The following is a 44271-nucleotide window of genomic DNA, read 5'->3' as shown; positions in this document are numbered from 1 at the left end:
CACGGAGGAGAATCGGGCCGCGCCATCGCACGGCGCGACCCGATTCTCCTCCGTGTTCGGCACCAGGAGACGCTGAGATGACCCGGCATCGTGGACGCGGCATGGCGTCGATCAACTACCCCATCGGCATGAATCTCGGCGGCGATCCGAGCCAGGCGCTGGTGCATTCCAACCCGAGCGGCAAGTTCACCGTGGCGCTGTCGTCGATCGACCTCGGCCAGGGCATGAAATCGGTGACGCGGCAGATCTGCGCGGAGACGCTGGGCGTGCCCGTCGAGGACGTCTATGTCGACACGGCGGATTCCGACACCGGCCCGCACTGCATGGGCTCGTTCGCCTCACGCGGCACCCATCGCGTCGGCAACGCCGTGATGGCTGCGGCGCGCGAGGCGCGCGGCGTGATGATGGAGGCCGCCGCCGAGGAGCTCGAGGTCAACGCCGCCGATCTCGAGACCGACGGGCGCGGCAACATCCATGTCAAAGGCGCGCCGCACCGCTCGATCTCGACAAAGGACGTGGCCATTGCCGCGCAGTTCAAACAGGGCAAGACCATCTCCGGCCGAGGCATCTTCCTGGTGCCGCTCTCCAACGTCGACCCTGAAACGGGCGAGATGTCGCCGGCAACCTGCTATGCCCATGCCTGCCTTGTCGCCGAGGTCGAGGTGGATGATGAGACCGGCGAGGTCGCGATGGTCCGCATGGACTCGGCTTATGAGCTCGGCCGCGCGCTCAACCCGCGCCTGGTCGAGCAGCAGCTGGTCGGCGGCGCCTGGATGGGCATCAGCCACGCGCTCTACGAGACGCCGGAGCCGTACTATCCCGATCCCGTCCATGGCCCCCGCGACTTCGTCGAATATCTGATGCCCGGTCCAGGCGATATCTGCCCGCACGATATCGCGGTGCTTGAACGCCCTGCGCCTGATGGTCCGTTCGGGGGAAAAGGCCCCGGCGAGATGTGCGCCAATCCGGTGCTGCCCGCCGTGGCGAACGCAATCTTCAACGCCGTCGGCGTGCGGATCGACGACCTGCCGATCACGCCCGAGAAAGTGCTGCGGGCGATCAAGGCGCAGGGCGGCGCGCGGCCGCAGGCGCGGCGTTAGAGGATCGGCCGTGGCGGTTCGCAGCAACATCGTCGGCATCGACAGCCCGGAGGCGCTGGAGCGGGCGCTGCGGGCGGCCTATTATCTCGCCGACGAAGGGCTCGCGACCGCCGCCTATCTCGGCCTCGCGCTCGGCAAGCCGCTGCTGCTCGAAGGCGCGCCCGGCGTCGGCAAGACGGAGGCCGCCAAAGCCATCGCCGCCGTGCTCGGCCGCCGCCTGATCCGCCTGCAATGCTACGAGGGCATCGACGCCTCTGCCGCGCTCTATGAGTGGAACTATCCACGCCAGATGCTGGCGATCCGTCAGGCCGGCGACGAGAGCATCGACATCTATGGCGAGACGTTCCTGATCGAGCGGCCGATGCTGGCGGCGCTGCGCGCACCTGATTCCACCGTGCTCCTGATCGATGAAATCGACCGCGCCGACCAGGAGTTCGAGGCCTTCCTGCTCGAATTCCTCTCCGACTTCCAGATCTCGATTCCCGAGCGCGGCACGGTCCGCGCGACCGAGCGGCCGGTGGTCGTGCTCACCTCGAACCGGACCCGCGATCTGCACGAAGCCTTGCGCCGCCGCTGCGTCTATCACTGGATCGATTATCCGACGGCGGAGCGCGAGGCACGCATCATCATGATGCGCGCCTCCAGCGTCGCCGAAACCACGGCCCGCGCCGTCGTCGCGGCCGTCGAGAGATTGCGGCGTGAACCGCTGAGCAAGGCCCCCGGCATCGCCGAAGCCGTCGACTGGGCCGAGGCCGCGACCCTCCTCAACAAGGGCGGCGCGCGCTGGCCTGATGCCTTCAAACGCTCGATCGGCGTGGCGCTGAAGGACGAAGAGGACCTGCACTTCATCGCGCCGCGGCTCGATGCCATGCTCGCGGAGGCGACCGCATGAGCATCGAGCCACAGCTCCCGCGCGCTGCCCGCACCTTTGTTTCCTTCGTCGCCCTGCTGCGCGCCAACGGCTTCGCCGTCGCGCCGGAGCAGACCACCGCGTTCCTCGCCGCGATCGCGCTGCTCGGACCGCGCAAGCTCGAGGACATCAAGCAATCTGCGCTCGCCACCCTCGCCCCTCCGCCCGAGCGCCGCGCCACTTTCGATCGGCTGTTCGACCTGCATTTCCGCGGCAGCGAGGCGATCGAGCATGCCGCAGACGGCGAGGACGATGAGACCGTCCGTCTGCAGGAGGAAGGTCGCGGCGACGAGGAGCCCCTGCTCTCCGACGAGGCCAACGAGTCCGGCCTGACTGCATCGCGCACTGAGGCGCTGGTCGAGCGCCGCTTCGTGCAGCTATCCACGACCGATGCCCTCCGACGCCTGGCACGCGAGGCGCCGCGGCGCCTGCCACGGCGGCGCGGGCACCGCCGCATGCGGGCGCGCCGCGGCCCCTTTGCCGACCTCCGCCGCACCTTGCGCGACTCTGTCCGCAGCGACGGCGAGATCCTGCGGCTCGGCCACATGAAACGGCGGCAACGGCCGCGCAAGGTGTTACTGCTGATCGACGTCTCCGGCTCGATGAAAAGCCGCACCGAGGAGAATATGAAGCTTGCGCATACGCTGGTGCAGGCCGCGCCCAATGTCGAGGTCTTCACCTTCGGCACGCGTCTGACCCGTGTCACCCGCGCGCTGCGGCTGAAACGGCGCGAGCAGGCGCTGAGCGCCGCGGCACATCTGGTCAGCGACTGGGACGGCGGCACCCGGATCGGCGACGCGCTGCAGGCGTTTCTGGCGGTCCCGCGGTTCGGCGGCTACGCCCGCGGCGCCGCTGTGATCATCGTCTCCGACGGGCTCGAGCGCGGCGAGCCGGACGCCCTCCGCGACGCCGTCGCGAAACTGTCGCGGCGGGCGTGGCGGCTGAGCTGGCTGACGCCGCTCGCGACAGGCCCCGCGTTCCGTCCGCAGACAGAAGCTCTGGTCGCGATCGAACGCTCCGTCGACGATCTCGTGGACGGCGGGTCGAGCGCATCGATCGTCGCCCACGTCCTGGCACTGGGAAGGAGAGCTGCGTGAACGATATTGTCGACGGCCATCATCACATCTGGCGGCAGGCCGACCTGCCCTGGCTGACCGGCCCCATGCAGCCCCGCATCTTCGGACCGTACGAGCCGATCCGGCGCGATTATCCGATCCAGGAATATCTCGACGATCTCAAGGACAGCGACGTCACCCGTTCCGTCTATGTGCAGACCAATTGGGCGCCTGAGCATTTTGAGGAGGAAGCAGCGTGGGTACAGCGTACCTCCGACGAACATGGCTGGCCGCACGCCATCGTTGCCTACGCCAATTTCGCGGCCGAGGACGTCCGTCCGCAGCTCGACCGCCTCAATCGTTATCCGCTACTGCGTGGGGTGCGCATGCAGCTGCATTGGCACGAGAACCCGCTCTATCGCTTCGCGGCGCGTCCGGATCTCTGCGCCGACCCGACGATCCGTCGCAATGTCGCACGTCTTTCCGATTACGGCTGGAGCTTCGATTTGCAGGTGTTCACGCCGCAGATGCCGGATGCTGCGCAGCTGGCCGAATCCTGTCCCGGCGTGACCTTCATCCTCCAGCATGCCGGCATGCTCGAGGATCTCTCGCCGGCTGGACGGGCGGCCTGGCGCGCCGGGATGGCCCGGCTCGCGAGTTGTCCGAACGTGGTCTCGAAACTGTCCGGGCTCGGCACCTTCATCCATCGCAACGATCCCGCGCATATCGCCGCCGTGCTCACCGATACCGTCGCGATCTTCGGCGCCGAGCGCTGCCTGTTCGGCTCCAATTTTCCGATCGAGAAATTGTGGACCAGTTATCGCGAGCTCGTCGCAGCCTTTCGCGCCGCCGCCGCCCCGTTCAGTGCGGAGCAGCAGGATGCGATCTTCAGGACGACGGCGACGCGCGTCTATCGGCTTTGACAGACAAGAAACGAGACGGGAGGGAAACGAATGGCGCTGGAGATCAAGATCCTGGACTACGGCGATATCGAGCTGGAATCGAGCTTCCTGGTGCTCGGCCGCGACTGCGGCCGCACCCGCCGCGTCCTCACGCTCGGCTTTTTGATCCTCGGCGGCAAATATCCTGTTGTCGTCGACACCGGCTATCGCTCCAACCAGATCATGGAGACGCTGGGCATGCGCGGGCTCCAGTATCATGAGAACATGATCGAGAACCAGCTCGCGCGCCACGGCGTTCGCATGGGCGACGTTCGCTTCGTCTGCCACACGCATTTGCATATCGACCATGCCGGCAAGGACGACCTGTTTCCGATGAACACGACCGTCGTGCTCAACCGCAAGGAGCTCGAATATTCCGTCTCCGGCCTGATGCATCCGCAATATCCCGCGCCAGACATCAAGCACCTGATCGACCGGCTGCATACCAAGAGCGCGCTGCGCTTCCTGGACCTCGAGATCACCGGGCCGATCGAGCTGATGCCCGGCGTCTATTGCGATGCCGCCAACGCGCACACCGAGGGCTCGATGAACATCATCGTCGAGACCGCCGACGGCATCGCCACCATCTGCGGCGACGTGATCTACGACTTCAACGACCAGATCGTCACGCCCTTCCATGAGATCCACGATTGGGAGCCGCGTACCACCGGCAACCATGGCACCACCAAGCGCGCGGAAAAGGCGGCGATCAAAAAGCTGCTGAGCAGCTCGCGCTACCTGCTCCCGGTCCACGACCGTCCCGCCAAGATCGAAGGCGGCAATGTCGTGGGGCGTCTGCACGATCAAGTCCCTGGCCCGATCGTGCAGTCGCTGCCCGAGCGCAACTGGTTCCCGGCTTGACGTTGTCGAGGATCGACCGATGACGCATGTGACGTTGCGAAGCGAGTTCGAAACCCTGATCGACCCCTATGCGCCGGTTGCACAGATCGGCACTGGCTTCGACTTCACGGAAGGGCCCATCTGGCATCCGGTCGATCATTATCTGCTGTTCTCGGACATGCCGGCCGACGTGCGGCGGCGCTGGGATGCGCGGCGCGGCGTCGTCGAGGTCAAACGCCCGTCGAACAAATGCAACGGCATGACCTATGACGCCGAGCTCAATTTGATCGTCTGCGAGCACGCAACCTCGTCGCTGATCCGCGAACGCCCGGACGGACGGCGTGAGGTCCTGGCCTCGCATTTCGGCGGCCAGGAGCTCAACAGCCCGAACGACGTCTGCGTGCACTCATCCGGCGCGATCTATTTCTCCGATCCATGGTATGGCCGCATGCCGGTCTATGGCGTCGAACGGCCGCGCCAGCTCGGCTTCCAGGGCGTCTACCGCGTCGTGCCGGGCGGCGAGCCGAAGCTCGTAGTCGAGCGCAATCTGTTCGACCAGCCGAACGGGTTGTGCTTCTCGCCGGACGAGAGGCTGCTTTATGTCAACGACACGGTGCAAGCGCTGATCCGCGTGTTCGACGTCAACAGCGACGGCTCGCTGTCCAATGCGCGCGTGTTCGCCAGCGGCATCAAGTCCGAGCTCGAGCCTGGCTTGCCCGACGGCATGAAATGCGATCAGCACGGCAATGTCTGGGTCACCGCCCCCGGCGGCGTCTGGGTCTGTTCGCCGCGCGGCGAACTGCTCGGCAAGGTCCGCGTGCCCGAGCTCGTCGCCAACCTCGCCTGGGGCGGGCCGAATTTCCGCACGCTCTATCTCACCTCGACCCATTCGATATATGCGATCCCGGCCCGGGTCGGCCCGCGGCATGAGCCCTATATGAGCGGCAGGCGCACTGGTGGCGGAGCAAGCTCGAGCTCGTCGCCAGCCGCGCCTATTCTGAGCGAAGGCGAGATGCGGCTCGATCCGCAACGCTGCGCCATGATCATCCAGGATCTCCAGAACGACGTCATCATGGACGGCGGGGCTTTCTCCGAGTCCGGCGCGCCGGGTCATGCCAAGCAGCAGCATGTCGTGGAGAATGTGCGGCGCCTCGCGGAGGCCGCGCGCGCCCGCGGCGTCACCATCATCCATGTCTGGTTCGTGGTCGAGCCCGGCGCGCCCGGCGTCACGCTGAACGCTCCGTTGTTCGAGGGCCTGGTCGACAGCAAGGCGATGGTGCGCGGGAGCTGGGGTGCGGCCCCGGTTTCAGGCCTCGAGCCCCGGCCCGGCGATTTCGTGGTCGAGAAGATGCGGATGAGCGCCTGGGAAGGCACGCGGCTGGAGACGATCCTGAAAGCGACCGGCCGCGACATGATCATCAATACCGGCGCCTGGACCAACATGTCGATCGAGCACACGGCGCGGACCGGCGCTGACAAGGGCTATTTCATGATCGTGCCCGAGGATTGCTGCTCGACCATGAATGCCGACTGGCACAATGCCTCGATCAACTTCGCCATGCAGAACGTCGCGGTCGTGACCAGGGCCGATGCCGTGATCAGAGCGCTGGGATGAGCTGTGGCAAAGCTCCTGCACTTGTCCTGCTCGCCGCGCGCCGAGGCCGAATCGACAGCCGGCGCGCGGCTCTTTCTCGATGGCTTCCGCCAGGCCCGGCCGGATTGGGACATTGATGTCGTGGACATCTGGCGTGAACGGATGCCGGAATTCACCGGTCCGATCGTCGAGGCCAAATACGCGCGCATGAAGGCTCAGGTCTTCACCGATGCGCAGCGCGACAGCTTTGCCGAGGCCGAGCGAATGGCGTTGCGCTTCTCGCTCGCCGATCGCGTGCTGATCTCGACTCCGATGTGGAACTTCGGCCTTCCCTACAAGCTCAAGCAGTGGTTCGACATCATCGTCCAGCCCGGCCTCACCTTTCGGTTTGATCCGTCGCAGGGATATCTGCCGCTGCTCAAGGACCGGCCGACGCTGGTGATCATCGCCAGCGGCAGCGATTTTGCCACCGGCATGAACCGCGGCCGCATCGACATGGCAACGCCCTACTTACGGGAGATCCTGCGCTTCATCGGGATCAGCAATGTCCGCTTCGTCCTGATCGGTCCAACCACGGGACCACAAGCGCCGATCGATGCCGCCCGCGAACGGGCCCATCAACGTCTCGCTGCAATGGCCGCGACCTTCTGAATCGCGATGGCGGCGTGTCGAGCCGGATCAGATCAGGCTCGACTTGCCCCGGCTCAGCACTTGGCCTGCGCCTTTGGTGCCGACGATCCGGCCCTCGCTGCAGACCACCTCTCCCCTCGCGATCGTCGTCACCGGCCATCCCGTAACCTCGAAACCTTCCCAGGGCGTGTAATCCGCGCCGTGATGCAGATCGGCCTGCCGGATCGGCTTCTTCAACTTGGGATCCCAGAGAACGATGTCGGCATCGAAGCCGACGCCGATCGAGCCCTTCCGGGGATAGAGACCGTAGATGCGGGCGTGGTTGGTCGCGGTCAGCTCGACGAACTTCTGCAGGGTGATGCGGCCCTTCGAGACGCCTTCGGAGAACAGAATCGGCAGACGCGTCTCGACGCCCGGGATGCCGTTCGGCACCCAGCGGAACGAGGTACGGGCGTTCGGCGTCAGCTTGCCCTTGGGATCATCGTAGCGGAACGGGCAGTGATCGGACGAGAAGGTCTGGAACACGCCCGACGTAATGCCCTCCCAGATCGCCTCCTGGCTCTCGACATCGCGCGGCGGCGGCGAGCAGACGTATTTCGCGCCCGTAATGTCCATGTTGAGGCCCTTCATGTCGTCGGCCGTCAGCGTGATGTATTGCGGGCAGGTCTCGGCATGAACGGGCAGACCGCGCTGCTGCGCCCAGCGTACCTGCTCCATCGCCTCGCGTCCGGAGACGTGCACGATCATGATGGGAACGCCGATCAGCTCGGCATGGCTGATGGCCCGGTGCGTCGCCTCGCGCTCGACCGCCTGCGGCCGCGAGGTGCCGTGATAATACGGCGCGATATGACCTTCGCGCTCCAGCTTGCTGGTCAGGAAACGGATGGCGTCGTAGCCCTCGCAATGGACCATGACCAGCGCCTCCTCGCGGCGCGCGACCTCGAACACTTCGAGCAGCTGCTTGTCGCTGAGCACGAGGTCGTCATAGGTCATGAACACCTTGAACGAGGTGTAGCCGTCCTTGACCAGCGCCGGCAGCTCCTGCCCGAGCACCACGGCAGTCGGATCGGAGATGATGAGATGGAAGGCCGTATCGATGTAGCACTCACCTTCGGCGAGCTTGCGATAGTTCTCGACACAGCTGCGCAGCGAGGTGCCTTTCTCCTGCAGCGCAAAGGGCAGCACCATGGTGTTGCCGCCGGCTGCGGCTGCGCGCGTCGCCGAGGCAAAATCGTCGGCCATCACCACGTCGGGGCCCGAGGGCTGGGAAATATGGACGTGGCTGTCGATGCCGCCCGGCAGCGCCAATAGGCCCGACGCATCGATCTCGCGCGCTGCGCCCGCGATGCTATCGGCGATGCTGACGATGCGGCCGTCGCGAATTCCGATATCAGCGCGAAACTCGTCGCTGGCCGTCACGATGGTGCCGCCGCGGATGGCGAGGTCGAGCTGCGTCACTGATGTCTCCGTCACCTGATATTTGGCATTGTCTGGAAGATCCGTCCCCATTTCGCAAGGGCCGTCACATCGCCGCCGGCGAGGCAGAGGGTCCGCCACAGCGTCACCGCGACCGAATCGAGCACGGCGATATCCAGCTCCCGCTCCAGCGTGGCCGCAAGCGCCGCACCATCGAGATTGGTGCAGAGGATGACGATCGCGTCAGTCCCCTCCGCCGCCACGGCGCGGATCATATCCGTGATCGTCGACGGCGCGACTTCGCCAAAGGAAAAGTTGTCGCGCAAGCCGAGATGCCGCTCGGCATGCGGGGCGATCCCCTCCTCAGCCCAGACGTCGGCAATGCGCCGCTGCACGTCGTCGGTATAGGGCGAGACCAGGCCGACGCGCCTGGCGCCGAGCGCGCAGGCGGCATCGATGCAGGCCAGGGTCGATGTCGTCGCCGGCACATTTGTGCGGGCCGTGATCGCCTCGCACAGGCTGCGGTCGCGGCCGATGCCGAGCCAGCTTGCGGACGTTCCGTTCCAGGCGATCGCGTCGACCTTGGCATCGGCCAGCAGATCTGCCGCCGGCAACATCACCGAGGCATCGAACTGGCTCAGCGCGGCGGCATCGAGCGCGATCTGGGTGACGCGGAAGCGAGAGAAATGCGCGGTGACGCCGGGGGTGCCCGCCAGCATAGCGCTGGTGACGGGCTCGAGCACCGAGTTGGAGGACGGCGTGATCATGCCGAGGCGCTTGCGCATGGCTGACATCGATCACAGTCGCTCCGTTGCCGCAGGGAGCATCAAACGCTCCCTCGAAACGATCATCGGCATCCCCGGCGCCGTGCGCAACCCGCAATTTGCATACTGCATACAATTTGTTCGATATGCATTTGTTTTACGCCACATACGTCGCCTATTTGAGCATCGCGTTCGGCTCGGTATGGCTAGGATGAGTTGCAAGCAGGAAGCCTCGCGTGCAGCAAAAATCCGAAACGAACCCGGCGCGAAAGTCGCCCAAGCTCAAGCGGATGGGCCTGCATGAGCGCGCCGCCGCGCGGATGCGGACGATGATCATTCGCGGCGAGCTTCCGCCGGGCTCGCAGACTCAGGAGACCAAGCTGTCGAAGGAGCTCGGCGTGTCGCGCACCCCCTTGCGCGAGGCGATGAAGGTGCTCGCGGCGGAAGGCTTGATCGAGCTCCGTCCCAACCGCAGCCCGCGCATCGCCGATATCGCGGTCGACGGCATCTCGGAATTGTTCGAGGCGCTCGCCGGTATCGAGCGGCTCGCCGCCGAGCTCGCCGCGGAACGCGCCACCGAGCGCGATCTCGTCCGCCTACGCACGCTGCAGACCCGGATGGAGGGTCATCACCGCAGCGGCAAGCTCGACGATTATGCCGCGATCAACGGCGAAATCCACAACGCCATCGTCCGCATGGCCCGCAACACCCCGCTGCGCGAGGCGCACGAGACGCTGATCTCGCGTGCCGAACGTGCGCGTTATCTCGCGCTCGGCGCCGACAGGCGCTGGAGCAATTCGGTCGACGAGCACGCCGACATCCTGGCTGCGCTCGAAGCGCGCGACGGCGAAGCGGCCGGCCGGCTGCTCGGCGCGCACGTCGCGCGGACCGGCACGGCGCTGCTGGAAGTCCTCGCCGCCTCTCAGGCCAAGCGGCCGGCGGCGTGATCATGAAGCTGCTCCTGCTCAACCCAAATACCAGCACCGAGGTCACGCAGCTGATGCTGGGCGTCGGGCGGCGCGCCGCCTCAAAAGGCACCGAGCTGATCCCCTGCACCGCGACCCGCGGCGTGCCCTATATCGCCACGCGCACCGAAGCGCAGATCGGCGGCGCCATCGCGCTGGAGATGCTTGCCGAGCAGCACAAAAAGGTCGACGCCGCGATCATCGCGGCCTTCGGCGATCCCGGCCTGTTCGCGGCGCGCGAGACCTTCGACATTCCCGTGATCGGCATGGCGGAAGCCGCGATGCTGACCGCGTGCATGGCCGGACGCCGCTTTGCCATCGTTACCTTCGCGCAGGCGCTGGGGCCCTGGTACGAGGAATGCGTCCGCGCCCACGGGCTGTGGGAGCGCTGCGCCGGCATCCGCATGCTGGATACGCCGTTTCAGGCGATCTCCGAGGTCGGCACCGAGAAGGAGGACATGCTGGTCGAGCTCGCCCGGCGCGCCATCGTCGAGGACGAGGCCGATGTGCTGATCTTTGCCGGCGCCCCGCTCTCGGGTCTTGCCGAGCGCGTCGCCGACCGGATCCCTGTCCCCGTGGTCGATCAGGTCATAGCTTCAGTGAAGCAAGCCGAGGCGCTGCATGCGCTGCGTTTGCGCAAGGCCGTTGCGGGCACCTTCCGCCGCCCCGCCGCCAAGCCGACCATCGGCCTTGCCGATGCGCTCGCCGCCCGGCTCGAGCATCGCGACAGCTGATCAGAGAGGCGGCCGGCGATGCGAAAAACCCAATTCGTTCTCGAGCACGCGGCCGAAGGCAAACAAGCGGGATTCGCATCCCGGCGGTGCGACGATCTGCATGCCGAAGGGCAGCACATTCTCCCCGCGCGGCACCGGCACGGTCAGCACCGGGAAGCCGACCAGCGACACGATGAAGGTCACGGCGAGATAGTCGATCGGCGTCTCCAGCGCGGCCCCATCGATGGCCGTGACGTCGGCGATTTCATTCGGCCAGGGCAAGACCGACGCAGCCGGCGCGACCAGGAAATCGGCGCGAGTGAACAGCTGGCGAAAGCTGCGGTAGATCGCGGTGCGGCGCCGCTCGGCGTCGAGGTAGTTCTGCGCGGACAGTTTTGCCCCGGCTTCGATATTCCAGATCACCGTCGGCGTGAGCTCCGCACGCCGCGTTCTCAGCAACTCGCCGTAAGCGTTGGCAATATGCGCGGCGCGCAAGGTGCGGAAGGTTTCGATCGCCCCGCCGCAATCCGGCGAGGACGGCACGACATCGGCGACACGCGCGAGCGCCTCGCACGCCGCCGCGAAGCGGGCACGAGCCTCGCGCGCAACGGGCGCCACACCGAAATCGGGCGTGACCGCAATCCGGGCACGGTCGGGGACTGGTCGATCATCATCGGTACTGCCGAGCGAGAGCGGATCATGCGGATCGCTTCCGGCGCAGACCGACAACGCGAGTTCGAGATCATCGACACCGCGGGCGAGGAAGCCGTGGGTCGCCAGCATGTCCCAGCCGAGCGGCCGGCGCGGCAATGCAATGCGGCCGGGTGTCGGCCGGATCGAGGCGACACCACAGAAGCTGGCGGGCGTGCGCACCGAGCCGCCGAAATCGGTGCCGTGCGCCAGCGGCACCATGCCGGATGCGACCGCGACGGCAGAGCCGCCGGACGATCCGCCGGAGGTCAGCGCCGGATCGAAGGGGTTGCGTGTCGGCCCGCACAATCTGTTGGTGCAGACCGCGCCGAAGCCGAACTCCGGCGTGTTGGTTTTGCCCAGAATGACCGCGCCGGCACGCCGCAGCCGCGCCACGACGAGATCATCCTCGGCCGGGACGTGATCGCCGAACAGCAGGGATCCGTAAGTCGTCGCAAGTCCCGCAGTGTCAGTGAGGTCCTTGACCGCAATGGGCACGCCGTGCAGCGGGCCCATCGGCGCAGAGGCGGCATCGCACATCTGCGCTGCACGGCGGGCACCATCCGCATCCACCGTCACGAATGCCGCCAATCGGCTGTCGAGGCTCGCCATCCGCGCCAGATGCGCTTCGACGGCCTGGCGGGAGGACACTTCGCGCCTTGCAATGGCGCGCGCGAGCTCTGTCGCCGTGAGGTCGCATATCGATCGATCCGATGTCATGGGGTCACCATGCCAAAACGCTCCGCGAAAAGCGACAGTCGCGGGCACGAGACTTGCTTTCTCCTCTGGAGCAACGGGAGGCAACACCATGGTTGATGCGCCAAGCAGCCGATCGCTTGTCGTCGATGCGGTCACCCACCGGTATCCGAGTGGCGCGCTTGCGGTCGAGAACATCAATCTCGACATCAAGGGCGGCGAGATCATTGCGCTGCTGGGTCCGTCCGGCTGCGGCAAGACAACGCTGCTGCGCATCATCGCCGGCTTCATCGCGCAGACGCAAGGGAGGATCATCATCGGCGACGACATCGTCGATGCGCTGCCGCCGAACAAACGCGCCGTCGGCATCGTGTTCCAGAACTACGCGTTGTTCCCGCACCTGTCGATCAGCGAGAACGTCGCCTACGGCCTCGCCGCCCGCGGCATCGACAAGGCCTCACGTCAGCGCGAGGCGCAGCGCCTGCTGGAGCTGGTGCAGCTGCCTGCTATGGCCGACCGGCTGCCGCGGCAGCTCTCCGGGGGCCAGCAGCAGCGCGTTGCGCTCGCCCGCGCGCTCGCGATCAAGCCGTCGATCCTGCTGCTCGACGAGCCCTTCGCCGCGCTCGACAAGAATTTGCGGCTGGACATGCAGATCGAGGTCAAGCGGCTGCAGCGCGTTTCCGGCATCACCACGCTGATCGTGACGCACGACCAGGAAGAAGCGCTGTCGATGGCCGATCGTGTCGCCGTGCTGAGCCATGGCAAGCTGGAGCAGTTCGGCTCGCCATCGGACGTCTATGACCGTCCGCAGACGCTGTTCGTCAACACCTTCGTTGGCTCCACCAACCGCATGCCCGGCATCGTGGTCTCAGCGGACCGCACGGCAGCGAAGGTGCGCCTCGATGCCGGCGCGGAGATCATCGCGCGTCCCGCGGGCGGTGCGCTCAGCGAGGGCGGCCGCGTCACCGTCTGCATCCGCCCCGAGCACCTGCAATTCGTCGGCGACGAGACCGGCTTTGCCGGCGTCGTTGGCATGTCGCTGCCGCTGGGCGCCACCGTCGTGCACGAGGTCACCACGGCCGATGGCTCCGGCGTCAAGGTTTCTCAGGCGCGCATCGGCGAGACGCGCGCCCTGGAGAGCGGCGCTGCGGTGCGCCTCGCACCGCTCGCCCCATCGCTCGCCAACGCCTTTCCCGCAACGCTTTAGATCCAGTCTTTGTCCAGAGGGGAGTTTGATATGATCATGAATCGCAGAAGCCTGCTGACCACGGCGCTCACGCTCGGGGCCATGAAGGCGTTTCCAGGCCTGAGCTACGCCCAGGCGCGTCCGCTGGTGTTTGCGACCTTCACCGGCAGCTGGGAGGAAGCGCACAAGGCCGTGCTGGTGCCGGCGTTCCGCAAAGCCAATGCGGACGCCGCGATGGTGCTCGATCCCATGCTCTCTGTCGACCAGATCGCCAAGGTCAACGCAGCGAAAGCAAATCCGCCGATCGACGTCATGCTGCACGATCCCGGTCCTGCCCTCGTCGCCGTCGGCCAGGATCTGGTCGAGCCTTATCCCGTCGAGAAGAGCGCCTACTACAAGGACCTGATCGCCGAGGCACAGGAACCGATGGGCCCCGCCCCGTTCTTCCAGGTCGTCGGCCTCACCTACAATCCGGAAGCGGTCAAGACGCCGCCAACGTCATGGGCCGATCTCTGGAAGCCGGAATTCAAGGGCCGCGTCGGCATCACCAACCTCAACTCGACACTCGGCACCGGCTGGCTGGTCGAGATCGCCAAGATGCGCGGCGGCTCGGAGGCCAATGTCGATCCGGGCTTCAAGGCACTGGAGGAGCTCAAGCCCAATCTCGCCGCGGTCGCCGCCAATCCCGGCGCGCTCGCGACCCTGTTCCAGCAGGGCCAGATCGACATCTCGCCCGGCAATTTCAACGCCATCCAGATCCTGAAAGCGCGTGGCGTGCCGGTCGAGTTCGTGGCGCCGAAGGAAGGCGCCATCGCCTTCAAGACCACGATTCACATCGTCAAGAACTCACCGAACCGCGAGCTCGCCTTCAAGCTGATCGAGGCGGCCCTGACGCCGGAGGTGCAGACCACGCTGATGAACCCGCCCTACCTGATCGTGCCGACGAATTCCAAAGTGATGATGGGCGGCGAGATCGCGCGCGTTCTGGCCAAGGACACCGCCGAGCTGAAGAAGAAGTTCGTGTTCCAGGACTGGAAGAAGATCAACGAGCAGCGCTCGGCCTGGATCGAACGCTTCAACCGCGAGATCAAGATCTAAAACCTCGAGGTTCAAGCCATGGGCGCAGCGCCGGCAGCACGGGACGTGACGTCCTACGGAATGGGATTGGCAGCGCCGCTGGCGCTGTTCTTCCTGGTCTTCTTCGTCGCGCCGCTGCTGCAATTGTTCTGGCTCTCGCTGCACAACGACACGGCCGGGCTCCATTGGGGGCTCGGCCAGTACCTGCACTTCCTCACCGATCCCTTCAGCCTCGGCGTGCTCGGCTCGACGCTGCTGCTGGGCGCTGAGGTGACGGCCGTCTGCCTCGTGCTCGGCTTTCCCATCGCCTGGCTTTATCAGCGGGTCGGGCCAAAGCTTCAGACCGTCATCATCCTGATCGTGCTGCTGCCGCTTCTGACCAGCGTCGTGGTCCGGACCTTCGCCTGGATCGTCATCCTGGGTCGCCAGGGCATCATCAACGCGACACTGCAATCGCTCGGCTTGATCGATACCCCGCTCAAACTGCTCTACACCCAGTTCGGCGTGGTGATCGCGCTGGCGCAGGTGCAGATGCCCTTGATGACGCTGCCGCTGATCACCGCGCTCGGCCGCATCGATCCCAATCTCGACGATGCCTCCTGCTCGCTTGGCGCCGGAAGCTGGCGCACTTTCTTCCGGATCTTGCTGCCGCTGTCGCTGCCGGGGGTCATCGCCGGCTGCACGCTGACCTATGCCGCCGCGATCACCGCCTTCATCACCCAGTCGCTGATCGGCGGCGGGCAGATGCTGTTCATGCCGATGTATCTCTACCAGCAGGCCTCGACGCTGCAGAACTGGCCGTTTGCGGCCGCGATCTCGATCATCTTCCTGCTCGCCGTGCTCGCGGTCGTCTCGGTCTTCACCACGCTCGGCCGCATGTCGCGCGGCTATGGAGGCGCATGATGAGCGGCCGCAAGCGCACGCTCGAGGCGATCAGCTTCGAGCTCGTCATGACCGTGATCGCGATGATCGCGCTTCTCATCATCATCGCCCCCTCGCTCGTGGTGCTGATCGTCTCCTTCACCAGCGGCTTCTCGCTGCGCTTCCCGCCGCCCGGCTATTCGCTGCGCTGGTACGTCGAGCTGTGGAATGCCTGGCAGCTGCATTTCGCGGCCAAGAACAGCCTGATCGTGGCGCTATGGGCGACCGGCCTGTCCGTTACCCTTGGCGTCGCCGCGGCGCTGGCGATCTCCAGGTCGCGGACGCTGTCGGCGCGGCTGCTCGATTCGCTCTTCATGTCGCCGCTGGTGCTTCCCGCGCTCGCCTTCGGCCTCGCCGCCCTGATGCTGTTCTCGCTGGTCGGCCTGCCCGTGTCGCCGCTGACGCTGGTGATCGGCCACACCGTGGTCTGCGTGCCCTATGTCGTGCGCAACACGGTCGCAGCGCTGGCCCAGCTCGAGCCGACCCTGCTCGAAAGCTCGGCCGTGCTCGGCGCCAGCCGCCTCTACACGTTCCGCCGCATCGTGCTGCCGCTGATCCGGCCGGGCATCATCGCGGGCGCCTTCATCGCCTTCATGTCGTCCTTCGACAACGTGCCGGTCTCGCTGTTCCTGCGCGATGCCGCCACCGACATGCTGCCGATCCGGATGTGGCAGGATCTCGAAGGCAAGCTGGATGTCACCATCGCAGCCCTCTCGGGCGTGCTGATCATCGCCACCGTCGCGCTGGTCGCGGTGATGGAGCGCGTCACCGGCCTGTCGCGGCGGCTGACCAACTGATCAGGCGCCGCGGAACAGCGAATAGCCCCAGCGCGTGAATTTCAGCGGCAGATGAAAATGCTCATCAACGTTCTTGATGCGAAAGCGGAACGGCGTCACGGTGAGGAAACCGTCGCGCTCGCCAAAGAACTCGCCGAGATGAAACAGCACCTCGTACGCGCCTTCCGTCACACCGGCACCTTGCGCGACGGCATGATCGAGCACGCCGTTGGCGCCGAGCCGCCCGTCGGCGATGCGCTGGGACTCCGGATCGATCCGCCAGATCTCGACGCGCAGCCCCTGCGCCGGACGCCCGCTCGCGACATCGACCGCGTGAATGGAAATACCGCCTGCCACAATGTTCCTCCCATGAGCACGCCGCCATGGTAGACGGAAACACGGCCGCTCGGCCAGCACCCGCGCTGCTGCCGGCCCTGGGCGCGATGACCGCGCTTCAGGCCCTGGTCGCGCTGGCCTTGTTCGCGCCCGGCGTGGTCGCCCCGCGAGCCCATATCGAGGTCTGGCAGCTCTCGATGTTCTCCGCCGCCGTGTTCGCGGTCGGCATCCCCGCCTCGTTCTGGGGCGGCAGCTTCATCGCGCGCCTGGGCTCGCTGCGGATCGCGAGCCTGTGCGCGGCGGCCGTCGTCGTCGGCATGGCGCTGGCTTCGTTCGGAACGAGCGCCGCCCTGCTGGCCGCGGGCCTCTGCATCGGCCTCGCCATGGGACCGGAGACGCCGGCGAGCGCGGCGCTGCTGGCGCGGCTCGTCACTGCCGAGCGGCGCGCCTTCGTGTTCTCGGTGCGCCAGACCGGCAACCAGATCGGCGCCGTTTGCGGCTCGCTGGCCCTGCCCGCGATCGCCATCGTGTTCGGACCGGTCTGGTGCTATGCGGCCGTTGCTGCCTTGGCGCTACTGGCGATCGCGCTGTTCGAACGGTTGCGGCCGGCCTATGCCGGCAAGGTCGCCCCGCCGCCGAAGCTCGATCTCCGCGCGCGGGTGGCGCTGGTGATCGCGGACCGGCGGATCGCGATGCTGGCGCTGGCCTCGATGCCGTTCAGCGCGATGCAGGTGTCGCTCAACACGGTCTTCGTCACGCTCGGCACACGCGAGCTCGGCCTCAGCCATATCGAATCCGGCATGGCGCTCGCCTGCGCGCAAGCCGGCGGCCTGATCGGCCGTCTCGGCTGGGGCTATGTCGCCATGCGGCTCGATGCCTCGCGCGCCGTCCTCGTCGTCATCGGCCTCGGCATGGCCTTCTGCGCCGCGCTGCTCGGCCTGAATGGCGCTTCGCTCGGCCGCAGCGGACAATTCATCATTGCCGCATTGTTCGGCCTGACGGCGTCGGGCTGGAACGGCGTCTTCGTCGCCGAGATCGCCCGCCTCGCCCCGCAGGACCGGATCGGCGAGACCACCGGCGCGGTGCTGACCGCGTCCTATGCCGGTCTCCTTGCCGCGCCCGCGCTGGTGTCGATCCTGGATCGCGTGGCCAGCCTCGGCATGGCCTTCTTCGCCCTGGCGTGCCTTGCCCTTGGCGGTACATTGGCGTTGATCTGGGGAGGCCATGACAACGCGGACAAATAGCGCGCGCGAGACCGTTGCCGACGTCAGCGCCGGGCGGACCAATGCCGTCGAGACCGCGAAAGCCGCGCTCGGCCGCATCGAGGCCGCCAGGGCCTTGAACGCGGTCGTCACGATCGATCCCGTGCGCACGCTGGCCGATGCTGCGGCGGTCGATGACCGCGTGCGCGCCGGCGAGACCATGCCGCTCGCCGGCGTGCCTGTCATCGTCAAGGACAACATCTGGGTCGGCGGCTGGCGCGTGACGCAGGGCTCGCGCCTGTTCCGCGATTTCATCGCGCCGCGCGATGCCATCGCGGTCGAGCGGCTGCGCAAGGCCGGTGTCGTTGTCGTCGGCATCGGCGCGACCTCCGAGTTCGCCTGCAAGGGCGTGACGACCTCGCAACTATACGGGCCGACGCGACATCCGCTCGATCCCGCGCTGACGCCCGGCGGCTCATCGGGTGGCCCGGCCGCAGCTGTTGCAGCCGGCTTGGTGGCGCTCGCGATCGGTACCGATGCGGGCGGCTCGAGCCGCAGGCCGCCGGCGCATGTCGGGGTTGCCGGCTTCAAGCCGTCCTACGGCGCGATCCCCTATGGGCCAGGTTTCGCCGAGCCCTTCTTCGGCCTCTCCGTCATCGCGCCGATCGCATCGGACGTGACCGATATCGCGCTGGCGTTTGAAGCCATGGTCGGCGTCGATCCGCGCGATCCGGAGTCTGCCGTCGTGGTGCAGCAAGCCAAAGACATCGGCAGTCAGCGCATCGCGTTCTCGCCGCGCCTTGGTCTCGACGTCGCGATCGACGACGTCGTCGCGAATGGCCTCGCCGCCGCCGTCGACCGGCTTTCCGCAGCAGGTTTGCACATTACACGACGCGATCCCGCCTGGCCGGCAGGCGCCACGGAGGATGCGATCATGCCGCTGCAGCATGCGGGGCTCGCAGCACTCCACGACGAACGCTTTCGCAACGATCCGACTGTGTTCGATCCTGACATCGCCAAGCAGATCGAGCGAGGTCTCACCTGGTCGGGTGCGGAGGTCGCCGCAGCGCTGCTCGCGAGCACCGCGATCGCCAATGCCTTCGCCGCGTTCTTCACTGAGGTCGACCTCCTGCTGGCGCCGACCGTCCCCTGCGTCGCCTGGCCGCTGACGCAGCTCGGCCCTGATATGATCGGCGGAAAGCCCGCAAGCCCGCGGGCCCACGCGGTGTTCACGCCCTTCGTCAATCACGCCCGCCTGCCGGCGATCTCGATTCCGTGCGGAACGGATCGGCGCGGGCTTCCCTTCGGCCTTCAGATCATCGCGGCGCGCGGGCAAGACCGCTCGCTCCTCGCAGCAGCGCAAGAGATCGAAGCGATCTTGCGCAGTGCCTGACGCAAGCGGAGACTCCCATGGTTGAGAACGCTCATTCGACAATTCGACCGCTCGACCCCCGCGACCGGTGGTCCGAGCTGTCTCGGGCGGAACGCAGTGCCGCCTATGACAACAACGCGGCGGTCAAGAACAGCCCCGCCCTGATCGCCGAGCGCAACGAAGCCTCAAGCCGGCTGCGGGGCACGCTCAGGTCCCATCTCGACCTGCCCTATGGCGAGCGGGCCAACAACAAGATCGACCTCTATCCGGCCGCGAAGCCTGATGCGCCCTGCCTGGTGTTCCTGCATGGCGGCTACTGGCAACGCAATTCGCGCGAGCTGTTCGCCATGCTGGTCGCAGGCGTCGCCGCGCATGGCTGGTCGGTTGCGATCCCCGGCTATTCGCTGGCGCCCGAGGTGTCCCTCAGCGACATCGTCGCCGAGATCCCGCGCGCGCTCGACTGGCTCGCGGCGCACGGCGCGTCCCATGGAATTGCCGGGCCGGTCGTGCTGTCGGGCTGGTCCGCTGGCGCCCATCTCGTCGCAATGGCGCTGGATCATCCGCGTGTCCATGCGGGGCTCGCGCTCTCGGGCGTCTACGATCTCGCGCCGATCCGCGATACGGGGCTGAACGAGGCGCTGAAGCTGACGGACGCGGAGATCGCCACGCTGTCGCCACTGCGCCTACCCGTCATCCAGAAACGCCTCGACATCGCCTATGGCAGCAGCGAACTGCCGGCGCTCGTTTGCGATTCCATCAATCTCTTCGACAAGCGCGTGGCGGCGGGAGCGCCGGGCAAGCTCATTTCGGTCGAAGGCGCCGACCATTTCACCATTCTCGAGGCTCTGCGCCGGCCGGACGGAGTCCTGGTGGAGGCCGCGCGGCGGCTGCTGGACTAAAAGTGCGAAAAACAACCCCATGCACAGTAGCGATGTCGTTGTTTGCAAAGGCGAATTGTTTGAGGGCCGATCGACACCGCCGCCGCCGCTTTGACTCGTCGGGCAAAACAGGGGCATGATGTCATCATCGCCCCGGCTGCCGCTCCTGCATCTCAATCCAGATTCGCTTGCCCGTGATCCGCACCGGATAAAGCCGCAGCGGCCGGCTCGGCCATCCCGCGGTGATTGCGCCATCGCGCAAATCGAACGACGCCGCATGGCGGGGACAATTGAGGCGCCCGGCCGTCACCTGCCCCAAGGCCAGATCCGCCTGCTCGTGCGGGCATGCACGTTCGCAGGCGACGACGTCGCCCTCGTTCCAGATCACGAGCAGGTCGCGCCCGGCGACGCGGACGATCGTCTCCGCCTTCAACCGGTCGAGATCGCAGACGGCAATCCATCCGGCGTCATCACCCACCGAGATAGGCCTTGCGCACATGCTCGTTCGCGATCAGCTCGCTGCCGGCGCCCGATAGCACGATGCGGCCGTTCTCGAGCAGATAGGCGTGGTCGCACATCTCGAGCGCAGCGAAGGCGTTCTGCTCGACCAGCAGCACCGTGGTGCCGGCATCGCGAATGCCGCGGATGATCGCAAAGGTGCGCTCGACGATATTGGGGGCGAGCCCGAGCGACGGCTCGTCGAACATGATCAGGCGCGGCCGCGACATCAGCGCGCGGCCGATCGCAAGCATCTGCTGCTCGCCGCCCGACAGCGTGCCCGCCGCCTGCCGGCGCCGCTCGGCGAGCCGCGGGAATTCCGAGTAGATACGGTCGCGGTCGGCCGCGATCTCGCCCGAACGACGCCGGAGGTAAGCGCCCATATCGAGATTTTCCTCGACGCTCATATGCGGAAACACGCGCCGCCCTTCCGGGCAATGCGCGATGCCGCTCGCCAGCACGCGCGGCGGCTTCGCGCCGGTGATGTCGATGCCCTCAAACTTCATCTGGCCCGAGCGCGGCGCCACCAGGCCGGAGATCGCGCGCAGCGTCGTGCTCTTGCCGGCGCCGTTGGCTCCGATCAGGGCGACCAGCTGGCCGGCCTTCACGTCGAGCGAGATGCCGCGCAGCGCGGTGACGCCACCGTAGCCGCAGACCATGTCGCGTATCTCAAGCACGTCCTGCTCCATGTCCAAGATAGGCTTCGATGACAACAGGATTGTTGCGGATCACATCGGGCGTCCCTTCGGCGATGATGCGGCCATAGTTGAGCACCACGATACGGTCCGAGACGGTCATCACCATCGGCATGTCGTGCTCGACCAGCAAAATCGTGATGCCGCGGTTGCGGATGCTGCGGATCAGCTCGACGAAACGGTGCGTCTCCGAAGCGTTCATACCGGAGACGGGCTCGTCGAGCAGCAGCATCGACGGCTCCGCCGCCAGCGCCAGCGCGACACCGACCAAGCGCTGCTCGCCGTAGGAGAGCGAGCCCGCCGCATCGTGGGCGCGGCGTTCGAGCCCGACCCATTCGAGCAGCTCGCTCGCGCGCTGCCGCAGCTTGCGCTCCGAGGCGCGCGCGCCTGGCAGGCCGAGGATGGCGTCGAGCAGCCGGACCCGGCCCTGCCGGTGCAGGCCGATCAGGAGGTTTTCATAGACGGTGTCGTTCGGGAATACGCTGGTGCGCTGGAAGGTGCGGATCAGACCGAGATCGGCGATCTCGTGCGGCTTCAATCCGGCGAGCGCAGTGTTGCGATAGGTGACGCGGCCGGCGCTCGGCGTCAGGAAACCGGTCATGACGTTGAAGGCGGTGGTCTTGCCGGCGCCGTTCGGCCCGATCAGGCTGACGATCTCGCCCTCGCCGACCTCAAAGCTCATGTCGGAGATCGCGACGAGGCCGCCGAAGCGGACGGCGACCTGATCGATGGTCATGGCGATGCTGCGCGCCGTCATCACGCCGGCTCCTTGGCACCGGTTTCACTGAGCGCGACCGGCGCCAGCGCCGTCGTCCCGCTCCGTCGCCGGGTCAACCGCTGCGCCAGCGACGGCACGATGCCGCGCGGCAACACGAACAGGATGGCGATCAGCACGCCGCCATAGGCGATCCACTGCGCTTCCGGCGCCATCACAGGCCGCAGCGCGACCGGCAATAGGCCGAAGATCAGGCCGCCGACGACGGGACCCGCCAGCGAGCCCTTGCCGCCGCTGATGACCATGATCACCATGGTGACGGTGTTGATGAAGGCGAAGACTTCAGGGTCGATGATCCGGATGTAGTGCGCATAGAGGCTCCCGGCCGCGCCGGCGATCGCGGCGGAGATCACCGCAGCAATCGTCAGCGTCCTGGTCACGTCGATGCCAACGGAGACGGCGAGCGTTTCGTTCTCCATCAGGCCACGCATGGAGCGGCCGAAATGGGAATGAACGAGGCGTGCGATCAGGAGATAGGCGATGAGCGCAACGACCAGGACGAGATAATAGTTGTGGAATTTCGTGCGCAGCGTCAGCTCGCCAAAGCCGGGCAAGGGCAACGCGACGGACGGAATATTGGTCAGCGCCAATGGACCCTGCGTCAGCTCGACCCAGTTCAGCGCGACCAGCCGGACCACCTCGGCAAAGGAGATCGTCACAATGACGAAATAGGCGCCGCGGACGCGGAACGACAACAGACCGACGAAATAGCCGCACAATCCTGCAATCAAAATTGCCAGCACGAAGCCTACGATCGGCGGCCATGGTGTGTGGACAAGACGAAAACCCCCTAGCAGGCCGATGTCGAAGCCGAGCGATATCAGTGCGCTGACATAGGCGCCGATGCCGAAGAAGGCGATATGGCCGAGGCTGAGCTGGCCGGTGAAGCCGAGCAGCAGATTGAGACTCATCGCGCCGATGACGAAGATGCCGGTCGTGATCAGCGCGTTGAGCAGATAGGGATCGCGCAGCCAGAGCGGCACCGAGGCAAGCGCCGCGACGGCGAGAATGGTGACGATCGCCTTCATCCGACGCGCTCCGCGCGGGCGAACAGGCCGGTCGGCCGGAAGATCAGCACCGCGATGATGATGAGAAAGCCCATGGCATCGCGGTAGCCTGACGAGACGTAGCCGGCGCCGAGCTCCTCGGCCAGCGCAAGGATGAAGCCGCCGATCACCGCGCCCGTGATGTTGCCGAGGCCGCCGAGGATGACGATGGCGAAAGCCTTGACCGCGGCGAGATCGCCCATCTGCGGAAAGATCACGTAGACCGGCCCGAGCAGCGCGCCGGCGGCGGCGGCGAGGCTAGAGCCGATCGCGAAGGTCGAGGTGTAGATCATGTCGACGTTCACGCCCATCAGCGACGCCGTGTCATGGTCCTGGAACGTCGCCCGCATCGCGCGGCCGAGGCTGGTCTTGTTGATGAGCAGATACGTCACAAGGATCAACATGGCCGCAGCGGCGAGCACGAACAGGCGCAGCCAGGAGACGGAGACCGGCCCCAGCACCAGCGGCGCCTCCGGGAATGGCGTCGCCACGGATTTCGCGACGCCGCCCCAGATCCACAGCGTGCCCGACTGCATCGCGATCCAGGCGCCGATCATCACCAGCATGGTGGTGTCGATGTCGGAGCCGCGCAGCGGACGCAGCAAGGTCAATTCGATGGCCGCACCCAGCAGCCATCCGGCCAGCACGGCCACGGGTAGCGCGAGAAAGAAGTTCAGCCCGAACTGCTGCACCACGATGAACATGATGTAGGCGCCGAACGTGTAGAGCACGCCATGCGTGAAGTTCACGACGTTCATGATGCCGAAGATCAAGGTCAGCCCGATACCCAGCAGCGCATAGGTGCCGCCGAGCACGAGCATGTTGATCAAATGCTGGAGGAATTCGCTCAAGGCCGTTCCTGGATATTCTGGATGCCGGCGAGGGCCGCGATGTGCCGCCCTCCCCTGCGAACAAGCGCGTCAGAGCGTCTTCATCTCGATCTTGCCGTCGGCTATCTCGATGAGATAGACGTTCGGCTGGCTCTGACCGCTTTCCTTGCCCTCAGGGCCCGACTTGCGGAACACGATGTCGCCGTTCAGCCCCTTGATGTTGATGTTCCAGAGCGCCGCCTTGATCGCGGCAGGCTCGGCCTTGCCGGCCTTCTCGATGGCGGCGGCGACGGTGCGGATGCCGTCATAGCCGCGAAAACTCTCGGTGCAGCCGGCGAAGTCGAAGCCGCGCTTCTTCCATTCCGCGATGAAATAGTTGGTGGCTTCCGGGTTCGGCGTCTTGTCCGGGAACCAGGGCAGGAAGGTCGTCAGATGCATGGTGCCGTTGGCGGCCGCTCCCGCCTGGGCGATGATCTGGTCCGGGTTCTGCGAGCCGCCGGTGGTGATGATGCGCTTCTTCAGGCCGAGCGCAGCGGCCTGCTTGAAGATCAGCGTGAGCTGGTCGACGGCGGTGGTGACGATGACGGTCTCGGAGTCCGAGCTCTTGATCTTGGACAGCTGCGCGCTCATGTCCTGCGCGCCCTGGTCCATGGTCTCGACCAGGCCGATGCCGATGCCCTTCTCCTTCATCATCTTGCTGAAATCCTCGGCGGTGCCGCGGCCCCAGTCGTTGTTGATGACAAGGAAGTCGACCTTTTTCAGCGCGAGCTTGTCGACGATGTTCTTGAACGCGGCCGCCTCGATCGCGGAGGGCGGCGAGATGCGGAAGATGAAGGGATTGCCCGTCGTCGTGATCTTGCCGGAGGACGAGGTCTCCACCACCATCGGCGTCTCGTATTCCATCAGCTTCGGCATCACCGCGAGCGTCAGGCTCGAGCCCCAGGCGCCCATCAGGACCGGCACCTTGTCGCTTGTGATGAGCTTCTCGGCGACGGCGGCGGCCTCCGTCGGGTTGCTCTTGTTGTCCTCGATGACGAGCTCGATCTTCTTGCCGAGGATGCCGCCCTTGGCGTTGATCTCGTCGGCGGCGATCTTGGCACCGTTGACGACGTAAGTGCCTGAGGCCGCGAACGCGCCGGTGAGCGGCTCGTTGACGCCGATCTTGATGGTCTGCGCCCCCGCGGCGCCGCCGAACAAGGCCGTCGCCAATGCGATTGCCGGAACGAGTCCGAGTGTTCGTGTCATGTTTGTCTCTCCAAATCCCACGCTGTTGATGTCAGGGCAGTCCAGGCTTCGTCACTCCGCGGCGCCGGTTCGCCGATCATTCCGCGCCACCTCTTCCGAAGGTGCGGCGAAATATTTGCGCGAGCCGGGCTCGCAAGACGTCCGATGCAATCGACCAGAAGCTGAGCTCCGCCGGACCTGCCTGCCCCGACGAGGCGCCGGACATGTGGCGGTCGAGATTGGCGGCGAACTCCGCAACGAGACGTTTTGCAAGGTCTCGCACGAGGCCGGGACGACCGACCTGAGCCAGCATTCCCGTGAGCGTGTAGCCGATCGACAGTTCGACCGCGGTCGCCGCGCCGCCTTCCAGTGGCAGCAGGCGGTAACGGATCTCGCCCTGCGTCGCCGAATGGCTGCGCTGGTCGGTGCCGATGCCGACGATGCGCCCCGAGAGTGTCGCGGGATCCCGCTCGACGCGCGCGGCACCCTCGAAGCTTGCTCCGACCGGACCGAGCCTGACGCGGACCGATCCTTCGACGCGCTCCGGCTTTGGTGTCGACGACAGCGATACGCCAGGGAGGCAGGCGGCAATGCCTGCAATATCCTCGAACATCGCGAACACCTTTGCCGGCGGATACGGCAACGTGAAGCGCTGATCGAGCACGGTTGCCGGCGTGAAGTCGGGGATGCTGCTTGGGGTGGCACTTTCCAGTGCCGGAGCTGGCGCGTGCCGCGCAGGCCGCAACTCGTTCCGGGCGGTTGCCGCTCGCCCCGAGCCGGCAGGACCAAGGACGGTCTGACCCCCATCCGCCATCGGCGCGACGTTGCGCGCGCGCCTTGCCTCGATCACGGACTGCACCGCGCGCACAATGCCGACATAGCCGGTGCAGCGGCAGAGATTGCCGCTGAGGCCAATGCGAATCTGGCGCTCGTCGGCGTCGGGCAGACGCAGCACCAGGTCGCGCGCCGAGACCAGCATGCCGGGCGTGCAATAGCCGCATTGCAGGGCATGCTCGCGGGTGAAGGCAGCGCGCAGCTCGGTCGTGATCTCGTCCTCATCGAGGCCTTCGATCGTGGTGACATCGGCGCCCTCGCAGGCCGCCGCATAGGTGATGCAGGAGCGCGCCGGCACGCCGTCGAGCAGCACGGTGCAGGCGCCGCAGACGCCGTGCTCGCAGCCGAGATGGGTGCCGGTGAGATCGAGCCTGTCGCGGACGAAATCGGCAAGACTGGTGCGCGGCTCGGCGTGCAGCTCCACCGCGCGGCGATTGACCTGAAGCGCGATCGTGGTCATGCCGCGGCCTCCAGAACGGCGCGCTTCAGCACGCTGACATGGATGTGGCGCTGCGCGGCATCGTCGATGCCGGCGCTTGCGAGCAGGGCATCGGCGACACGAACATCGAAACGCTGCTTGTAGTCGGCGGCGATCCGCCCGCCGAACAGCTCGGCATTCGTGACGACGATCGGCGCCGTGTCGATTGCACCGATGACGATACGCGCCGCGGCGGCGGCGGGATCGACCAGCACCGCACCGATCGCATGGGCGAATTCGCCGGTCTTGCGGCAGCTCTTGGCATAACCCCAATGCGCCGTCGCCGATCGCGCCGGCACGTGGACCGCCTCGACGATCTCGCCGGCATGCAGCGCAGGTTCCAGCGCACCGACCACAAACGCTTCGACCGCCATCGATCGCGCACCGGCAAGACTGCGCAATGTCACGCGCGCACCCAGGGCCGTCAGCGCCGAGATCCAGTCTGCGGCGGGATCGGCATGGCTGAGCGAGCCGCCGATTGTGCCGCGATTGCGCACCGCACGATAGGCGATGTTGGCAGCGACAGCCCGCATGGCACCCCGGGTCACGTCGGCGGTGCGGCCGTCCTCGATGTCGGCATGGGTGATAAGAGCGCCGAGCACGAGCTCGTTGCCGGAGACTTCTGCGCGCTTGAGCTCGGCAAGGCCCGAAATGTCGACGATCAGCTCCGGCTGCACCAGCCGCAGATTGAGCATCGGGCCGAGCGATTGTCCGCCGGCAATGATCTTCGCCGATCCGCCGCTTGCGGCCAGCATCGAGAGAGCCGCATCGAGGTCGCGCGGGCGCTCGTAAGCGAAGGGCGCCGGTTTCATGCCGCACTCCTCTCAGCCGCGCGCGCGGCCAGCACCGCCGCGACGATCCGATGCGGCGTGATCGGCGACTGCATCAGCTCGACGCCGAGCGGGCGCAGCGCGTCGTTGACGGCATTGGCGATCGCGGCGGGCGGTGCGATGGCCCCGCCCTCGCCGATGCCTTTCACCCCGAATTGCGTATAGGGCGACGGCGTCTCCATGTGATCGAGGCGCGCGGCCGGGACCTCGGTCGGGCCGGGCAGCAGGTAGTCGGCGAGCGTCGTCGCCAGCGGCTGGCCGGAGGCGTCGAACGGCATTTCCTCGTAGAGCGCGGTGCCGATGCCTTGCGCGAGGCCGCCATAGATCTGGCCGTCGACGACGAGCGGATTGACCAGCACGCCGCCGTCCTCGACGATCACATAGTCGAGGATCTCGACCTCGCCGATATCAGGATCGACCGCGACCACGGCTGCATGCGCGGCATAGCTGAAGGTGCCGCTGTCGCGCACGGGCTTGTAGCCTTGGGTGACCTCGAGCCCGCCGGGATCGACGTCTGGCGGCAAATCCTGCGGGCGGCGGTACCAGGTGTGGGCGATCGCCTTCAGGCTGACGCTGCCGTTGACGCCGCGCACCTCGCCATTCTGCAACACCACCGAGGCCGGATCGTGCTGCAAGAGTTTCGCGCCGATGCGGCGCGCACGTTCGCCGAGTTCGCGGCAGGCCGTCGCGACCGCACCACCCGCCATCACCATCGAGCGCGAGCCCCAGGTGCCGGTCGAATAGGGCGTCATCGCGGTGTCGCCGAGGACGATGCGGATGTTTGCGACATCCACGCCGAGGATTTCGTGCGCGACCTGGGCGAGCGTCGTCTCCATGCCCTGCCCGTGCGAGTGCACGCCGACGCGCAGTTCAAGGCCACCGTCCGGCGTCAGGCGCGCCGAGGCCTGCTCATGGCCCGGCACCATCGGGATGCCCCAGCCGGAATAGACCGAGGTGCCGTGCGCGGCCTGCTCGCAATAGATGGAGATGCCGACGCCGATGCGGCGGCCGTCGGCCTCGCCCTGCTTTTGCCTGGCGCGGATGGCGTCGATGTCGATGGCCGCGAGCGCGCGGCGCATCGCTTCCGGATAATCGCCGCTGTCGAAATGCTTCTTGGTGATGTTGTCGAACGGCATCTGTTCAGGGCGCACCAGATTGCGCAGCCGCACCTCGCCGGGCTCTAGGCCGGCTTCCGCCGCCACGAGGTCGAGCATCAATTCCAGCGCAAAGCAGACGCCGGTGCGCGCGACGCCGCGATAGGGCAGGATCGGGCATTTGTTGGTGGCGACCGAGAAGGTGCGGCAGCGATAGGCCGGCATCTTGTAGGGACCGGGCAGGATGCTGGCGACCTGCGCGGCTTCGAGACACGCGGAGAACGGATAGGACGAGTAGGCGCCGGAATCCACCGTCGCTTCGCAATCGATGCCGCGCAGCGTGCCGTCACGGTCAGCATAGACCGTGATTTTGTAATGATGTTCGCGGCAATTGGAGCTGGCGACGAGATGCTCGCGGCGGTCTTCGAGCCAGCGGACGGGATGGCCGCAGCGCATCGTCAGCCAGGACAGGCAGACCTCTTCGGGCAGCAAAATTCCCTTGTGACCGAAACCACCGCCGACGTCGGGCGAGATGACGCGGATCTGGCCCTCCTCCATGTCGAGGCATTCGGCGAGGCCGCTGCGCGTGATGTGCGGCATCTGGGCCGCCGAATGCAGCGTGAGCTGGTCGAGCCTCTTGTCGAAGTTCGCGACCACGCCGCGGCCTTCCAGCGGCGACATGCATTGCCGCGCCGTCGAGATCTCGCGCGTCACCTTGATCGGCGCATCGAGCGCGGCGGAGATGTCGACCTCGTAATTGGTCTCCAGGAAGACGTTGTCGCCCCAATGCTCGTGCACCAGCGCCGAGCCGGGCTCGCGCGCCTTCAGCATGTCATGGATCGCCGGCAGCTCCTCCAGATCGAGCGTCACGGAGGCCGCGATGTCCTCGGCCTCGGCGCGGGTCGGCGCGAGGCACATCGCGACGAGCTCACCGACCTGGCGCACCTTGCCGGTGGCGAGCACCGGCTGCTCCGAGATCTTGAAGCCCGGCAGGCCCGACACCGCACGGATCGGCTTGATGCCGACGAGATCGGTCGCCGTGAACACGCTGCCGCGATGGCGTTCGGGCACATGGATGCCGCGGATGCGCGCATGCGCCAGCGGGCTGCGCACGAAGGCGACGTCCTGAAGGCCGGCGAGTCTGACGTCGCCGACATATTGGCCGCGGCCGCGCATCAGGCGGTCGTCTTCCTTGCGCGGGAGCCGCGCGCCAACGCCCTGCCCCGTCTTTCCGTCCGGAAATTCTCGCTCGCTGCGCAACTTCGCGTTCTCCTTCACCGCCCGGCCTTATGCCGCGACGGCCTGCGGCAGGATCGGCGCGACCGCGTCGAAGCGGGTGCCGGCGCGCAGGCAGAAGGCTGGCTGCAGCAGGCGCTCGGCAATCACCTCGTTGTTCTCGTTGTCCTTCAGGACGAAGCGGCCGTTTCTCTCCGTGAGCACGGAGACGTCGGCGTCCATGCCGCTCTTGAGCGCACCGATCTCGTGGCTGCGACCAAGCATTTTTGCGGGATTGGAGGTGACCATCGGCACCACCTGCTCCAGCGACAGGCCCAGCGCCATCATCGAGCTCATCGCCTGGACCAGGCTGAACTTGGCTTGTCCCGCGAAGGGATGGTTCTCATCGTCCTCGTGCTGGTCGGGCGTTCCGGCCGGCGCGGGCACATGGGTGTTGTAGCCGTGGATGTCGGCGCCGAGCGTGGTCGGAATGATTCCGGCGGCGATCGCCTTCTTCGCGAGCCGATAGGAGAAATGGCTGCCGTGGCCGACATCGACCTTGAGGCCGCGGTCGAGCGCGGCCTGGATCACCGGATGCACCTCGCCCTCGCGATTGACGAAGCCGCCGGGATGGCGCGTGAAGGGATGAGCGAGGATGTCGCCCTCGCGCAAGAGCGGGATCACGCGGGTGAGGATGGTGTCGGCGTCCTCGCCGTTGGCGCCGCTCTCGGGCAGGCCCCAGAGCTGGCCGAAATGCACATAGACCGGCAGGTCGGCGCGCTTGCCGATCTCGGCCGCCATCTCGATCACGCGAATGCCCCAGCGCGCGAAGCCGCCGATCTCGGCATGGGCCTTGATGCCGCGCACGAGATCGAGGTTGGCGGTTGCCGCCTTGACGGTCGCATCGATGTCGACGCCGTCGGGGCTGTAGAGCTGCGGATAGAAATGGCCCTCGAGGCCGCCGACGAGATAGGCGGAGATAAACGCATAGACGCGCGAGGCCGAGGCTTCCGCGATGAAATGGCGGAAACCCGGCAGCGTCATGCAGGACGGACCGCCCTGATCGACCAGCGTCGTCACGCCGGACTGCACGCCCACCATGTCGGGGTTCATGCCGAAACGGCCGGAGACATATTGATAGACATGGGCGTGGGTGTCGATCAGCCCGGGCAGCACCAGCTTGCCGCTGACATCGACGACCTCCTTCGCGCTGGTCGGCAGAATGTCGGATGCGACCGCCGCGATCTTGCCATTGCGGATGGCGACGTCCTTGAGGCCATCGATGCCGGAGGCCGGACAGATCACGCGGCCACCCCGGAGCAGAAGATCGAAGCTGGCAGTGACGGACATGGCGCTCTCCTCTTCTTGCGAGGGGCGACGGCTTCGTCCCTCGAATTACGAAGCATGCTTCGCATTTTGACAAAAGCAAGCATCGTGCCATGATCCCGATGTGGCAGGCGCACTCGAATCGAGCTAAGCGCGGCAGGGTTTCGGCTTGGGAGTGTGTGCATTGCGGCAAGCGAAGACACGTCGCGGCGGGACGCGGCACCGGCCCTGGCCCTTGTCGGAACGGCCCGGCTATCTGATCCGCCGGCTGCACCAGATTCACGTCGCGCTGTTTCAGGAAGCCTGCGGCGAATTCGAGGTCACGCCGCTGCAATACAGCCTGCTCTCGGCGCTGGCGGTGCGAGAAACCGCCGATCAGACCACTTTGGCGGCCGATATCGCGCTCGATCGCACCACGACGACGGGCGCCTTGAAGCGCCTCGCTGCGCGCAACCTGGTCGAGCGCGCGGTGAACAAGGACGATCGGCGCGCGCGATTGTGCCGCCTGACGCCGGCCGGCGCCGCGCTGCTGGTTAAAATCGAGGGCGCGGCACGGCGGGCGCATCGCGCAACGCTCGGTGATTTGAGCCAGCGGGAACAGGCGCTCTTCATCGAGATGATGCAGCGCATCGTGGCCGGCCATCCCAGTCGCGACAGCGCCGCTGCCCTATTCGACTAGAGGCGAGTGCTGCGCTTTTGAGTTGGGCTGCTTAATTTATCATCGTACCGCTGCCCGGCCGTGCATCGAGCGCCACTATCCGGCGGGTCCGGTGTGCCGCGGCAGGCCGGCGCGTCGGCATGCCCCGCGCTCGAAAACGCAGTCCCATCCGAGGCGAGCCCCACTGCGTCCGACATCGAAACGCGCCCGGCCCGGCCGCTCCGCGACCCATGGCACGATTTATGCTGCGATGATGCGAAGCGTGCTTCGTATTGGGGGATGTCATGACGGATTCCGAACTTCGCGCTGATATTCACAGCATCGAGCCAATTCCCGACGCGGACCGGGACTCCAGCGGGCCGCAGCAGATGTGGATCTGGGCCGGCGCCAACATCGCGCCGGTGAACTGGGCGCTCGGCGCGCTCGGCATCATCCTCAAGCTCGGCCTGATGGAGACAATCGCGGTCATCGTGCTCGGCAACATCGTGGGCTGCGCGATCTTCGCGACCTTCACGGTGATGGGACACAAGACCGGCGTCAACCAGATGGTGCTGAGCCGGTCCGCCTTCGGCGTCCGCGGCGCCTACCTGCCGAGCATCCTGATGTTCCTGATGACGCTGGGCTGGATCGGCGTGAACACCTATTTCCCGGTCAAGGTCTCGATGGGCATCCTCGGCCAGTTCGGCGTGCCCGACACCTGGCTGGTCGAGATGATCGTCATCACGCTGGTGATGGCGGTGCAGGTGATGATCGGCGTCTACGGCTTCTACGCGATCCGCACCTTCGAGAAGTACACGGTGCCGCCGACCATCGCCATCATGGTGCTGATGAGCGTGCTGGCCTGGACGCGGCCCGGCGTCGTCAACTGGAACCTGACCACCTCGCTGCCACCAGGCGCGCATCTGGCGATGCTGACGATGCTGATGACCGCAATCGGCGTCGGCTGGGGGATTTCCTGGGTCACCTGGGCCTCCGACTATTCGCGCTTCGTGCCGCGCTCCACGCCGTCGAAAGCCGTGTTCTGGTACAGCTATGTCGGCATGTTCGTGCCGACGGTCTGGCTCGGCATTCTCGGCGCGACCATTGCCTCGACGACGCTGGACACGGATCCCGCCAAGATGGTCAGCGCGGTGTTCGGCGGTCCCGTCAGCATCCTTGTCCTCCTGATGGTGCTGCACGGCCCGATCGCTACCAACATCCTCAACGTCTATTCGGCGGCGCTGGCCGCCTTAAGCGCGGGGCTGAAACTCTCGCGCTTCTGGCTCACCGTCATCGTCGGCGTCGCCGGCTATCTGGTCACCCTCTACTTCATCTTCGCGCCGTCCTTCGCGAAGGCGTTCGACCATTGGATGATCAGCCTGCTGTTGTGGATGAGCCCGTGGGCCGGCGTGGTGCTCGCCGACTTCTACATCAAGCGCAAAGGCAAGATCGAGGTGGCCGAGCTCTATCGCTCGCCGGAGAGCAGCGCCTATGGCGACATCAACTGGGCCGGCATGATCGCGTTCTTCGCCGGTCTCGTTGCCGGCTGGCTGGTGCAGGACGGCCTCGTCAGCGCGCTGCAGGGGCCGATCTCGATCTATCTGCTCGGCGGTGCCGATCTGAGCTGGCTGTTCGGAATCGGCGTGGCGGGCCTCGTCTACCTTGGGCTCGGCAAGTTCGCGACCTCGCCCACACCGGCCGTCGCGAGCCGTGCCGGCAGTTAGCCTGAGAGCGCTGAACCTCGTCTGTCGTCAGCGCTTGCGGCCAAGCCTCACGATCATGTCGCCGGGCGCAAGTGCTCCGGCGACATGACGGCGCAATCGCCACAGGCTCTCGCCGTCGACCAGCGAGGGCATCGGCAGTTCGTGGTCGGCGAAATTGGCGACGATCTGCAGAACGTCGCCCTGCTCGGTCTGCCAGCGCACATCCACGCCGCCCATGCTGGGATCCGCGCCGAGCAATTGTCGCTGCGCCGAAACGAACCCGCGTTTGATCAACGGCACGATCTTCTCTTGCCGCATCTTCAATAGCTGCGTCGTCAGCGCCCGGAACCTGGTGCCGGAAGGCGATTGCTCGATGCTGGTCCAGTCCAGCTTGGAGGCGCGGAAGGTTCTTTCGTCGCAGGGGTCCGGGATTCCGGCGCGCGTTTCGGGCGTCGCGAACGCCTTGAAGTGTGAAAACTCCTTGCGGCGGCCTTCCCGTGTCAGTTCGGCGGCTTCGCCCGACCAGTCGGCGAAGAACAGGAAGGGCGTTTCGGCTGCCGCTTCCTCGCCCATGAACAGCATTGGAATATGCGGGCTGAGCAGAACCAGTGCGAGGGCCAGCTCCAACTTGTCCGGACCTACCAACCGCGACAGCCGCTCCCCGAAGGCGCGGTTGCCGACCTGGTCGTGGTTCTGGGCGAAGAAGATGGTCGCTTCGGGCGGCAGATGAGCACTCGGCTCGCCGCGCGGCGCCTCGTGCAGGGGAAACACCTCGCCCTGATAGGCAAAGCCCTCGGTCAGGGATCGCGCCAAATGCTCGAGCGGCTTATCCGCAAACGCCCGGTAATAACCTTCGTCCTCGCCCGTGAGCAGGACGTGGAGCGCATTGTGGAAATCGTCGCCCCATTGCGCATCGTAGTACGTCGCTCGTCCCTGCGAACGCGCCAGCAGGTGCGCCTGATTGGCTTCGTTCTCCAGCATCAGATGGATGCGCCGGCCCGCCAGCTGGCTGCGCAGGGTCTCGGCGAGCTCGACCAGGAAATGACGTTTCGAGTCGTCCTTCAGTGCATGAACGGCATCGAAGCGCAGGCCGTCGAACCCATAATCGCGCAGCCACATCAGGGCATTCTCGATCAGAAACCCGCGCACGAACGCGCCGTCGGCTCCTTCGAGGTTGACGGCGGGCCCCCACCCGGTGGTGTGGCGCGGGTTGAAGAAGTTCTCCGCATAGAGATGCAGATAGTTCAGCTGCGGCCCGAAATGGTTATAGACGACGTCGAGATAGACCATGAGGTCAAGGGCATGCGCCGCGCGCAGCAGCCGCTTGAGATCCTCCGGCCGGCCATAGCGGGCATTCGGCGCGTTCAGGAGCACGCCGTCATAGCCCCAATTGTGCCGCCCGGGGACGTCGTTGAGCGGCATCAGCTCGATGGCGGTGATGCCGAGATCGCGAAGATAAGGCAGCTTCTTCTCGACGCCGGCATAGGTCCCCTCCTCGCTGAACGTGCCGACATGTAGCTCGTAGATCACGGCTTCCGCCCAGGGACGGCCCGGATAGAGCACCGGGTCCCTCAACGCGGCCATGTCGACCACCTCGCTCGGCGCGCCGACGTCGTCCGGCTGGAAGCACGAGGCGGGATCGGGCACGACGAGGTCTTGGTTGATCCTGAACTGATAGCGCGTGCCGGCGCGCGCAGTTTGGCTCAATAGCTGATACCAGCCGTCCGCATCGCGCGGCATCTTGCGTGGCGGCTGGCCGATTTCGAGCAGCTCGACCGATCGCGCCGTCGGCGCCCACAGGTTGAACGAGACCCCATGATCGACGATCTGAGGACCATGGCGCCGATTTTGCTCGGCCATTCCCAGCCTCTGATTCAAGCCCGTCCCCTTTCGCCGCATGCCCACTCGGCATGCAATTGCGCACGTCAGGGCGACAAAGCGAAGCGGTGTGCGTTCGTTCCTGCACGGCGCCGACGCCGGACATTTGCAGCGCAACGGGAACGGAATCAGCAGCGCGACGGTTACCATCCCAGACAGGAGCCGTGGCCATGCGCCGCCCGAAGCCGCAACTGATCCGCAACAAGCTCGACCTGACCGACCGCGCCCAGGTGCGCCTCGTCAAGAAACGGCTCGGACTTTCGGACGCTGAGCTGATCGCGATCGTCGGGCGGATCGGCAACTCCATTCCGGCCATCAGCAAGGAGGCGGCTCTGCAAAAAGCCAACGCGCCGTCCAAGCCGGCCGACGTGGAGCCCACCGCCGCGACTGCGCCGACATCCTGACGGGCAACTCGGGGGCAGAGATGGACCAGCCAGCACATTCAGACGAGGCCCTGACGCGGGCGGCTTCGAGCCTGCGTCGCACCCGGATCACTGAGGGCAGACCATTTCCGCTCGGCGCCACCTGGGATGGGCTCGGCGTCAATTTCGCTCTGTTCTCGGCGCACGCCACCAAGGTCGAGCTCTGTCTGTTCGACGATGACGGCGAAACCGAGCTCGAGCGCATCGAGCTGCCCGAATATACTGACGAGGTCTGGCACGGCTATCTGCCCTCCGCCCGCCCCGGGACGGTCTATGCCTACCGCGTCCACGGCCCCTACGAACCCGACGCCGGCCACCGCTTCAACCCCAACAAGCTCGTGCTCGATCCCTACGCCAGGCAGCTGGTTGGCCAGCTCCGCTGGGGACCGGAGCTGTTCGGCTACCAGTTGGATCACGCCGACAAGGATCTCTCGTTTGACGAGCGCGACAGCGCGCCCTTGATGCAGAAATGCCGCGTCATCGATCCCGCCTTTACCTGGGGCGTGGCGCGCAAGCCGGAAGTGCCGTGGGAGCGCACGATCGTCTACGAGATGCACGTCAAGGGCTTCACCCAGCTGCATCCGCTGGTGCCGGAAGCCGATCGCGGCACGTTCTCGGGGCTCGCACATTCGGAAATCCCGGCTTACTTGCGCTCGCTCGGCATCACCAGCGCCGAGCTATTGCCGATCCATGCCTTCGTCGACGACAGCTATCTGGTCGAGAAAGGCCTGCGCAACTACTGGGGCTACAATTCCATTGCCTTCTTCGCGCCGGAGCCGCGTTACCTGAAGGCGACATCGGCCAACGAATTCAAGGCCATGGTCAACCAGTTTCACGCCCATGGCATCGAGGTCATTCTCGACGTCGTCTACAATCACACCGCCGAAGGCAACGAGCTCGGCCCGACCCTGTCGTTCAAGGGCATCGACAATGCCAGCTATTACCGCCTGCTGCCGGACGAGAAGCGCTACTACATCAATGACACCGGCACCGGAAACACCGTCAATCTCTCGCATCAGCGTGTGCTGCAACTCGTCGCTGATTCCTTGCGCTACTGGGCGACAGAGATGCGGGTCGACGGCTTCCGTTTCGATCTCGCCACCATCCTGGCGCGCGAGCCCTATGGCTTCGATGAAGGCGGCGGCTTTCTCGACGCCTGCCGCCAAGATCCCGTGCTCTCCAGCGTCAAGCTGATCGCGGAACCCTGGGATATCGGGCCCGGTGGCTATCAGGTCGGTCAGTTTCCGCCGGGCTGGGCCGAGTGGAACGACAAGTTCAGGGACACGGTGCGCGCCTTCTGGAAGGGCGATCCGGGCACGCTGGCCGACGTCGCCAAGCGCGTCTCAGGCTCCGGCGACCTCTTCAACAAGCGCGGACGCCGGCCCTGGGCCAGCGTCAATTTCGTCACCGCGCATGACGGCTTCAACCTCAACGATCTCGTCTCCTACAACGACAAGCACAACGAGGCGAATGGCGAGGACAATCGCGACGGTCACGACAACAACCATTCCTGGAATTGCGGCGTCGAAGGGCCGACCAACGACGCCGAGATCACCGCCTTGCGCGAGCGCCAGAAGCGGAATCTGCTGGCAACGATGCTGCTGTCCCACGGCACGCCGATGCTGCTCGCGGGCGACGAGTTCGGGCACACCCAGAACGGCAATAACAATGCTTACGCCCAGGACAACGAGACCACCTGGCTCAATTGGATGGGCATCACCGCGAACGGCCGCAGCCTGCGCGAGTTCGTGCGCAAGCTGATCGCCACCCGCAAGGCGTTTCCGATCCTCTACCGCAGCCGCTTCCTGGTCGGCTCGCACAACGAGGAGCTCGACGTCAAGGACGTCACCTGGCTCTCGCCGTCCGGCGAGGAGATGACGACGGAGCAATGGCAGGACGGCAATGCGAAGTGCTTCGGCATGCTGCTCGACGGCCGCGCGCAGGAGACCGGGATCAAGCGCCGCGGCTCGGATGCGACCATGCTGCTGGTCTACAACGCGCACCACGACGTCGTGAATTTCACCCTGCCGGAGGTCACCGACGGACGCAGCTGGCTCGGCCTGATCGACACCAATCGGCCCGACGCGCCGATGGCCGAGTTCGAGTTCGGGCATGCTTACGCGGTGACCGCGCGCTCGCTCGTGGTGCTCGGCCTTGCCAACGACAGCATCGCGACGCGGCGCCTCCGCCAAGGCCTCGGCGCGCTGCTGGACATCGCCGACACGCCTCTGCCCGAGTAGGTGCGTGCCGGCCGTTCACGATCAGCGATCGACTTCGCCGAACACGATGTCCAGCGAGCCCAGGATCGCCGAGACGTCCGCCAGCAAATGCCCTTTGCAGAGGAAATCCATCGCTTGCAGATGGGCGAAGCCGGGCGACCTAATCTTGCACTTGTAGGCGGTGTTGGTCCCATCCGCGACGAGAAACACGCCGAATTCGCCCTTGGGCGCCTCGACGGCGACGTAGATTTCGCCGGGGGGAACATGGAAGCCCTCGGTGTAGAGCTTGAAGTGATGGATCAGCGCCTCCATCGACCGCTTCATCTCACCGCGCCGGGGCGGCGCGACCTTGTTGTCCTGCACGATCACCGGGCCGCCGCCGTCCGGCGACTTCAGCTTCTCGATGCACTGCTTCATGATGCGGACGGACTGCCTCATCTCCTCCATGCGAATGAGATAACGGTCGTAGCAGTCTCCGTTCTTGCCGATGGGGATGTCGAAATCCATCTCCGCATAGCAGTCGTAAGGCTGCGCCTTGCGCAAATCCCAGGCGGCGCCCGAGCCGCGCACCATCACGCCCGAAAATCCCCACGCCCAGGCCTGCTCCAGCGTCACCCTGCCGATATCCACGTTGCGCGCCCTGAAGATCCGGTTGAGCGTTAGCAAGCGGTCGAGATCATCCACGACTTTCAGAAACGGATCACACCAGGCCTCGATGTCGTCGATCAGCTTGGGCGGCAGATCCTGGTGCACGCCGCCCGGCCGGAAATAATTGGCATGCATCCGGCTGCCGGAGGCGCGCTCGTAGAACACCATGAGCTTCTCGCGCTCTTCGAAGCCCCACAGCGGCGGGGTCAAGGCGCCGACGTCCATGGCCTGGGTGGTGACGTTCAGAAGGTGCGAGAGGATGCGGCTGATCTCGTGATAGAGCACCCTGATAAGCTGGCCGCGGCGCGGCACCTCAATGCCGATCAGCCGTTCGATGGCGAGGCAGAAGGCATGTTCCTGGGTCAGCGGAGCGACGTAGTCGAGCCGGTCGAAATAGGGAATGGCCTGGAGATAGGTCTTGGCCTCGATCAGCTTTTCGGTGCCGCGGTGCAGAAGGCCGATATGGGGATCGACGCGCTCGACGACTTCGCCGTCCAGCTCGAGCACCAGCCGCAACACCCCGTGCGCGGCGGGATGTTGAGGACCGAAGTTGATGGTGAAGTTTCTGAGGCTCGGAGATTGTTCTGGCATCCCGCTTCCGGTCGGAGCTGTCGCAGCCGTCACCTTAGCCGCGATCTGCAGCGACCGGCTTCACACAGGTTAACGGCTCGCCGCAAAGGGCGGCCATGCGTGCCGTTTGAGCCTTTGGAACACGGCATCAAGAGCCGCGTTCAATTGTCGACATTGGAGCTTTGAGATGAATGTCGATTGCTCGCCGCCGCTCTCGCGATCAATCTTCGCTATTGCGGGAGATACCGGTGATCGGCGCGACCACCCGACCGGCAATTGGCGCCCGTCTTGACCGACCGTGCAGCTGAGCCTGGCGGCACAGCCGAGCGTCCTCTCACCGCCATCACGTTCTCCGGCGGGCTCGGCCTCGGCGCCTATCATGGCGGTGTGTTTGAAGCCCTCAGTTCGCTTCGGCTGCCGATCGACTGGGTGACCGGTTCGTCGGCCGGGGCCATCACGGCCGCGCTGATCGCGGGGAGCCCGTGCGACGATCGGCTGCGCAATTTACGCAGCTATTGGCATGCCCCAAGCAGTCCAGCCGACGTGCCGAACGCCGGCCGCCATACTTTTGCGTGGCTGAGCTCGATCAGTACGCGCGTGCTGGGTCATTCCGGTTTCTTCCACCCCCGCCTCCCCATTCCGGCGTCTCACTACGGCGGCATCTACGATCTCGGCCCGACCCGCCAACGCCTGCAGCGCTTGATTGATTTCGGACGTCTGAATGGCGGCGATCTGCGCATCACGATCTGCGCCACCGATGTCGAGAGCGGCGATGCCGTGTTGTTCGACTCCGCATCGGAGCGGATCGAAATGGACCATATCCTGGCCAGCTGCGGCTTTCTCCCCGAATTCGCTCCGGTGCAGATCGCCGGCCGCTGGCTTGGCGACGGCGGGTTCTCGCTGAACGCGCCGTTCGATCCGATCCTGGAGACTGCAGGCCCGCTCCGCCTCTATGTGATCGATCTGTTTCCGCGCGACGGCAAAGTCCCCGATGGGCTCGAGGCCGCCTCCGAGCGCAAGAGCGACCTGACCTTCGGCAACCAGACCTTCCAGCGCCTCGGCTACGCTCTGGAGGCCCGTCAGCTCCGCGCCGAGCTTCAGGACCTCCACTACAAGGACGAGGTCTATCTCCTGAGCTACCGGCCGGGCCGCGAGGAGGCCGGGCCGGAAAAGTCCTTTGATCTGTCGGAGACAGCCATGGCGCAGCGCTGGCGCGCCGGCTTTCTGGATATGCAATATGCCGCAAGCCTCACTCTAGCCCCGAACGAGATCTGCAGCGTGCGGCGGCCCTAGCGATGTCTCTCGGTGTCGGGACCGGAGCTAGGCGCTGTCCTGCCGTCAAGCCGCTCGCGAATGTCGCGCAGCAGCCGCCTGAGACCGTCATCGGCAGCCATACCCTCGGGCGGGGCGATGGTGGTGATGCCCCAGTTGGCGAGCACCGCCTCCTGCACCGGATTGCGCTGCGCGACGAATACGAAGGATCGCGGCCGGTCCTGGCTGTGCCCGGACTCGTCCCAGATCTGCCAGATCCGGTGCAGCAGCAGCCGGATGTTCGGATCGGACATGCTGTATCCGACGAAGAGCAGCGTGCTTCCCAGCGCATCCGCGCGAAAGCGGATATCGAGCGGGGAATTGAAGGCGAGCCGGTTGAGAAAATCGGTCTCGGTCAGAACCAGCGAAGCATCGTCATCGAAGTCGCCGTGGAATTTGATGATGTGGGTGACGCCGGCGCGAGCGCTCGCGATCTCCTTCGCGTTGCTGATCTTCGCAAAGGGCTTGTTCAGCACGTCGAACGCGGTTTCGAGGTTGCGATCGTAATTGGTGGTGTAGATGACCGGAAAATCCAGCTCGACGATCATCCGGTGCAGCTCTGAAGCGGCGATCTTCTCGGGGTCGACACGCCAATTGCGGTCGAGCCAGCTGCGCAGCGGGCCGATCCCGCCGCGCTTGATCCGATAATATTCCGCGAGCATCTGATAGCCGCCATGCATTCCATCGATGAGGTTGCGATCGAGGCCGAGATCGTCAAGGAGATGATCGATCAGGGACTGCCAGGACGGTAGGCCGACGGCCATCGAGACCCCGGCGCCCACAAACAGGACAGCGCGGCGTCGCTCGATCGCCGCTGCCAGGATGTCGTGAGGCGGCCGCTCCTCCGATATGAGCCCCGTGGTTTGTTGGTCCATCAACCTTGAATGATTGGGCGCGCGACGCGTTCCTAATCCCGACGACCCCTCACCGGCCGAGCGGCGAGGATGTCTCGCGCGCCGTCTGCGCCGCGAACCGGGCGATCAGGCGCCGGAGCTGCGCCTTGTGCACCAGGCGCGCCGCCGTCTTCGGCGAGACCCAGATCGCCTCCCGCTCGCCCTTCTCGGGCCACCAGCGCTCCCGCCCGTGCACCTTCATGGGGAAGACGGCAACGTTCATGGTCCGCTTGCGATCACCTTTTCGCTTGCGATGCTTGAAGCTGCCCAGTGCGCGCGTGGCCACGACACCGACCAGGCCCGCCTCCTCATAGGCTTCGAGCGCAGCCGTCAGGTGCGGCTCCTTGTTGCGCATCGGCGATCCCTTTGGGACGCTCCACCTGCGCTTGCGCCTGGTCGTGATCAGCATCACCCGCAGCTCGGACTTGTCCAGCCGAAACGGCAGAGCGGCAAATTGCTTCTTTCCCATCAGGCGCCTCCAACTCGCGTCTGATAAGCGAGCGCCGCAGCCATGGTTCCTGTTTTGCGCAGTGGCGTCTCGCTCGCGATCAGAACTTCCGCTCGACCATCTTGAGCCGCAGAGCCGAAATGGCTTCTCCGGGATTGAGGCCCTTTGGGCATGCTTTCGCGCAATTCAGAATGGTGTGGCAGCGATAGATCCTGAAGGGATCCTCGAGCATGTCGAGGCGTTCGCCGGTGGCTTCGTCCCGGCTGTCATTGATCCAGCGCGCCGCCTGGATCAGGGCTGCCGGCCCGAGAAAACGCTCGGAATTCCACCAATAGCTCGGGCATGAGGTCGAGCAGCACGCGCAGAGAATACACTCGTACAATCCGTCGAGTTTCGCCCGATCCTCGTGGCTTTGCCGCCATTCCTTCTGCGGCGTGGGGGACGTGGTCTGCAGCCATGGCTCGATGAGCGCGAGCTGCGCGTAGAAGTTGGTCAGATCCGGCACCAGGTCCTTCACCACCGGCTGATGCGGCAACGGAAGCACGCGGAGCGGCTCGCCTTCCGCAACATCCTCGTTCATCGATTTGGTGCAGGCCAGCGTGTTCTGCCCGGCGATGTTCATCGAGCAGGAGCCGCAAACGCCCTCCCGGCAGGACCGCCTGAAGGTCAGTGTCGGGTCGATGTTGTTCTTGATCCAGATCAGCCCGTCCAGCACCATCGGCCCGCAATCCGTCTGATCCACGAAATAGGTGTCGAGCCTGGGATTGCGGCCATCGTCGGGATTCCAGCGATAGACCTGAAATTCGCGCAAGCTCTTGCCGGCCGGCTTTGGCCAGACCCTCCCCTGCGCGATGCGGGAGTTCTTCGGAAGCCTGAACTCGACCATGATCAACTCCGCTGTCAGACCGGCGAAAAACAGCGCAATTGCAGGAGATCGTCGACCGAGGGGCCGAACAGCACTGGTCGAAACGCCGGCGCCGCCGCAAGCATGAGCAGCAGCAGGAAGATCACATAGACCAGCGCCGGCGGCGTGCGTCTAACGAGCCTGTAGGCTGCCTTTCGCATGTACTCTCTCCTGCGCGCCCGCGCGTGCCATCGCAACGCCCACGACGATCATCGCAGCTCCCCACAGCAGGAAGCCGATATCCCAGAAAATGCGCTGGCCGTCGGGCACGGTCTCGTTCACCTGATGCAATCTCAGGATCTGGTGATCGACCACCCCTTCGACGAGATTGAAGATGCCCCACCCGATCAGCATCGTCCCGAGACATTGCGCGCGCGACCACCGCAATTCGCCTCGGCGGGCCCGCTGCCACAGCAGATAGAGTCCGGCGAGCACGAGGACGTAGGCCGTGCTGTGGAAGATGCCGTCCCAGGTCGTGTTGAGGGTGATGTTCTCGATGGAATTGAGCGGATACCAGCCGCTTAACATATGATGCCATTGCAGCAGCTGATGAAAGACGATGCCATCGAAGAATGCGCCGAGGCCAAGTCCGAGAAGGACGCCTGCGGACGTCGGGAAGTTGTGTCGTCTGTCTTGCATGTGGTGAACTCGTGCGCGGCTCGGCACTTCTGATGCGGAATTAAGCCATGCCACACGCGCACGTTCCTATGGCGATCAGCATCTCACTGGGATCGAGCTTGCGATCAATCGTGCCAATTCATCGAGACTAACATGCGTTAAGACGAGCCAGACATTCGTCGGCACGCGTGCGCGATTGGTTATCGGCTTCATTCCCGATAGGAACGTTCGAAATCACGCTGCGTCTGTCGCTCACATGTTGGAGATGCACATGCCGAGAAGATCGTTCTTGCTTGCTTTGAGTGGCCTCGAATTGTCGACCCTGAGTCACCTCAGGGAAATCGCATAGTGCGTAGCGACGGAAGCCAGAGAGGCGATCATGGCATACGCCCTGTTCAAGGACGGAGAGAAGATGAGCCGCACGTTTCCGACCAAGGAGGAAGCGCTGGAGAAAGCCGATGAGGCGGGGTTGGTCGAGCATGCCGAGGGCGAGGCGGTGCTCGAGGACGAGTTGAAGATCAGGCCTTGCCCGGCCGACCCCGAGCCTTGCGATGATGCGGACCTGGACTGGACGCCGGTCAAGCCGGCGTCCTGATCAGGGGCAGCGCAATCGCATATGACTTGTTGCGGCGGTCTGCGCGCACGCCTCGTCCTTCGAGACGGCGCTGACGCGCCTCCTCAGGATGAGGCTAATCGGTGTCAGTGCCCGTTGAAACTGCTGCCGCGCACTCCGACCTCATCCCGAGGAGCCCGCCTCAAGCGGGCGTCTCGAAGGATGGCCGCAGGGAAAATCTCAACTGCGATAGCCCTGCTGATCAAGAGGTCAGCATCATGGGCTCAGCATCCCCTGCAGATGCCTTTGATCTTTCGATCCGCCTCGGAATCGCGGGAGGTCTCCGAACGAATCTGGTCGTCGCCCTGCAGCGAGGGTCCGGGCGTGACGGTCCCATCGATGCGTCCGATATTGGTGCCGCCTGCAGGATTGCCGGGTCGGCCGACGGTCGTCGATCCCCGTGGGCCGGAGCCGCCGCTCGATTGCGCTGTCCCGGCCGAGTTGGTCCCGGGCGCCGACGACGTGCTCCCGGCCGCCCCGCCACCGGCGCTCCCTCCCCC

The 44271-nt window shown here is 65.7% G+C and carries 43 protein-coding genes and 1 pseudogene; 22 read left to right on the top strand and 22 right to left on the bottom strand.

Annotation, left to right across the window (positions count from 1 at the left end; translation table 11 throughout):
• The first annotated feature begins 77 nt into the window (after nucleotides 1–77).
• From I6F33_RS36305 to I6F33_RS36275, 7 genes are read left to right on the top strand one after another with little or no spacing between them, the layout of a single operon-like run.
• Nucleotides 78–1100: a xanthine dehydrogenase family protein molybdopterin-binding subunit gene (locus tag I6F33_RS36305; RefSeq protein WP_109144208.1), complete on the top strand. Its 1023-nt coding sequence runs from the start codon at nucleotides 78–80 to the stop codon at nucleotides 1098–1100.
• Nucleotides 1101–1110: 10 nt separating this feature from the next.
• A complete protein-coding gene (locus tag I6F33_RS36300; RefSeq protein WP_057029893.1) occupies nucleotides 1111–1992 on the top strand; it encodes a MoxR family ATPase in 882 nt (293 codons plus the stop codon).
• The gene (locus I6F33_RS36295) at nucleotides 1989–3107 is read left to right on the top strand and encodes a VWA domain-containing protein (RefSeq protein WP_225145674.1); all 1119 of its coding nucleotides are present in this window, start codon (nucleotides 1989–1991) and stop codon (nucleotides 3105–3107) included. The genes I6F33_RS36300 and I6F33_RS36295 overlap by 4 nt, the downstream gene beginning before the upstream one ends.
• A complete protein-coding gene (locus I6F33_RS36290; protein ID WP_225145673.1) occupies nucleotides 3104–3988 on the top strand; it encodes an amidohydrolase family protein in 885 nt (294 codons plus the stop codon). Before I6F33_RS36295 ends, I6F33_RS36290 begins: the two co-directional genes overlap by 4 nt.
• Nucleotides 3989–4018: 30 nt before the next feature.
• A complete protein-coding gene (locus I6F33_RS36285; RefSeq protein WP_036023756.1) occupies nucleotides 4019–4867 on the top strand; it encodes an MBL fold metallo-hydrolase in 849 nt (282 codons plus the stop codon).
• Between the two features lie 19 nt (nucleotides 4868–4886).
• Nucleotides 4887–6461: an isochorismatase family protein gene (locus I6F33_RS36280; protein ID WP_225145672.1), complete on the top strand. Its 1575-nt coding sequence runs from the start codon at nucleotides 4887–4889 to the stop codon at nucleotides 6459–6461.
• Nucleotides 6462–6464: 3 nt separating this feature from the next.
• On the top strand, nucleotides 6465–7091 hold the full coding sequence (locus tag I6F33_RS36275) for an FMN-dependent NADH-azoreductase (protein WP_109144212.1): 627 nt from the start codon (nucleotides 6465–6467) through the stop codon (nucleotides 7089–7091).
• A gap of 27 nt (nucleotides 7092–7118) precedes the next feature.
• Here the strand turns inward: I6F33_RS36275 and hydA are convergent, their stop codons facing one another.
• Nucleotides 7119–8579: a dihydropyrimidinase gene (gene hydA / locus I6F33_RS36270; RefSeq protein ID WP_225145671.1), complete on the bottom strand. Its 1461-nt coding sequence runs from the start codon at nucleotides 8577–8579 to the stop codon at nucleotides 7119–7121.
• On the bottom strand, nucleotides 8540–9280 hold the full coding sequence (locus I6F33_RS36265; protein ID WP_225145670.1) for an aspartate/glutamate racemase family protein: 741 nt from the start codon (nucleotides 9278–9280) through the stop codon (nucleotides 8540–8542). Before I6F33_RS36265 ends, hydA begins: the two co-directional genes overlap by 40 nt.
• A gap of 206 nt (nucleotides 9281–9486) precedes the next feature.
• On the opposite strand from I6F33_RS36265, the gene I6F33_RS36260 reads away from it, so the two are divergent.
• Complete coding sequence (locus I6F33_RS36260; RefSeq protein WP_225145669.1) at nucleotides 9487–10197, top strand: GntR family transcriptional regulator; 711 nt, start codon at nucleotides 9487–9489, stop codon at nucleotides 10195–10197.
• 2 nt (nucleotides 10198–10199) lie between these two features.
• Nucleotides 10200–10949, top strand: coding sequence for an aspartate/glutamate racemase family protein (locus tag I6F33_RS36255; RefSeq protein ID WP_036023742.1), 750 nt, complete (start codon nucleotides 10200–10202; stop codon nucleotides 10947–10949).
• On the opposite strand, the gene I6F33_RS36250 is transcribed toward I6F33_RS36255, so the two are convergent.
• Nucleotides 10950–12338 (bottom strand): amidase, encoded by a 1389-nt coding sequence (locus tag I6F33_RS36250; RefSeq protein WP_225125963.1) that lies wholly within the window; start codon nucleotides 12336–12338, stop codon nucleotides 10950–10952.
• Between the two features lie 88 nt (nucleotides 12339–12426).
• On the opposite strand from I6F33_RS36250, the gene I6F33_RS36245 reads away from it, so the two are divergent.
• The 4 genes from I6F33_RS36245 to I6F33_RS36230 are packed head-to-tail and all read left to right on the top strand — an operon-like array spanning nucleotide 12427 to nucleotide 16295.
• Complete coding sequence (locus tag I6F33_RS36245) at nucleotides 12427–13521, top strand: ABC transporter ATP-binding protein (protein WP_225145668.1); 1095 nt, start codon at nucleotides 12427–12429, stop codon at nucleotides 13519–13521.
• 30 nt (nucleotides 13522–13551) lie between these two features.
• Entirely contained in the window at nucleotides 13552–14598 is a 1047-nt protein-coding gene (locus tag I6F33_RS36240; RefSeq protein WP_036023723.1) for an ABC transporter substrate-binding protein, read from the top strand.
• 18 nt (nucleotides 14599–14616) lie between these two features.
• Nucleotides 14617–15480: an ABC transporter permease gene (locus tag I6F33_RS36235; RefSeq protein ID WP_225145667.1), complete on the top strand. Its 864-nt coding sequence runs from the start codon at nucleotides 14617–14619 to the stop codon at nucleotides 15478–15480.
• Complete coding sequence (locus tag I6F33_RS36230; RefSeq protein WP_036004967.1) at nucleotides 15480–16295, top strand: ABC transporter permease; 816 nt, start codon at nucleotides 15480–15482, stop codon at nucleotides 16293–16295. The genes I6F33_RS36235 and I6F33_RS36230 overlap by 1 nt, the downstream gene beginning before the upstream one ends.
• Here the strand turns inward: I6F33_RS36230 and I6F33_RS36225 are convergent, their stop codons facing one another.
• Nucleotides 16296–16631 (bottom strand): hydroxyisourate hydrolase, encoded by a 336-nt coding sequence (locus tag I6F33_RS36225; RefSeq protein ID WP_036004970.1) that lies wholly within the window; start codon nucleotides 16629–16631, stop codon nucleotides 16296–16298.
• A 26-nt stretch (nucleotides 16632–16657) separates the two neighbouring features.
• Between I6F33_RS36225 and I6F33_RS36220 the strand changes: the two genes are divergently transcribed.
• The 3 genes from I6F33_RS36220 to I6F33_RS36210 are packed head-to-tail and all read left to right on the top strand — an operon-like array spanning nucleotide 16658 to nucleotide 20083.
• The gene (locus I6F33_RS36220; RefSeq protein ID WP_225145666.1) at nucleotides 16658–17854 is read left to right on the top strand and encodes an MFS transporter; all 1197 of its coding nucleotides are present in this window, start codon (nucleotides 16658–16660) and stop codon (nucleotides 17852–17854) included.
• Nucleotides 17835–19205, top strand: coding sequence for an amidase (locus I6F33_RS36215; RefSeq protein ID WP_225145665.1), 1371 nt, complete (start codon nucleotides 17835–17837; stop codon nucleotides 19203–19205). The genes I6F33_RS36220 and I6F33_RS36215 overlap by 20 nt, the downstream gene beginning before the upstream one ends.
• Before the next feature lie 17 nt (nucleotides 19206–19222).
• On the top strand, nucleotides 19223–20083 hold the full coding sequence (locus I6F33_RS36210; RefSeq protein ID WP_225145664.1) for an alpha/beta hydrolase: 861 nt from the start codon (nucleotides 19223–19225) through the stop codon (nucleotides 20081–20083).
• A 124-nt stretch (nucleotides 20084–20207) separates the two neighbouring features.
• On the opposite strand, the gene I6F33_RS36205 is transcribed toward I6F33_RS36210, so the two are convergent.
• The 10 genes from I6F33_RS36205 to I6F33_RS36160 form a co-directional block, all read right to left on the bottom strand.
• The gene (locus tag I6F33_RS36205; protein ID WP_057029906.1) at nucleotides 20208–20561 is read right to left on the bottom strand and encodes a Rieske (2Fe-2S) protein; all 354 of its coding nucleotides are present in this window, start codon (nucleotides 20559–20561) and stop codon (nucleotides 20208–20210) included.
• A complete protein-coding gene (locus I6F33_RS36200) occupies nucleotides 20533–21237 on the bottom strand; it encodes an ABC transporter ATP-binding protein (RefSeq protein WP_036005223.1) in 705 nt (234 codons plus the stop codon). The genes I6F33_RS36205 and I6F33_RS36200 overlap by 29 nt, the downstream gene beginning before the upstream one ends.
• Entirely contained in the window at nucleotides 21230–22012 is a 783-nt protein-coding gene (locus I6F33_RS36195) for an ABC transporter ATP-binding protein (protein ID WP_225145663.1), read from the bottom strand. Before I6F33_RS36195 ends, I6F33_RS36200 begins: the two co-directional genes overlap by 8 nt.
• Nucleotides 22012–23058, bottom strand: coding sequence for a branched-chain amino acid ABC transporter permease (locus tag I6F33_RS36190; RefSeq protein ID WP_225145662.1), 1047 nt, complete (start codon nucleotides 23056–23058; stop codon nucleotides 22012–22014). Before I6F33_RS36190 ends, I6F33_RS36195 begins: the two co-directional genes overlap by 1 nt.
• A complete protein-coding gene (locus tag I6F33_RS36185) occupies nucleotides 23055–23927 on the bottom strand; it encodes a branched-chain amino acid ABC transporter permease (protein WP_036023707.1) in 873 nt (290 codons plus the stop codon). Before I6F33_RS36185 ends, I6F33_RS36190 begins: the two co-directional genes overlap by 4 nt.
• A 69-nt stretch (nucleotides 23928–23996) precedes the next feature.
• Nucleotides 23997–25151, bottom strand: a complete 1155-nt coding sequence (locus tag I6F33_RS36180) for an ABC transporter substrate-binding protein (protein WP_036004998.1) — start codon at nucleotides 25149–25151, stop codon at nucleotides 23997–23999.
• Nucleotides 25152–25227: 76 nt separating this feature from the next.
• Nucleotides 25228–26424, bottom strand: a complete 1197-nt coding sequence (locus I6F33_RS36175) for a 2Fe-2S iron-sulfur cluster-binding protein (RefSeq protein WP_225145661.1) — start codon at nucleotides 26422–26424, stop codon at nucleotides 25228–25230.
• A complete protein-coding gene (locus I6F33_RS36170; RefSeq protein ID WP_225145660.1) occupies nucleotides 26421–27254 on the bottom strand; it encodes a xanthine dehydrogenase family protein subunit M in 834 nt (277 codons plus the stop codon). The genes I6F33_RS36175 and I6F33_RS36170 overlap by 4 nt, the downstream gene beginning before the upstream one ends.
• Complete coding sequence (locus tag I6F33_RS36165; RefSeq protein WP_225145659.1) at nucleotides 27251–29644, bottom strand: xanthine dehydrogenase family protein molybdopterin-binding subunit; 2394 nt, start codon at nucleotides 29642–29644, stop codon at nucleotides 27251–27253. The genes I6F33_RS36170 and I6F33_RS36165 overlap by 4 nt, the downstream gene beginning before the upstream one ends.
• Nucleotides 29645–29653: 9 nt before the next feature.
• Nucleotides 29654–30931, bottom strand: a complete 1278-nt coding sequence (locus I6F33_RS36160) for an amidohydrolase/deacetylase family metallohydrolase (protein ID WP_225145658.1) — start codon at nucleotides 30929–30931, stop codon at nucleotides 29654–29656.
• Nucleotides 30932–31091: 160 nt separating this feature from the next.
• Here I6F33_RS36160 and I6F33_RS36155 point away from each other — a divergent pair, with 160 nt between their 5' ends.
• Complete coding sequence (locus I6F33_RS36155; protein WP_225114753.1) at nucleotides 31092–31586, top strand: MarR family winged helix-turn-helix transcriptional regulator; 495 nt, start codon at nucleotides 31092–31094, stop codon at nucleotides 31584–31586.
• Between the two features lie 263 nt (nucleotides 31587–31849).
• On the top strand, nucleotides 31850–33268 hold the full coding sequence (locus tag I6F33_RS36150; RefSeq protein ID WP_057030087.1) for a cytosine permease: 1419 nt from the start codon (nucleotides 31850–31852) through the stop codon (nucleotides 33266–33268).
• A gap of 27 nt (nucleotides 33269–33295) precedes the next feature.
• Here the strand turns inward: I6F33_RS36150 and treZ are convergent, their stop codons facing one another.
• Entirely contained in the window at nucleotides 33296–35107 is a 1812-nt protein-coding gene (gene treZ / locus I6F33_RS36145; RefSeq protein WP_225145657.1) for a malto-oligosyltrehalose trehalohydrolase, read from the bottom strand.
• A 188-nt stretch (nucleotides 35108–35295) separates the two neighbouring features.
• Here treZ and I6F33_RS36140 point away from each other — a divergent pair, with 188 nt between their 5' ends.
• Together I6F33_RS36140 and glgX are read left to right on the top strand one after the other, a co-directional pair.
• On the top strand, nucleotides 35296–35529 hold the full coding sequence (locus I6F33_RS36140) for a DUF3606 domain-containing protein (RefSeq protein WP_036005232.1): 234 nt from the start codon (nucleotides 35296–35298) through the stop codon (nucleotides 35527–35529).
• A gap of 20 nt (nucleotides 35530–35549) precedes the next feature.
• Entirely contained in the window at nucleotides 35550–37787 is a 2238-nt protein-coding gene (glgX, locus tag I6F33_RS36135; protein WP_225145656.1) for a glycogen debranching protein GlgX, read from the top strand.
• Nucleotides 37788–37808: 21 nt separating this feature from the next.
• On the opposite strand, the gene I6F33_RS36130 is transcribed toward glgX, so the two are convergent.
• Nucleotides 37809–39005 carry an NADH-quinone oxidoreductase subunit D gene (locus I6F33_RS36130; RefSeq protein ID WP_036005022.1) on the bottom strand — a complete coding sequence of 399 codons (1197 nt, stop codon included), beginning with the start codon at nucleotides 39003–39005 and terminating at the stop codon, nucleotides 37809–37811.
• Between the two features lie 267 nt (nucleotides 39006–39272).
• Here I6F33_RS36130 and I6F33_RS36125 point away from each other — a divergent pair, with 267 nt between their 5' ends.
• Nucleotides 39273–40277 (top strand): patatin-like phospholipase family protein, encoded by a 1005-nt coding sequence (locus I6F33_RS36125; RefSeq protein WP_225145655.1) that lies wholly within the window; start codon nucleotides 39273–39275, stop codon nucleotides 40275–40277.
• Here I6F33_RS36125 and I6F33_RS36120 read toward each other — a convergent pair.
• From I6F33_RS36120 to I6F33_RS36100, 5 genes are all read right to left on the bottom strand, one after another.
• The gene (locus I6F33_RS36120) at nucleotides 40274–41170 is read right to left on the bottom strand and encodes an SIR2 family protein (protein ID WP_225145654.1); all 897 of its coding nucleotides are present in this window, start codon (nucleotides 41168–41170) and stop codon (nucleotides 40274–40276) included. The genes I6F33_RS36125 and I6F33_RS36120 overlap by 4 nt on opposite strands.
• A 49-nt stretch (nucleotides 41171–41219) precedes the next feature.
• Nucleotides 41220–41657, bottom strand: a complete 438-nt coding sequence (locus I6F33_RS36115) for an NUDIX hydrolase (protein ID WP_109144235.1) — start codon at nucleotides 41655–41657, stop codon at nucleotides 41220–41222.
• A 79-nt stretch (nucleotides 41658–41736) separates the two neighbouring features.
• Nucleotides 41737–42522: a succinate dehydrogenase iron-sulfur subunit gene (locus I6F33_RS36110; RefSeq protein ID WP_225145653.1), complete on the bottom strand. Its 786-nt coding sequence runs from the start codon at nucleotides 42520–42522 to the stop codon at nucleotides 41737–41739.
• A gap of 14 nt (nucleotides 42523–42536) precedes the next feature.
• Nucleotides 42537–42701, bottom strand: a complete 165-nt coding sequence (locus I6F33_RS36105) for a hypothetical protein (RefSeq protein ID WP_225145652.1) — start codon at nucleotides 42699–42701, stop codon at nucleotides 42537–42539.
• Nucleotides 42673–43179 (bottom strand): DUF2243 domain-containing protein, encoded by a 507-nt coding sequence (locus I6F33_RS36100; RefSeq protein WP_225145675.1) that lies wholly within the window; start codon nucleotides 43177–43179, stop codon nucleotides 42673–42675. The genes I6F33_RS36105 and I6F33_RS36100 overlap by 29 nt, the downstream gene beginning before the upstream one ends.
• Before the next feature lie 358 nt (nucleotides 43180–43537).
• On the opposite strand from I6F33_RS36100, the gene I6F33_RS36095 reads away from it, so the two are divergent.
• Nucleotides 43538–43753 carry a hypothetical protein gene (locus I6F33_RS36095; RefSeq protein ID WP_036005032.1) on the top strand — a complete coding sequence of 72 codons (216 nt, stop codon included), beginning with the start codon at nucleotides 43538–43540 and terminating at the stop codon, nucleotides 43751–43753.
• 242 nt (nucleotides 43754–43995) lie between these two features.
• On the opposite strand, the pseudogene I6F33_RS36090 reads toward I6F33_RS36095, so the two are convergent.
• Nucleotides 43996–44271 (bottom strand): annotated as a pseudogene (locus I6F33_RS36090) (hypothetical protein); the annotation flags it as partial.

Source organism: Bradyrhizobium sp. BRP20 (genome assembly GCF_020194215.1).
GTDB lineage: Bacteria > Pseudomonadota > Alphaproteobacteria > Rhizobiales > Xanthobacteraceae > Bradyrhizobium > Bradyrhizobium yuanmingense.
Note: the sequence above shows the minus strand (reverse complement) of the source record. Positions and strands in the feature narration are given on the sequence as shown.

What these genes read in the sequence shown, in the direction of transcription:
- I6F33_RS36285 (WP_036023756.1), top strand. Translation starts at nt 4,019, where the DNA reads ATGGCGCTGGAGATCAAGATCCTGGACTACGGCGATATCGAGCTGGAA.
- I6F33_RS36205 (WP_057029906.1), bottom strand. Translation starts at nt 20,561, where the DNA reads ATGTGCGCAAGGCCTATCTCGGTGGGTGATGACGCCGGATGGATTGCC.
- I6F33_RS36175 (WP_225145661.1), bottom strand. Translation starts at nt 26,424, where the DNA reads ATGACCACGATCGCGCTTCAGGTCAATCGCCGCGCGGTGGAGCTGCAC.
- I6F33_RS36115 (WP_109144235.1), bottom strand. Translation starts at nt 41,657, where the DNA reads ATGGGAAAGAAGCAATTTGCCGCTCTGCCGTTTCGGCTGGACAAGTCC.
- I6F33_RS36245 (WP_225145668.1), top strand. Translation starts at nt 12,427, where the DNA reads ATGGTTGATGCGCCAAGCAGCCGATCGCTTGTCGTCGATGCGGTCACC.
- I6F33_RS36235 (WP_225145667.1), top strand. Translation starts at nt 14,617, where the DNA reads ATGGGCGCAGCGCCGGCAGCACGGGACGTGACGTCCTACGGAATGGGA.
- I6F33_RS36095 (WP_036005032.1), top strand. Translation starts at nt 43,538, where the DNA reads ATGGCATACGCCCTGTTCAAGGACGGAGAGAAGATGAGCCGCACGTTT.
- I6F33_RS36265 (WP_225145670.1), bottom strand. Translation starts at nt 9,280, where the DNA reads ATGTCAGCCATGCGCAAGCGCCTCGGCATGATCACGCCGTCCTCCAAC.
- I6F33_RS36250 (WP_225125963.1), bottom strand. Translation starts at nt 12,338, where the DNA reads ATGACATCGGATCGATCGATATGCGACCTCACGGCGACAGAGCTCGCG.
- I6F33_RS36170 (WP_225145660.1), bottom strand. Translation starts at nt 27,254, where the DNA reads ATGAAACCGGCGCCCTTCGCTTACGAGCGCCCGCGCGACCTCGATGCG.
- I6F33_RS36210 (WP_225145664.1), top strand. Translation starts at nt 19,223, where the DNA reads ATGGTTGAGAACGCTCATTCGACAATTCGACCGCTCGACCCCCGCGAC.
- I6F33_RS36220 (WP_225145666.1), top strand. Translation starts at nt 16,658, where the DNA reads ATGGTAGACGGAAACACGGCCGCTCGGCCAGCACCCGCGCTGCTGCCG.
- I6F33_RS36160 (WP_225145658.1), bottom strand. Translation starts at nt 30,931, where the DNA reads ATGTCCGTCACTGCCAGCTTCGATCTTCTGCTCCGGGGTGGCCGCGTG.
- I6F33_RS36130 (WP_036005022.1), bottom strand. Translation starts at nt 39,005, where the DNA reads ATGCCAGAACAATCTCCGAGCCTCAGAAACTTCACCATCAACTTCGGT.
- I6F33_RS36295 (WP_225145674.1), top strand. Translation starts at nt 1,989, where the DNA reads ATGAGCATCGAGCCACAGCTCCCGCGCGCTGCCCGCACCTTTGTTTCC.
- I6F33_RS36280 (WP_225145672.1), top strand. Translation starts at nt 4,887, where the DNA reads ATGACGCATGTGACGTTGCGAAGCGAGTTCGAAACCCTGATCGACCCC.
- I6F33_RS36215 (WP_225145665.1), top strand. Translation starts at nt 17,835, where the DNA reads ATGACAACGCGGACAAATAGCGCGCGCGAGACCGTTGCCGACGTCAGC.
- I6F33_RS36240 (WP_036023723.1), top strand. Translation starts at nt 13,552, where the DNA reads ATGATCATGAATCGCAGAAGCCTGCTGACCACGGCGCTCACGCTCGGG.
- I6F33_RS36190 (WP_225145662.1), bottom strand. Translation starts at nt 23,058, where the DNA reads ATGAAGGCGATCGTCACCATTCTCGCCGTCGCGGCGCTTGCCTCGGTG.
- I6F33_RS36150 (WP_057030087.1), top strand. Translation starts at nt 31,850, where the DNA reads ATGACGGATTCCGAACTTCGCGCTGATATTCACAGCATCGAGCCAATT.
- I6F33_RS36305 (WP_109144208.1), top strand. Translation starts at nt 78, where the DNA reads ATGACCCGGCATCGTGGACGCGGCATGGCGTCGATCAACTACCCCATC.
- hydA (WP_225145671.1), bottom strand. Translation starts at nt 8,579, where the DNA reads ATGGGGACGGATCTTCCAGACAATGCCAAATATCAGGTGACGGAGACA.
- I6F33_RS36140 (WP_036005232.1), top strand. Translation starts at nt 35,296, where the DNA reads ATGCGCCGCCCGAAGCCGCAACTGATCCGCAACAAGCTCGACCTGACC.
- I6F33_RS36195 (WP_225145663.1), bottom strand. Translation starts at nt 22,012, where the DNA reads ATGACGGCGCGCAGCATCGCCATGACCATCGATCAGGTCGCCGTCCGC.
- I6F33_RS36180 (WP_036004998.1), bottom strand. Translation starts at nt 25,151, where the DNA reads ATGACACGAACACTCGGACTCGTTCCGGCAATCGCATTGGCGACGGCC.
- treZ (WP_225145657.1), bottom strand. Translation starts at nt 35,107, where the DNA reads ATGGCCGAGCAAAATCGGCGCCATGGTCCTCAGATCGTCGATCATGGG.
- I6F33_RS36120 (WP_225145654.1), bottom strand. Translation starts at nt 41,170, where the DNA reads ATGGACCAACAAACCACGGGGCTCATATCGGAGGAGCGGCCGCCTCAC.
- I6F33_RS36105 (WP_225145652.1), bottom strand. Translation starts at nt 42,701, where the DNA reads ATGCGAAAGGCAGCCTACAGGCTCGTTAGACGCACGCCGCCGGCGCTG.
- I6F33_RS36255 (WP_036023742.1), top strand. Translation starts at nt 10,200, where the DNA reads ATGAAGCTGCTCCTGCTCAACCCAAATACCAGCACCGAGGTCACGCAG.
- I6F33_RS36230 (WP_036004967.1), top strand. Translation starts at nt 15,480, where the DNA reads ATGAGCGGCCGCAAGCGCACGCTCGAGGCGATCAGCTTCGAGCTCGTC.
- I6F33_RS36110 (WP_225145653.1), bottom strand. Translation starts at nt 42,522, where the DNA reads ATGGTCGAGTTCAGGCTTCCGAAGAACTCCCGCATCGCGCAGGGGAGG.
- glgX (WP_225145656.1), top strand. Translation starts at nt 35,550, where the DNA reads ATGGACCAGCCAGCACATTCAGACGAGGCCCTGACGCGGGCGGCTTCG.
- I6F33_RS36100 (WP_225145675.1), bottom strand. Translation starts at nt 43,179, where the DNA reads ATGCAAGACAGACGACACAACTTCCCGACGTCCGCAGGCGTCCTTCTC.